This window comes from Pantoea sp. AG702 (assembly GCF_003182295.1).
Lineage (GTDB): Bacteria > Pseudomonadota > Gammaproteobacteria > Enterobacterales > Enterobacteriaceae > Pantoea > Pantoea ananatis.
This window is the reverse complement of sequence record NZ_QGTU01000003.1, coordinates 1-57,671: the sequence shown is the minus strand read 5'-3', so window position 1 is coordinate 57,671 and position 57,671 is coordinate 1. Positions and strand designations below refer to the sequence as shown.

General features: G+C 53.1%; 50 protein-coding genes, 4 tRNA genes and 2 rRNA genes (1 of these 56 running past the window's edge). 23 read left to right on the top strand and 33 right to left on the bottom strand.

From position 1 onward, the window contains the following. The 11 genes from DFO57_RS09775 to nnr form a co-directional block, all read right to left on the bottom strand. Positions 1–634, bottom strand: the 5' portion of a protein-coding gene (locus tag DFO57_RS09775; protein WP_014604898.1) for an adenylosuccinate synthase. Its footprint begins 665 nt before the window's first position; 634 of the gene's 1,299 nt are visible here — the first part of the coding sequence; the start codon lies at positions 632–634; its stop codon lies beyond the left edge, outside the window. Positions 635–800: 166 nt separating this feature from the next. Next, on the bottom strand, positions 801–1,001 hold the full coding sequence (locus tag DFO57_RS09770) for a DUF2065 domain-containing protein (protein WP_013027400.1): 201 nt from the start codon (positions 999–1,001) through the stop codon (positions 801–803). A 55-nt stretch (positions 1,002–1,056) separates the two neighbouring features. Then, on the bottom strand, positions 1,057–2,061 hold the full coding sequence (hflC, locus tag DFO57_RS09765; protein WP_013027401.1) for a protease modulator HflC: 1,005 nt from the start codon (positions 2,059–2,061) through the stop codon (positions 1,057–1,059). A gap of 3 nt (positions 2,062–2,064) precedes the next feature. After that, positions 2,065–3,297 (bottom strand): FtsH protease activity modulator HflK, encoded by a 1,233-nt coding sequence (hflK, locus tag DFO57_RS09760; RefSeq protein WP_013027402.1) that lies wholly within the window; start codon positions 3,295–3,297, stop codon positions 2,065–2,067. Between the two features lie 166 nt (positions 3,298–3,463). Then, complete coding sequence (gene hflX / locus DFO57_RS09755) at positions 3,464–4,744, bottom strand: ribosome rescue GTPase HflX (RefSeq protein WP_015699419.1); 1,281 nt, start codon at positions 4,742–4,744, stop codon at positions 3,464–3,466. Between the two features lie 75 nt (positions 4,745–4,819). After that, positions 4,820–5,134, bottom strand: coding sequence for an RNA chaperone Hfq (hfq, locus tag DFO57_RS09750; RefSeq protein ID WP_013027404.1), 315 nt, complete (start codon positions 5,132–5,134; stop codon positions 4,820–4,822). Positions 5,135–5,238: 104 nt separating this feature from the next. Further along, on the bottom strand, positions 5,239–6,189 hold the full coding sequence (gene miaA, locus DFO57_RS09745; protein ID WP_015699418.1) for a tRNA (adenosine(37)-N6)-dimethylallyltransferase MiaA: 951 nt from the start codon (positions 6,187–6,189) through the stop codon (positions 5,239–5,241). Continuing rightward, positions 6,182–8,020 (bottom strand): DNA mismatch repair endonuclease MutL, encoded by a 1,839-nt coding sequence (gene mutL, locus DFO57_RS09740; RefSeq protein ID WP_014594725.1) that lies wholly within the window; start codon positions 8,018–8,020, stop codon positions 6,182–6,184. Before mutL ends, miaA begins: the two co-directional genes overlap by 8 nt. A 49-nt stretch (positions 8,021–8,069) precedes the next feature. Beyond that, positions 8,070–9,746 carry an N-acetylmuramoyl-L-alanine amidase AmiB gene (gene amiB / locus DFO57_RS09735; protein WP_013027407.1) on the bottom strand — a complete coding sequence of 559 codons (1,677 nt, stop codon included), beginning with the start codon at positions 9,744–9,746 and terminating at the stop codon, positions 8,070–8,072. Beyond that, positions 9,743–10,219: a tRNA (adenosine(37)-N6)-threonylcarbamoyltransferase complex ATPase subunit type 1 TsaE gene (gene tsaE / locus DFO57_RS09730; RefSeq protein ID WP_015699417.1), complete on the bottom strand. Its 477-nt coding sequence runs from the start codon at positions 10,217–10,219 to the stop codon at positions 9,743–9,745. The genes amiB and tsaE overlap by 4 nt, the downstream gene beginning before the upstream one ends. Further along, positions 10,216–11,736: a bifunctional ADP-dependent NAD(P)H-hydrate dehydratase/NAD(P)H-hydrate epimerase gene (nnr, locus tag DFO57_RS09725; protein WP_110015307.1), complete on the bottom strand. Its 1,521-nt coding sequence runs from the start codon at positions 11,734–11,736 to the stop codon at positions 10,216–10,218. The genes tsaE and nnr overlap by 4 nt, the downstream gene beginning before the upstream one ends. Here nnr and queG point away from each other — a divergent pair. Then, entirely contained in the window at positions 11,735–12,874 is a 1,140-nt protein-coding gene (gene queG, locus DFO57_RS09720; RefSeq protein ID WP_022622406.1) for a tRNA epoxyqueuosine(34) reductase QueG, read from the top strand. The genes nnr and queG overlap by 2 nt on opposite strands. A 339-nt stretch (positions 12,875–13,213) precedes the next feature. On the opposite strand, the gene DFO57_RS09715 is transcribed toward queG, so the two are convergent. From DFO57_RS09715 to orn, 4 genes are all read right to left on the bottom strand, one after another. After that, positions 13,214–13,289: transfer RNA gene (locus DFO57_RS09715), tRNA-Gly, on the bottom strand. 26 nt (positions 13,290–13,315) lie between these two features. Then, positions 13,316–13,391, bottom strand: a tRNA-Gly gene (locus tag DFO57_RS09710). 25 nt (positions 13,392–13,416) lie between these two features. Continuing rightward, positions 13,417–13,492, bottom strand: a tRNA-Gly gene (locus DFO57_RS09705). A gap of 153 nt (positions 13,493–13,645) precedes the next feature. Beyond that, positions 13,646–14,194 (bottom strand): oligoribonuclease, encoded by a 549-nt coding sequence (gene orn, locus DFO57_RS09700; protein WP_014604895.1) that lies wholly within the window; start codon positions 14,192–14,194, stop codon positions 13,646–13,648. A 99-nt stretch (positions 14,195–14,293) separates the two neighbouring features. Between orn and rsgA the strand changes: the two genes are divergently transcribed. From rsgA to mscM, 3 genes are all read left to right on the top strand, one after another. After that, positions 14,294–15,343: a small ribosomal subunit biogenesis GTPase RsgA gene (rsgA, locus tag DFO57_RS09695; RefSeq protein WP_013027412.1), complete on the top strand. Its 1,050-nt coding sequence runs from the start codon at positions 14,294–14,296 to the stop codon at positions 15,341–15,343. Between the two features lie 92 nt (positions 15,344–15,435). After that, on the top strand, positions 15,436–16,332 hold the full coding sequence (gene asd / locus DFO57_RS09690; RefSeq protein WP_110015306.1) for an archaetidylserine decarboxylase: 897 nt from the start codon (positions 15,436–15,438) through the stop codon (positions 16,330–16,332). A 5-nt stretch (positions 16,333–16,337) separates the two neighbouring features. Further along, positions 16,338–19,673: a miniconductance mechanosensitive channel MscM gene (gene mscM, locus DFO57_RS09685; protein WP_014594727.1), complete on the top strand. Its 3,336-nt coding sequence runs from the start codon at positions 16,338–16,340 to the stop codon at positions 19,671–19,673. 49 nt (positions 19,674–19,722) lie between these two features. Here the strand turns inward: mscM and mdh are convergent, their stop codons facing one another. Continuing rightward, complete coding sequence (mdh, locus tag DFO57_RS09680; RefSeq protein ID WP_014594728.1) at positions 19,723–20,661, bottom strand: malate dehydrogenase; 939 nt, start codon at positions 20,659–20,661, stop codon at positions 19,723–19,725. Between the two features lie 552 nt (positions 20,662–21,213). Between mdh and argR the strand changes: the two genes are divergently transcribed. The 4 genes from argR to yhcN (DFO57_RS09660) all read left to right on the top strand — a co-directional run bounded on the left by argR (position 21,214) and on the right by yhcN (DFO57_RS09660) (position 23,146). Then, complete coding sequence (gene argR / locus DFO57_RS09675; protein WP_013027416.1) at positions 21,214–21,684, top strand: transcriptional regulator ArgR; 471 nt, start codon at positions 21,214–21,216, stop codon at positions 21,682–21,684. Between the two features lie 494 nt (positions 21,685–22,178). Continuing rightward, positions 22,179–22,442 carry a peroxide/acid stress response protein YhcN gene (gene yhcN, locus DFO57_RS09670; protein WP_013027417.1) on the top strand — a complete coding sequence of 88 codons (264 nt, stop codon included), beginning with the start codon at positions 22,179–22,181 and terminating at the stop codon, positions 22,440–22,442. Between the two features lie 74 nt (positions 22,443–22,516). Further along, positions 22,517–22,789: a YdgH/BhsA/McbA-like domain containing protein gene (locus DFO57_RS09665; protein WP_015699414.1), complete on the top strand. Its 273-nt coding sequence runs from the start codon at positions 22,517–22,519 to the stop codon at positions 22,787–22,789. Positions 22,790–22,882: 93 nt separating this feature from the next. Next, positions 22,883–23,146 carry a peroxide/acid stress response protein YhcN gene (yhcN, locus tag DFO57_RS09660; protein ID WP_013027419.1) on the top strand — a complete coding sequence of 88 codons (264 nt, stop codon included), beginning with the start codon at positions 22,883–22,885 and terminating at the stop codon, positions 23,144–23,146. A 234-nt stretch (positions 23,147–23,380) separates the two neighbouring features. Here the strand turns inward: yhcN (DFO57_RS09660) and DFO57_RS09655 are convergent, their stop codons facing one another. The 6 genes from DFO57_RS09655 to aaeX all read right to left on the bottom strand — a co-directional run bounded on the left by DFO57_RS09655 (position 23,381) and on the right by aaeX (position 29,494). Further along, on the bottom strand, positions 23,381–24,349 hold the full coding sequence (locus tag DFO57_RS09655) for an Rpn family recombination-promoting nuclease/putative transposase (RefSeq protein WP_014594729.1): 969 nt from the start codon (positions 24,347–24,349) through the stop codon (positions 23,381–23,383). Positions 24,350–24,492: 143 nt separating this feature from the next. Next, positions 24,493–24,768 (bottom strand): hypothetical protein, encoded by a 276-nt coding sequence (locus DFO57_RS09650; protein WP_014604891.1) that lies wholly within the window; start codon positions 24,766–24,768, stop codon positions 24,493–24,495. Positions 24,769–24,823: 55 nt separating this feature from the next. After that, positions 24,824–26,278, bottom strand: coding sequence for an NAD-dependent succinate-semialdehyde dehydrogenase (locus tag DFO57_RS09645; protein ID WP_110015305.1), 1,455 nt, complete (start codon positions 26,276–26,278; stop codon positions 24,824–24,826). Between the two features lie 110 nt (positions 26,279–26,388). Beyond that, a complete protein-coding gene (aaeB, locus tag DFO57_RS09640; RefSeq protein WP_013027423.1) occupies positions 26,389–28,341 on the bottom strand; it encodes a p-hydroxybenzoic acid efflux pump subunit AaeB in 1,953 nt (650 codons plus the stop codon). A 9-nt stretch (positions 28,342–28,350) separates the two neighbouring features. Continuing rightward, positions 28,351–29,283 carry a p-hydroxybenzoic acid efflux pump subunit AaeA gene (gene aaeA, locus DFO57_RS09635; RefSeq protein ID WP_015699409.1) on the bottom strand — a complete coding sequence of 311 codons (933 nt, stop codon included), beginning with the start codon at positions 29,281–29,283 and terminating at the stop codon, positions 28,351–28,353. A 7-nt stretch (positions 29,284–29,290) separates the two neighbouring features. Next, positions 29,291–29,494, bottom strand: coding sequence for a p-hydroxybenzoic acid efflux pump operon protein AaeX (gene aaeX / locus DFO57_RS09630; RefSeq protein ID WP_014594732.1), 204 nt, complete (start codon positions 29,492–29,494; stop codon positions 29,291–29,293). 230 nt (positions 29,495–29,724) lie between these two features. Here aaeX and aaeR point away from each other — a divergent pair, with 230 nt between their 5' ends. Continuing rightward, the gene (gene aaeR / locus DFO57_RS09625) at positions 29,725–30,642 is read left to right on the top strand and encodes an HTH-type transcriptional activator AaeR (protein ID WP_013027426.1); all 918 of its coding nucleotides are present in this window, start codon (positions 29,725–29,727) and stop codon (positions 30,640–30,642) included. Positions 30,643–30,674: 32 nt separating this feature from the next. Here aaeR and tldD read toward each other — a convergent pair whose 3' ends face one another. The 8 genes from tldD to csrD all read right to left on the bottom strand — a co-directional run bounded on the left by tldD (position 30,675) and on the right by csrD (position 43,170). Then, a complete protein-coding gene (gene tldD, locus DFO57_RS09620; protein ID WP_013027427.1) occupies positions 30,675–32,120 on the bottom strand; it encodes a metalloprotease TldD in 1,446 nt (481 codons plus the stop codon). Positions 32,121–32,185: 65 nt separating this feature from the next. Beyond that, positions 32,186–36,019 (bottom strand): AsmA2 domain-containing protein YhdP, encoded by a 3,834-nt coding sequence (gene yhdP / locus DFO57_RS09615; protein ID WP_110015304.1) that lies wholly within the window; start codon positions 36,017–36,019, stop codon positions 32,186–32,188. Between the two features lie 132 nt (positions 36,020–36,151). Continuing rightward, positions 36,152–37,621, bottom strand: a complete 1,470-nt coding sequence (gene rng / locus DFO57_RS09610; RefSeq protein ID WP_013027429.1) for a ribonuclease G — start codon at positions 37,619–37,621, stop codon at positions 36,152–36,154. Position 37,622: 1 nt separating this feature from the next. Beyond that, positions 37,623–38,204 (bottom strand): nucleoside triphosphate pyrophosphatase, encoded by a 582-nt coding sequence (locus tag DFO57_RS09605; protein WP_014594735.1) that lies wholly within the window; start codon positions 38,202–38,204, stop codon positions 37,623–37,625. Between the two features lie 8 nt (positions 38,205–38,212). Then, a complete protein-coding gene (gene mreD / locus DFO57_RS09600; RefSeq protein WP_006120976.1) occupies positions 38,213–38,701 on the bottom strand; it encodes a rod shape-determining protein MreD in 489 nt (162 codons plus the stop codon). Then, positions 38,698–39,720, bottom strand: a complete 1,023-nt coding sequence (mreC, locus tag DFO57_RS09595) for a rod shape-determining protein MreC (RefSeq protein WP_028715858.1) — start codon at positions 39,718–39,720, stop codon at positions 38,698–38,700. The genes mreD and mreC overlap by 4 nt, the downstream gene beginning before the upstream one ends. A gap of 147 nt (positions 39,721–39,867) precedes the next feature. After that, complete coding sequence (gene mreB / locus DFO57_RS09590; protein ID WP_003855260.1) at positions 39,868–40,911, bottom strand: rod shape-determining protein MreB; 1,044 nt, start codon at positions 40,909–40,911, stop codon at positions 39,868–39,870. Between the two features lie 309 nt (positions 40,912–41,220). Continuing rightward, the gene (csrD, locus tag DFO57_RS09585; protein WP_105079799.1) at positions 41,221–43,170 is read right to left on the bottom strand and encodes an RNase E specificity factor CsrD; all 1,950 of its coding nucleotides are present in this window, start codon (positions 43,168–43,170) and stop codon (positions 41,221–41,223) included. 285 nt (positions 43,171–43,455) lie between these two features. On the opposite strand from csrD, the gene msrP reads away from it, so the two are divergent. The 14 genes from msrP (at position 43,456) to DFO57_RS09515 (ending at position 56,636) form a co-directional block, all read left to right on the top strand. Continuing rightward, positions 43,456–44,460, top strand: coding sequence for a protein-methionine-sulfoxide reductase catalytic subunit MsrP (gene msrP / locus DFO57_RS09580; RefSeq protein WP_014594738.1), 1,005 nt, complete (start codon positions 43,456–43,458; stop codon positions 44,458–44,460). Continuing rightward, positions 44,461–45,063 carry a protein-methionine-sulfoxide reductase heme-binding subunit MsrQ gene (msrQ, locus tag DFO57_RS09575; protein WP_014604884.1) on the top strand — a complete coding sequence of 201 codons (603 nt, stop codon included), beginning with the start codon at positions 44,461–44,463 and terminating at the stop codon, positions 45,061–45,063. It begins immediately after the preceding gene. 221 nt (positions 45,064–45,284) lie between these two features. After that, positions 45,285–45,737, top strand: a complete 453-nt coding sequence (aroQ, locus tag DFO57_RS09570; RefSeq protein ID WP_024472015.1) for a type II 3-dehydroquinate dehydratase — start codon at positions 45,285–45,287, stop codon at positions 45,735–45,737. A 25-nt stretch (positions 45,738–45,762) separates the two neighbouring features. Beyond that, entirely contained in the window at positions 45,763–46,227 is a 465-nt protein-coding gene (gene accB, locus DFO57_RS09565; protein WP_013027436.1) for an acetyl-CoA carboxylase biotin carboxyl carrier protein, read from the top strand. Between the two features lie 11 nt (positions 46,228–46,238). After that, the gene (gene accC / locus DFO57_RS09560) at positions 46,239–47,588 is read left to right on the top strand and encodes an acetyl-CoA carboxylase biotin carboxylase subunit (protein WP_013027437.1); all 1,350 of its coding nucleotides are present in this window, start codon (positions 46,239–46,241) and stop codon (positions 47,586–47,588) included. A gap of 72 nt (positions 47,589–47,660) precedes the next feature. Continuing rightward, positions 47,661–47,903, top strand: coding sequence for a YhdT family protein (locus tag DFO57_RS09555; protein ID WP_013027438.1), 243 nt, complete (start codon positions 47,661–47,663; stop codon positions 47,901–47,903). Next, on the top strand, positions 47,893–49,338 hold the full coding sequence (gene panF / locus DFO57_RS09550; protein ID WP_022622401.1) for a sodium/pantothenate symporter: 1,446 nt from the start codon (positions 47,893–47,895) through the stop codon (positions 49,336–49,338). The genes DFO57_RS09555 and panF overlap by 11 nt, the downstream gene beginning before the upstream one ends. 15 nt (positions 49,339–49,353) lie before the next feature. Beyond that, a complete protein-coding gene (gene prmA / locus DFO57_RS09545) occupies positions 49,354–50,238 on the top strand; it encodes a 50S ribosomal protein L11 methyltransferase (RefSeq protein WP_105082819.1) in 885 nt (294 codons plus the stop codon). Between the two features lie 411 nt (positions 50,239–50,649). Beyond that, on the top strand, positions 50,650–51,615 hold the full coding sequence (dusB, locus tag DFO57_RS09540) for a tRNA dihydrouridine synthase DusB (RefSeq protein ID WP_014604881.1): 966 nt from the start codon (positions 50,650–50,652) through the stop codon (positions 51,613–51,615). A 23-nt stretch (positions 51,616–51,638) separates the two neighbouring features. After that, positions 51,639–51,935, top strand: coding sequence for a DNA-binding transcriptional regulator Fis (fis, locus tag DFO57_RS09535; RefSeq protein ID WP_003855228.1), 297 nt, complete (start codon positions 51,639–51,641; stop codon positions 51,933–51,935). A gap of 544 nt (positions 51,936–52,479) precedes the next feature. Continuing rightward, positions 52,480–53,505, top strand: coding sequence for an amino acid ABC transporter substrate-binding protein (locus DFO57_RS09530; protein ID WP_014604880.1), 1,026 nt, complete (start codon positions 52,480–52,482; stop codon positions 53,503–53,505). A 70-nt stretch (positions 53,506–53,575) separates the two neighbouring features. Next, positions 53,576–54,754, top strand: a complete 1,179-nt coding sequence (locus DFO57_RS09525) for an amino acid ABC transporter permease (RefSeq protein ID WP_110015303.1) — start codon at positions 53,576–53,578, stop codon at positions 54,752–54,754. Positions 54,755–54,769: 15 nt separating this feature from the next. Further along, positions 54,770–55,870: an amino acid ABC transporter permease gene (locus DFO57_RS09520; RefSeq protein ID WP_013027444.1), complete on the top strand. Its 1,101-nt coding sequence runs from the start codon at positions 54,770–54,772 to the stop codon at positions 55,868–55,870. A gap of 7 nt (positions 55,871–55,877) precedes the next feature. Beyond that, complete coding sequence (locus DFO57_RS09515) at positions 55,878–56,636, top strand: amino acid ABC transporter ATP-binding protein (RefSeq protein WP_013027445.1); 759 nt, start codon at positions 55,878–55,880, stop codon at positions 56,634–56,636. 352 nt (positions 56,637–56,988) lie between these two features. On the opposite strand, the gene rrf (DFO57_RS09510) is transcribed toward DFO57_RS09515, so the two are convergent. The 3 genes from rrf (DFO57_RS09510) to rrf (DFO57_RS09500) form a co-directional block, all read right to left on the bottom strand. Then, a 5S ribosomal RNA gene (rrf, locus tag DFO57_RS09510) occupies positions 56,989–57,104 on the bottom strand. Between the two features lie 37 nt (positions 57,105–57,141). Continuing rightward, a tRNA-Thr gene (locus DFO57_RS09505) sits at positions 57,142–57,217 on the bottom strand. Positions 57,218–57,406: 189 nt separating this feature from the next. Further along, a 5S ribosomal RNA gene (gene rrf / locus DFO57_RS09500) occupies positions 57,407–57,522 on the bottom strand. Positions 57,523–57,671: the final 149 nt, after the last annotated feature.

The following is a 57,671-nucleotide window of genomic DNA, read 5'->3' as shown; positions in this document are numbered from 1 at the left end:
CAACGTCTAACAGTTCAGAAACGTCAACAACCATGCTGGTGAGGATGTCGGCAACCGCCATCACATCGCTCAGCACTTTGTCGTAGTCAACGGCTTCTTCTTTGTAGTAATGCACCAGCTGGAAGTTATACAGGTCGATCACTTCTTTCAGCTTGGCTGCAAAGGTTTCTTTGTTAAACAGGTCGCTGACGCGCAGTGCACGGCGGGCTACTTTGTCTTCATAAGCAGGACCGATACCGCGACCTGTGGTACCAATGGCTTTTGCACCACGCGCTTTCTCGCGCGCCATATCCATTGCCACATGGTATTGCAGGATCAACGGGCAGGCTTCAGAAATCAGCAGACGTTCGCGTACCGGAATTCCACGCTCTTCCAGGCCTTTCATCTCTTTCATCAGAGCTTCAGGAGAAAGCACCACGCCATTACCAATGATGCTGGTAACGTTGTCACGCAGAATGCCAGAAGGGATTAAGTGGAGGACGGTTTTTTCACCGTTGATGACAAGTGTATGGCCCGCATTGTGGCCGCCTTGATAACGCACAACGTAATTAGCGCGCTCAGTCAGAAGGTCTACAATCTTACCTTTACCTTCGTCACCCCATTGGGTGCCCAGTACGACGACGTTCTTACCCATTTCTCAAAATCACCGATTGCTTAAAAAAGGATTCTACCATCTGATTTTTCGGTTTTCAGCACTTTTAGCATACGATTGCGCGCTTTTTTGCCTGAGTTTTGATCACTACAACATCCAGGGGTAAAATCGAGGCTGAGATACCATTCAGACGGCGAGGCTGAACGCATTAGAGTTCGCCATGCAGCCGCAACATACAGTAAATCACCATTCCTGCCACCACCAATCCCCCGCCAAATCGATGTAACAGGCGATCGGGCAATTGTGTCATGCTCAAAATCACACGTCGCCACAGACGTGGCATAAACATTGGCCCCAGGCCTTCCAGCACCAGAACCAACGCCAGTGCCATCCAGATATTCACGTTCATACTGCATCCAAAAAAAAGGCCGACAACATTGTCGGCCTGTTAGTTATATCAGTTCTTAACGCGTGGCGTTAGAAGGCGCCTTCATATAGCGGAAGAAGTCGCTATCCGGGCTCAGCACCATGACGTCCTGATTTTCATTGAAGCTGTTTTCATACGCGCGCAGGCTGCGGATAAAGGCATAGAAATCCGGATCCTGGCTGAATGCGTTGGCAAACAGTTTCGCCGCTTCTGCATCACCATCACCGCGGGTAATCAATGCCTCACGCTGTGCTTCTGCCAGCGTACGGGTGACCTGGTAATCGGCCTGGGCGCGCAGTTTTTCGGCCTCTTCCTGACCCTGCGAACGCTGACTACGTGCAACGGCTTCACGTTCTGCGCGCATACGGTTGAAGATCGCATCCGACACTTCCGTCGGCAGGTTGATCTGTTTGATGCGCACATCTACAACCTGAATCCCTAACGCCGCCATACTGTTTGGATTAGGCGCAGGTTCGCTGCTGTTGGTTTCACGCTCAACTCGCGCGGCTGCACTGGCGATAGCATCATCCGCAGCAGGCGTGGCAACTTCGTCGTCACCGCCCGCTGTACCGGTGTTCAATGCATCGCGCACGTCGGTGGTTAAACGGCCTCGTGAATCGGTCACGATGTCTTTAACGTCAAGACGTCCCATCTCTGAACGTAAACGGTCACTGAATTTACGTTTCAGCAGGACTTCAGCCTGAGAAACATCCCCGCCACCGGTCGCCAGGTAGTAACGACTGAAATCGCTGATGCGCCACTTGATGTAAGAGTCCACGATCAGGTCTTTCTTCTCTTTGGTTACAAAGCGATCGGCCTGGTTGTCCATGGTCTGGATACGTGCATCCAGCATCTTAACCGTTTCGATAAACGGAATTTTAAAATGAAGACCCGGCGCAAACACCTGCGGTTTGTTTTCGCTATCGCGTAACACTTTACCAAAGCGCAGAACGATACCGCGCTCGCCTTCCTGAACCACGAACAGCGACGCATAAAAGGCCACCAACGCGATAATGATTAGTACAATTACTGGCTTACGCATTGATTACTCTCTCCCTTCGCGCTGGGTATCGTTGCGCAGAGCATTGGCTCGACGCTGATCCATGATGCTGTCTGGACTGTATGACGACGTGTCATTGCGGCTGGCACTGCGATCGGAAAGCGAGGGCAATGTTGAGCTGCTTTTTTGTCCACTCTTCGCGGATGAAGACTCGCCGCCACGCATCAGTTGATCGAGAGGCAGGACCATCAGATTGTTACCGCGATCGTTCACCAGCACTTTACGTGTATGGCTCAGCACGCGTTCCATGGTCTCGATATACAGACGCTCTTTGGTGATTTCCGGCGCGGCTTTGTACTCAGGCAACAGCTTGGCAAAACGCGCGACTTCACCCTGTGCTTCCAGAACCGTACGCTCTTTATAGGCACGCGCTTCTTCCAGCACACGCTGTGCACGACCGTTAGCACGCGGCTGCACTTCGTTGGCATAGGCTTCGGCTTCACGTACGTACTGCTCACGGTTTTCACGTGCGGCAATCGCATCGTCAAACGCCGACTTCACTTCTTCTGGGGGACGTGCCGCCTGGAAGTTCACGTCGAGAACCGTAATGCCCATATTGTAAGGACGAATGGTTTCGTCGATTTCACGCTGGGTTTCGCTGCGCACGACCGTACGACCTTCGGTCAGAATACGATCCATGGTAGAGCGACCAATGACGCCACGCAGGGCGCTGTCGGTTGCCTGACGCAGGCTGTCGTCGGCGCTGGTCACCGCGAATAAATAGCGCTCAGGATCGGTAACGCGATACTGTACGTTCATTTCAACGCGCACGACGTTTTCATCAGAGGTCAGCATCACACCTGATGCCGCCAGTTCGCGAACGGCTTCGACGTTGACCGCACGCACCTGATCGATAAAGGTCGGTTTCCAGTTCAGGCCCGGCTCCACCAGGTGGCTGAACTTACCAAAGCGAGTGACTACGCCCCGCTCGGCTTCTTTTATCGTGTAAAATCCGCTCGCGGCCCAGATGACGACGGCGGCTACGGCGACGATACCAAAGATTTTGCCACTACCACCGGAACTGCGCTGACCGTTATCACCTTTTTTGCCACCACCGAATCCGCCGAGCTTTTTGCTCAGTTTACGGAAGATATCATCCAGATCAGGAGGCCCAGATTCCTTACCTCCCTTATTTCCCCCAGAGTTGCCGCCTTGATTATTGCTGCTTCCCCACGGGTCGCGGTCCTGTCCGTTATTTCCGGGCTGATTCCACGCCATGTCATTACTCCATTTATAGTTTTAGCGGCTTACCCGTTGTATTCCGTATTGTCGCAACGCTGGCTACGCTCATTGCCCTGACCCTTTGCAAAGTCACTGTCAGAGAGCAAACCCCCAACGCCGCACGACAACATAAAATCCTCAGAGTAAGTTCGATTTGGCAATATCAAACAATATAACTGGTCAGCGACGGCTCCTGCTTGCACAAGCGGCGCCAGTCAATCACGGGCATACGCACATGCAACCCTACACAGCCGTCTTCTTCGTTCCACTCTTTTTCAATCGCCTGCAACTGATAGAAGCGGCTGCGTAAGCGACCCGCCTCCGGCGGCAGACGTAAATCATACTGCGCAATTTCACCGGACAACCGCTCGGAAAGCGCCTGCCACAATAAAGGAATGCCGACGCCGGACTGTGCAGAGAGCCACACGCGGACCGGCATATTTTCTTCATCACGGTCGATGCGCGGCTCAAAACCGTCCAGCATGTCGATCTTATTCATGATCAGTAACGCGGGGATTTCATCAGCGTCGATTTCCTCCAACACCTCATTAACCGCGCCGATATTTTCATTAACCCGGACATCGGCGGCATCGATCACGTGCATCAGCAGCGTGGCCTGACGCGTCTCTTGCAGGGTAGCTTTGAAGGCGGCAACCAGATCGTGCGGCAGGTGGCGAATGAAGCCAACGGTATCGGCCAACACCACTTCGCCCACATCAGCGACGTTTAGCCGACGCAGCGTGGGGTCCAGCGTCGCAAACAGCTGGTCCGCGGCATAGACATTGGCAGACGTAATGGCGTTAAAGAGAGTAGATTTACCGGCGTTGGTGTAGCCCACCAGTGAAACAGTCGGGACGTCCGCTTTGGCACGCGCCTGGCGGCCCTGCTCGCGCTGTTTTTCAACACGTTCAAGACGCGACAAAATCTGGCTAATGCGCCCGCGAAGTAAACGGCGGTCAGTTTCTAACTGGGTTTCACCCGGACCACGCAGGCCAATCCCGCCCTTCTGGCGTTCAAGGTGCGTCCAGCCACGTACCAGACGTGTTGCAAGGTGACGCAACTGCGCCAGCTCAACCTGCAATTTACCTTCGTGGGTACGTGCGCGTTGGGCAAAAATATCAAGAATCAAGCCAGTGCGGTCGATAACACGGCACTCGCACAGGCGCTCAAGATTACGTTCCTGAGCGGGCGTTAAAGCATGATCGAAAAGAACGACCGATGCTCCACTTGTTTTTACCGCATCGGCAATTTCAACGGCCTTTCCTTCACCGACAAAATACTTTGGGTGTGGCGCTTTACGACTGCCGGTGACAACCTGCAGTGCTTCAACGCCAGCAGAAGACACCAGGGTTTCGAATTCCTGTAAATCTTCCAGCTCTTTGTCTTGGGAGAACCAGATGTGTACCAGTACGGCCTGCTCACCGGCATCATAACGGTCAAACAAGCTATAACCTCGCTTATATAAAAAGACCAGGATGGAAAACCTGACGCTTTCCGATCCTGGTTAAACGGTGCCGCCTTACTCTGCGTTATCACCGTCTTGTTGTGGCTGCGACTGCGCAGAAGTGCTGCTGCCGCCATGATGGTAATTGTTGCTGCTGCCACCGCCGGTATTGTTGCTATGGTGAGAAACCGGGCGTGAAGGCACGACGGTAGAAATGGCGTGCTTATAAACCATCTGACTTACCGTGTTTTTCAACAAGATCACGAACTGATCAAAGGATTCGATCTGACCTTGCAGCTTAATACCGTTAACCAAATAAATCGAAACCGGAACACGTTCACGACGCAGTGCGTTCAGAAACGGGTCTTGTAATGATTGCCCCTTAGCCATTCTATCTTTTCCTTATATGCTTGTTGTTTGTTGCTTGTAGAACACAGTGGTTCTGAAAAAAACTGCGTAAAAATTTGCGCACGTAACTTGCCAATTGTACACAATCACCCATGCTTCGCACTAACAACCTTCAGTACTGTATCACGCGCTGAGTGAGGTTCATCACTGTCTAGCCAGTGAATATTTTCCCAACCACGTAACCAGGTCATCTGGCGTTTAGCGAGTTGCCGGGTTGCGCAAACTCCCCGATAAACCATTTCGTCGTAATCGATCTCGCCAGCCAAATACGACCACATCTGGCGATAGCCAACACAACGAATGGAAGGCATATCCGTATGCAAATCACCTCGTGCAAACAGGGCCCGAGACTCCGCTTCAAATCCTGACGCCAACATCTGATCAAAACGCAGTGCGATGCGTTGATGCAACAGTTCGCGGTTCGCGGGGGCGATAGCAAACTGATGCACATCGTAGGGTAACGCTTCACCAGAAATTTTTGTCAGTTCCGTTAAAGTTTTACCCGAAATAAAAAAAACTTCCAGTGCTCGCGAAAGTCTCTGCGGATCATTCGGATGAATACGACTGCCTGCGACCGGATCAATTTCGCAAAGTTGACGATGTAAAGCTTCCCAGCCTCTTTCATTCGCCATTTGCTCTATTTTTTGACGAACCTCCGGATCGGCCGAGGGCAGCGGCGACAATCCTTCAAGTAACGCCTTGAAGTAGAGCATAGTTCCACCAACAAGCAACGGAATTCGTCCATGCTGAACGATATCCGCCATTTCTGCTAACGCATCCCGCCGGAACTCTGCCGCCGAATAGGCTTCGGCAGGATCGCGAATGTCCAGCAAACGATGGGGCGCCAGCGCCCGCTCTTCTGCAGAGGGTTTTGCCGTACCGACATCCATCTGACGATAAATCAGAGCCGAATCTACGCTGATAAGCTCTACAGGTAAGTGCTTGCGCAATTCGATCGCTAATGCGGTTTTGCCTGACGCTGTAGGCCCCATCAAAAATATTGCCTTTGGCCGGCCAGCCTGGTTCAGTTCACTCATGCTTCAACGCGTTGACCGCGCTCTCAATCTCAATGGCTTGTACTAAGCCAGAAGGTGGCGATTTCAGTAACTGCGGACAAAGCCTTTCGAGCTCAGCCAGCAAGGTAATCGCCTGGGAGTGATTCCAGTGTTGAGGCTCTGCATCTTCACGTCGCGCCAGCCACTGGGCCAGTTGCGTAGCAGAGTTCTCTTGCTGCCGGGCGAGATAGCCTAACAGTTCAGGAATCAAGATTTGTAAATTTTGTGTTCGTAACGGTAAAGGCACCGCACGCAGGATAATGTGGTCACCCTCAGGGTGTAAATCAATGCCCATCAGGTTGAGCAGGCTGAGATTTTCCTGGGCCGCCTTGCGCTCCGCCGAGGCGATTTTTAACCGCACCGGGATCAAAAGCGGCTGTGATTTCAGCCCACCTTCGGTAGGTTCTAACTGTGCCTGCTTTAACCAGCGGGTTGCCACAGGCAGAGCCATTAGCAGTAACCGCTGGCCCTGCTCAAGCAGAGCATACTGGCCTTCAAGCACGGTTAACACGCGGCCAAAACTGTGGGCGTGAGCCGCCAGAGGTGGCACGGCACTGACCGGCTCTCGTGCCGCAGGCTCGGCACTTTTGGTTGCCGGCGAACTCGCCGGCGTTTTAAGAAGCTGCTGGTAAACCCGGCCTTCGCGTTGGCTGTATCCGGCGTCTTTATTTTGCCAGGCGGGTGCAACCGATGGCCTGGCCGCGTCACCTGTGACAGCCGGCTGGCTGAAATGATTGCCGCCTGCCGCCTGGCGGTTCTCCTGCTGCCAACGCGGAGTGGGTTCTTCAGCCTGTAACGTTGGCAGAACCGGGGAGGCGCTTTCCTGCAGCACGCTCATGACGCCCTGATAGATGAAGTCATGCACCAGACGTGACTGATGAAAACGCACTTCGTGTTTTGCCGGATGCACATTTACATCGACCTGATGCGGATCTATCTCTAAATACAAGACGTAAGCGGGGTGCTGATCATCCTGTAGCTGGCTCTGAAACGCCTGACGGATAGCATGATTGATCAGCTTGTCACGCATCATGCGGCCATTAACATAGCAATACTGAATATCACTCACCTGACGGGAGCCGGACGGATCGGCAACCCAGCCGCGCAATACAAGGTCATCATGTTGCCAGTCTATGCGTAGCGCATGCTGCATGAAGGTCGTCCCGCATATGGCACCCAGCCGACGCTCACGTTGCCCGTCATCATTGACGGCCCGGTACTGACGCATCAGTTTGCCGTTATGGCTTAATGAGATAGCCACGTCAAAGCGCGCCAGCGCGATGCGCCGGATCACTTCATCAATATGCCCGAATTCAGTTTTTTCAGTGCGCATGAATTTGCGCCGGGCTGGCGTGTTGTAAAACAGGTCAAGCACTTCCAGCGTCGATCCACAAGGATGGGCGGCGGGCTTAACAGTAACGTCCATATCGCGCCCTTCAGCATACGCCTGCCAGGCTTCGTTTTGCTCGGCCGTGCGCGATGTCAGGGTCAGACGAGACACTGAGCTGATACTGGCCAGGGCTTCACCGCGAAAGCCCAGGCTCATAATGGCCTCAAGATCGTCCAGCGAAGCAATTTTACTCGTGGCATGCCGAGCCAGCGCCATTGCCAGCTCATTTTTCGCTATACCGCAGCCGTTATCGCGGATGCGAATCAGTTTTGCGCCACCCTTTTCAATTTCCACATCAATGCGCGTCGCCCCGGCATCAAGGCTGTTTTCCACCAGCTCTTTGACGACCGATGCAGGACGCTCAACCACTTCTCCCGCCGCAATTTGGTTTGCGAGTTGCGGCGGCAAAATTTGTATTGGCATGCTGGATATCCTTGTGGCTGACAACCCGGCACGGCGGCCGGGCTAACAATCAGGATGCAGGGATTTTCAGGTTCTGACCCAACATCACGTTGGTGGATTTCAGGTTATTCGCCTGGAGAATCGATTTAGGGCTGACGCCATAATGCGCGGCGATACTGCTCAGCGAGTCTCCCCGCACCACTTTATGCCGCACCGGGCGATGCGCCCCTGAGGAAGCCGGTGCGGTACGGCTGGCCACCGCACTGGCCGGAACTTTCAGCCGCTGCCCCACCCAGACAACATCGCGCTTCAGGGTGTTCATCTGCCGCAGTGTTGCCATGCTCACGCCATATTTTGCCGCGATTCCTGAGAGCGTTTCGCCGCGCGTTACAGTATGCCGCTGAATGGCGCCCGTATACTGCGTCTCTCCGGTCGCCGGATTACTGACTACGCTGACCGCTGGCGACGTAGCCAGCGGCCGGTTTTCCTCCTTTGGGACCGATTGTAGCGGGTGCGCCAGGAAATAAGCGCGCAGTCCTTTATATATCGACTGAGCAATCTTATCCTGGTGTGCGCTACTGCCGAGCAGTCGCTCCTCCGAGGCATTACTAATAAAACCGGTTTCCACCAACAGGGAAGGAATATCCGGCGAACGTAACACGCCAAGACTGGCATGCTCAGGTAAACGCTTGTGTAAAGACGTGACGCCACGCAGCTGCTGAATCACCTTCGTCGCGATGTCATACCCGACGCGCTGCGAGTGACCAAACTGCAAATCCAGCACGGCCTGACTCAGATAGGGATCGGCCTGACTGTTCGCCAGCAGATCGCCTGCTCCGCCTAACAGTTCTGACTGTTTCTCTTTCTGCTCCAGCCAGTTTGCCATCTCACTGTTCGCGCGGCGGTTAGACAATACCCAAACAGAGGCTCCGGTTGCCGCATGGCTGGGTGCCGCATCGGCGTGAATTGACACCAGCACGTTAGCATTCGCTTTGCGCGCAACGTCTGAACGGCCCATTACAGAGATAAAATAGTCGCCGTCACGCGTCAGAACCCCTTTGAACATGGGATCGTCGTTTAACAACACTTTCAGTTTACGCGCAATGGCGATGGTGACGTTTTTCTCTTTAAGTCCGTGCTGGCCTATCGCCCCGGGATCCTGGCCTCCGTGTCCGGCATCAATGGCTACAATAACCGTGTCGTTTCGGCTGGCAACCCCACCGGGACGGACCGTGCTGTTGGTGTTGGTGACCGTGGTCACCGGGTTAGCATTGAACGGATTACTGGCTGCGGTTTCCCGTGCTCGTGTCGGCGCAGGCTCGGCTGCAACCACGGGCGCGCTGCGCGTAACGGCCGGATGTTTACCCTGTATGGTAAAGACCACGCTGTACTGACTGCCGTTGCGTTGCGTAACGGCGCGGGTTTTTCCAGACTGCGTCAGCTCAAAGACCAGACGTATGCTTTGTTTATCTTTTGGGGTACTGGTACGAATGCGTTTAACGATGTTATCGCCGCTAAACGTCAGGGGTAAGCCTTTGATGACGCCGCTTTGACGAATATCCAGCACCACACGGTCGGGATTGTGTAGCGGAAAGTAGGCATAAACCGGTTGGCCGGAAAAACTCAGCGTAACCGTGGCCTGATTTCCGCCATTCGATACCTGAATATCAGACAGGTTAGCGGCAAACAGGGGGCCGGTAATGAGTAGCAATCCTGCCACAACGAGCATTTTCATCCATGTCATCATGCCCGGACCCTGCCTTGTTCGATCTGATCAACCCAGCGCTGCCCCTGGGCGGAGTGCGCAACCAGCTCGGCTTGCCGCGCTTCATCGACATAACGGAGCGTCAACGCCACGTCCGGCGGGGGCAAAATACCGGCGCCCTGTTGGGGCCACTCAACCAGACAAACCGCGTCGTTCGTGAAGTAGTCACGAATGCCCATAAACTCCAGCTCTTCCGGATCGGCAAGGCGGTAGAGATCGAAATGATAAACGGAACGCCCTTCAAGAACATAAGGCTCGACGAGGGTGTAGGTAGGGCTTTTCACATTGCCCGGATGACCGGATGCCTGCAAGAAACCGCGGCTGAAGGTGGTCTTTCCTGCGCCGAGGTCGCCATAAAGATAGATCACCGCCGCATTGCCACAGGCCTGCGCCAGTTGAGCACCCAGTTCGAGTGTTGCCGCCTCATTGGGCAAAGATATAACACAGCTCTTCATGCTTCTTGATTCATCTCTGGATTAACAAACTGCCACAGCAGATCAAATAAGTCTGATGCCAGCATGCCGCGCGTGCCCCGCTGCTCAGCCAACGTATCAGCGGCAGCACCGTGAGCAACACAACCTGCACAGGCAGCATCAAACAGCGCCAATTTTTGTCCCATTAACGAGGCAATAATACCGGTGAGCACATCACCCATACCGCCCGATGCCATCCCGGCATTACCCACATCGGCAAACGCCATTTGCCCGTTTTCACTGGCGATAATCGTGCCCGCACCTTTTAATACGGCAACGCCACCATAACGTTTCGCCAGCTCTCGTGCGGCTTGTAAGCGGTCACTCTCAATTTCGCTGGTCTTAACACCCAGTAAACGAGCAGCTTCACCCGGATGCGGCGTTATAATGCGATTCTGACGTTTCTCAGCGCTTATTGCCAGCAAGTTAAGCGCATCTGCATCCCAAAGCATGGGCTTTTCAGTACTTTTAACCTTTTCGAGCACCTTTTTGCCCCATTCCCGCTGTCCCAGCCCCGGACCGATGGCGATGACGTCCGCCCATTCCAGCGCATCAGCCAGTCCCGCGTCCGTGAGCACATCCACCATAATTTCCGGGCGCGCGGTGAGGATAGGGATAATATTGTCTTTGTGAGTAAGCACTCGCACCAAACCACTTCCCGTTCGTAGCGCGGCTTCTGCCGACATCCGCACGGCACCGGCGGTGCCGCTGTCACCGCCTATCACCAACAAACGCCCCTGATCGCCTTTGTGGGACGTTGCTTTACGCGGTTTCAGCCAGTGGGATAAGAAACGGGCATCATAGCGAGCCATAGGCGGCGACTGCGCTGACAGAAAGCTTTGCAGTCCCAGGTCGGCAAAGTAAAGCGACCCAATACAGTCCCGCGCCTTGCCGGTAAGCTGTCCGGGCTTCAGCGCAATAACGCTCAACGTATGCGTGGCATTGATAACCTCTCCCGGTGTGTTGCCTGTCGCTGCAGACAGACCAGAGGGGAGGTCAATCGCCATGACCGGCGCGTCATGTGCGTTTACCTGAGTTATCAGGGTGGAAACAGGTTCGGCGGGCGCCCGGCTGATGCCTGTTCCCAATAACGCATCGACGATAATATCGACCTTTTCAGGCCAGGCCACGTCGGGCGCATGGATCACCCCACCCGCTTCAAGCCAGCTGTTTCTGGCGGCCTCTGCTTCGTCGGGCAGCGGCTTATTGCTATGACAGGCCAGAAGCGTCACCTGTTTGCCTGCAGCCTGCGCCAGACGGGCAACCACATAACCATCGCCTCCGTTATTGCCATGACCGCACAGCACCAGCCAGTGCTCTGCATCCGGCCAGTGGACAGTTATATGCTCATAGGCGGCCTGTCCTGCCCTTAACATCAGCTCGTAGAGCGAGATACCCAGTGCATCGGCACCCTCACGCTCAAGTTGTGCCAGTGCCTGCGCAGGCCAGACAGAGTGTGGTAAACTGCTGCCGTTTCTCTTCGAATTCTGGTTAGTCATGTCATACCCTCTCGATCTTGATCAACTCGCTCAACACATTAAACAGTGGGGACGCGATCTCGGCTTTCAGCAGGTCGGTATTACCGACACCGATCTCAGCGCTGAAGAACCGCGTCTGCAGGCATGGCTGGACAAACAGTACCATGGCGAGATGGAATGGATGGCCCGCCATGGAATGATGCGTGCGCGTCCCCATGAGCTGTTACCCGGTACGCTGCGGGTGATCAGCGTGCGCATGAATTATCTTCCTGCCAAAGCCGCTTTCGCCAGTACGCTGAAAAACCCACAGTTAGGTTATGTCAGCCGCTATGCGCTGGGCCGTGATTATCACAAAGTATTGCGCAATCGCCTGAAAAAGCTCGGAGAAATGATTCAGGCCCACTGTGGCGAAAGCCAGTTTCGTCCGTTTGTCGATTCTGCCCCACTGCTTGAACGCCCTCTGGCAGAGAAAGCCGGATTGGGCTGGACCGGCAAACACTCATTGATCCTGAACCGCGAAGCGGGCTCATGGTTTTTCCTGGGGGAATTGCTGATCGATCTGCCTCTGCCGATAGATTCCCCACAGGAAGAGCAGTGTGGACGCTGCGTGGCCTGCATGACGATTTGCCCGACAGGCGCTATCGTGGCGCCCTACACGGTGGATGCCCGCCGCTGCATTTCCTACCTGACGATTGAGCTCGAAGGCGCCATCCCCGAAGCGCTGCGGCCCCTGATGGGGAACCGCATTTATGGCTGTGACGACTGCCAGCTCATCTGTCCCTGGAACCGCTATGGGCAACTGACTGACGAAGCGGATTTTTCACCCCGCGCAGCGCTGCATGCGCCAGCGTTAACCGCCCTGTTTCAGTGGGATGAAGCGAAATTCCTGCGTACTACCGAAGGCTCTCCCATCCGCCGAATTGGTTATCAGCGCTGGTCACGCAATATTGCGGTGGCGCTGGGGAATGCCCCGTGGAGTGCAGAGATCCTCCCCATACTCGAACAGCGGCTGGGGGAAAGTGATTTACTGGACGAACATATTCAGTGGGCCATTGCGCAGCAACAGGATAAGCGAAAGCACGTAGAGATTGACGTACAGCCAGCACAGCAAAAAAGGCTCGTCAGGGTAATAGAGAAGGGATTGCCGCGTGATGCCTGATTGCGCAACGATGCACAGGAAACAGATTTCCACATCCTGTGAATAAAAATAAAAACACCTTGTCATTCAATCGTAATAACACAAGTGACAGAATCAAATAACATAATGAAATATTATTATTTCATTAACTATCAATAGGTTAAATAAAATTTGTGTTATTTTGCAAATGCGTCTAGCGTTTGGCTTAATCCCTATATCTGTGGATAACTCTGTTTAAAAGAGTTTTACAGAACGGCAAAAAAGCATGAACAGTCATCTGTCCTGCTGTGGATAACTCTGACTGTAGTACTAAAGATCATCATCCAGCCTGGCAGGCTGCGACAAAGAAAGTGACAAAACTGGAGCGGGAAACGAGACTCGAACTCGCGACCCCGACCTTGGCAAGGTCGTGCTCTACCAACTGAGCTATTCCCGCATAGAAGGGCACTGCTAAACATATTTTGGAGCGGGAAACGAGACTCGAACTCGCGACCCCGACCTTGGCAAGGTCGTGCTCTACCAACTGAGCTATTCCCGCATAGAGGGTACTGCTAAACATAATCTGGAGCGGGAAACGAGACTCGAACTCGCGACCCCGACCTTGGCAAGGTCGTGCTCTACCAACTGAGCTATTCCCGCGCCTTGTACCGTCATAAATTCTTCACCGGTACGGGGTGCGCATTATACGAGAAATCGCTGCTGCTGCAAGATGCTTACAGCAAAAATTTGCGCTTTTGATGCGTTTGCTGCTTATTGCATCAACCTGGCGATTTCCTGCGCACCCTTTGCGGTTTAAAGCTGCAAAAAGTGTTGGCGGTAGTACGCCAGTTCGGCAACGGACTCACGAATATCGTCTAACGCCTGATGCGAGCCGCTCTTTTTGAAGCCTGGAAGAATGTCTGGCTTCCAACGACGAGCCAGTTCCTTGAGCGTGCTGACATCTAAATAGCGGTAGTGGAAATAGGCTTCCAGCTCTGGCATGTACTTGAACAGGAAACGGCGATCCTGCCCAATGCTGTTGCCGCAGATGGGCGAGGTATTTGCGGGCACCCACTGCTGTAGGAACTCGATAGTCGCTTTTTCCGCAGCGCGATCGTCAATCTTACTGGCCTTTACCCGTTCCACCAAACCGCTATTCGTATGTGTACGAACGTTCCATTCGTCCATTAAGGCGAGCTGTGCATCTGACTGATGAACCGCCATCACCGGCCCTTCAGCCAGGATATTGAGGTCGGCATCGGTCACGATAGTGGCGATCTCAATAATGCGATCGCGTTCCGGATCGAGTCCGGTCATTTCAAGGTCGATCCAAATTAGATTATTTTCGTTTCCAGTGGCCATGCTGTTACCTGTGGTTGCTGAGTCGTCATTCATCATGAATAAGGTGTATCATAGACGTTTTGCCCCTCAGGGCGAAATCCAGCTAAACGGTGAGGGTGAGTGAGTAAAAATAAACTGTCTAAAGGTCAACAACGTCGCGTAAGCGCTAACCACGATCGTCGTTTGAACCAGCGCAAAACGCGCCCGGAAGCGGACGATAATTTGTTTGGTCAGGACGCAGAGGGCGTGGTGGTCAGCCGATTTGGCATGCATGCCGATGTCGAGGACAGTGCTGGCCTTACCCACCGTTGCAATATACGTCGCACGATTCGTTCGCTGGTCACCGGCGATCGGGTGGTATGGCGTCCCGCGCTAAACGGCGGTAAAGGTATTGTTGAAGCGGTGCACGAACGCACCAGCGTGCTGACGCGCCCCGATTTCTACGATGGCGTTAAACCCATCGCCGCAAACATCGATCAAATTATTATCGTGTCCGCGATTCTGCCAGAGCTGTCACTGAATATTATCGACCGTTATCTGGTCGCCAGCGAAACACTGGATATTGAGCCCCTGCTGGTGCTGAACAAAATCGATCTGCTGGATGACAACGCACGTGCGTTTGTTGACGAGCAGATGGAGATTTACCGCAAGATTGGTTATCGGGTATTGATGGTTTCCAGCCATGTGAAAGAGGGTTTGAATGCACTGCAGGCAGCCTTAACTGACCGGATAAGTATCTTTGCCGGGCAGTCCGGCGTAGGTAAGTCCAGCCTGCTGAACGCCCTGCTTGGCTTCGATCAACAGCAGGACACCGCCATTCTGACCAATGATGTTTCCGATGTTTCCGGACTGGGCCAACATACCACGACCGCATCCCGGCTTTATCATTTCCCCGAGGGCGGGGATGTGATTGATTCTCCGGGTGTCCGTGAGTTTGGTTTGTGGCATCTTGAGCCGGAACAAATCACGCGTGGATTTGTCGAATTCCGTGCGTTCTTAGGCGATTGTAAGTTTCGTGACTGTAAGCATGACACCGATCCGGGCTGTGCGATTCGTGAAGCCGTTGAAAACGGCAAAATCGATCAATCACGCTTCTATAACTATCACCGTATTCTTGAAAGCATGGCGCAAATGAAAACCCGGAAAAACTTCGCCGAGAGTGAAGATTAAGGCCCGTAACGGCGTATTCGCCATCTGACTGGGGCGCTGTTACAATCCGCTCCCTTTTTGTCAATGTTATGAAAGATAGCCAGGAGGCTAGGGTGTTTGATCGTTTTAAACTCGGCTTGAATCACATTCTTCCAAAAAAATGGCTGACTGAACTTGCGGGTTGGGGAGCCAGCCGTCGCGGCGGCTGGCTGACGAAGCTGGTCATTGATATTTTTGTCTGGTTTTACAAAGTCGATATGGCTGAAGCACGGAAACCGGATACCGCCAGCTACCGCACCTTTAACGATTTCTTTGTTCGTCCGTTAAAGGACGATGCACGCCCAATCGCTCCCGATGCCAGCCTGATCGTTCTGCCTGCTGACGGCGCGATCAGCCAGCTTGGCCATATTGAAGGCGATCAGATTTTCCAGGCGAAAGGCCATTACTACACGATCGACGCCCTGCTCGCCGGTAATGAGCATATGGCGGCACAGTTTCGTGAGGGGGAATTTGCGACCACTTACCTGGCACCGCGTGATTATCACCGCGTCCACATGCCTTGTAACGGCATCCTGCGTGAGATGATCTATGTACCGGGCGATCTTTACTCCGTTAATCCGCTGACCGCACGTAACATCCCTAACCTCTTTGCCCGTAACGAGCGCGTAATTTGTTACTTTGAAACCGATATGGGCCCGATGGTGCAGATCCTGGTGGGCGCAACGATTGTCGGCAGCATTGAAACCGTTTGGGCAGGCACCGTCACACCGCCGCGCGAAGGCATTATTAAACGCTGGCATTACCCGGCCGCCGATCATGACGGTGCCGTGGTATTACTCAAAGGTCAGGAAATGGGCCGCTTTAAACTGGGTTCTACGGTAATCAACCTGTTCGCGCCTGGCCGAATCAAGCTGGCGGAAAGCCTTGAGGCGGAAAGTAAGGTTCGACTGGGCCAACCTTTAGCGCTCGCCCTTCCACTGACGACTACCGCGCCTGACGCTGTCGAGTAGAACCTATGTTCGTGCGTTCGATCTTTTGTCTGCTGCTGAGCCTCTGGCTCAGCTCTTCTACGCTAGCCGCCAGCCTGCCTGATGCCAGCCAGCTCAAACAGCAGCTGGAAGAGGTCAAAGCCACTAAAAATGCCCCCTCGCAAACTGAACAAATTCAGTCACTGGAAGCCGCACTGGCCTCGCTCTCTGAACGCGATGATGCCCTCGAACGCGCACAACAGTATCAACAGGTTATTGACGATTTTCCGCGCCTTGCCCGCGAGTTAAGGCAGCAAATCGCCACGCTTAACGACAACGCTAAAACCGTGCGCAGCACGATGACCAGCGCAGAGCTGGAACAAGAGATTCTGCAAATCAGCAGTCAGCTGATTGAAGAAGGACGCCAGGCCCAGCAGGAGCAGGACCGTGCCAGAGAGATCAGTGATTCCCTGTCGCAGTTGCCACAGCAGCAAACGGAAGCGCGCCGGGCACTGACCGAGAGCGAACGGCGCTTACAGAGTGCCGGCAGCGCTGCCACTCCAGTCGGTCAGGCCCAACTGGTGGCTCGCCAGGCAGAAAATGCCGCCAATAAAGCCAAAGTCGATGAGTATGAGCTGGCGCAGTTGTCGGCCAACAATCGCCAGGAGCTGGCTCGCATGCGTGCCGAGGTGCATCAGCGCAAAGTGACCCAGCTTGATAATTATCTGCAGGCTTTACGTAATCAACTGAATGAACAACGTCAGCGCGAGGCCGAAACGGCGCTGGCGCGTACGGAACAGCTGGCGGAAAACAGTGGTGATTTACCGCCCGAGATCAGTGAGCAGTTTCGGGTTAACCGCGATTTGTCCGGTGCGCTGAATCAGCAGGCACAGCGCATGGATCTGGTGGCATCGCAACAGCGCCTCGCCACCAATCAAATTATTCAGGTCCGTCAGGCGCTGGCAACGTTGCGGGAACAATCCCAGTGGCTGGGTGCCTCTAACCTGCTCGGCGATGCGCTTCGGGCACAGGTGGCGCGTTTACCCGATATGCCGAAATCTCAGCAAATCGATAATGAAATGGCACAGCTGCGCGTTCAGCGCCTGCATTATGAAGATCTTCTGGAACGACAGAATGCGCTTCGCAAAGCACATCAGGCGGACGGGCAGCCTTTTACCAGCGACCAAAAGCGCATTCTGGATGCACAGTTAAAAACGCAGCGAGAATTGCTGAACTCCCTGATATCCGGCTGCGATACGCTGATTCTGGAAATCACTAAACTCAAGGTCGCCAATACGCAGCTTCAGGATGCGTTAACCGAAGTCAAAGACGCCACGCACCGCTATCTGTTCTGGACAGCGGATGTCAGCCCCATTTCATTGAGCTATCCTCTGGACGTGGCTAAAGGCCTGTCGCACCTGCTTACGCTGGATACGCTTGGGCAGCTTGGCAAAGCTCTGGCAATGATGTTTACCAGCCGCAGCACCGTCCTGCCCATTTTGGGTGCCGTGTTGCTGGTCGGTTTTAGCCTGAGTACACGTCGTCACTTCAACGCTTTTTTGGAACGCTCAGCCAGTAAGGTTGGTAAGGTCACCCAGGATCGCTTCCGCCTGACCATCCGCACTGTTTTCTGGTCAATTCTGGTCGCGCTTCCGCTTCCTGTGCTTTGGGCAACCCTGGGATACGGGCTGCAAAACGCCTGGCCGTATCCGGTAGCCGTTGCTATCGGCGATGGCATTACGGCGACGCTGCCTCTGCTGTGGATATTCATGGTCAGCGCCCAGTTTGCCCGCGCCAACGGTTTGTTCATTGTGCATTTCCGCTGGCCGCAGGTACGCGTTGCGCGTGCCATGCGTTACTACTCGTTGAGTATTGGCCTGATCGTGCCGCTGATTATGCTGCTGATCACCTTTGATAACCTTGACGATCGTCTTTTCTCTGCCACCCTGGGCCGACTGTGTTTTATTTTGATCTGTGGCGCCCTGAGTCTTGTTACGGTAAGTCTAAAACGTGCAGGGATCCCTCTTTATCTTGATAAAGAGGGCAACGGCGAAAACATGATTAACCGCCTGCTGTGGAATATTATGATCGCCATTCCATTGCTGGCCGCGCTGGCCTCCATGATTGGTTACCTTGAAACAGCGCAGGCGCTGCTGGCACGTCTGGAAACCTCGGTGGCAATCTGGTTTTTCCTGCTGGTTATTTACCATATCATTCGCCGCTGGATGCTGATTCAACGACGCAGGCTGGGGTTCGATCGCGCACGCCAGCGCCGGGCCGATATGCTGGCCAATCGCGCGCGCAACGAAGAAGAAAAAGATCAGGCGCAAAATACTGACGTTATTGAAATAGAAGAGCCCGTGATTGATTTGGACGCCATCAGTGCTCAGTCACTGCGCCTGGTCAGGTCAATCCTGACGCTGATTGCGCTGGTGTCAGTCATTGTCCTGTGGTCGGAAATCCACTCTGCGTTTGGTTTCCTTGAGAATATTCGTTTATGGGATGTCAACACCTCCGTTCAGGGTGTGGAGAGTATTCAACCCATTACGCTGGGCGCCGTTCTGATCGCCATCCTGGTGTTCGTGATTACGACGCAGCTGGTGCGCAATATGCCGGCCCTGCTTGAGCTGGCCCTGCTGCAGCATCTTGATTTGTCGCCAGGCACCGGCTATGCCATTACCACGCTGACCAAGTATTTGCTGCTGCTAATTGGTGGCTTGCTCGGCTTCTCATTGATTGGAATTGAATGGTCCAAGCTGCAGTGGCTGGTGACCGGCCTGGGTGTTGGGTTGGGATTTGGCCTGCAGGAGATTTTTGCGAACTTTATCTCCGGCCTGATTATTTTGTTTGAAAAACCCATTCGTATTGGCGATACCGTTACTATTCGCGATCTGACCGGCAGCATTACGCGCATCAATACCCGCGCCACGACAATTACAGACTGGGATCGCAAAGAGATCATCGTGCCTAATAAGGCCTTTATTACAGAACAGTTTGTTAACTGGTCGCTGTCGGACTCCGTCACGCGCGTCGTGCTGACCATACCCGCTCCCGCACAGGTAAGCAGCGAGGAGGTCACCACGTTGCTGAAGCTGGCTGCAGAACGTTGTAGCTACGTTCTGGATACACCGCCGCCGGAAGTGTTTCTGGTTGACCTGCAGCAGGGAATACAGTTGTTTGAGCTACGCGTCCACGCCGCTGAAATGGGCCATCGCATGCCGCTTCGCCATGAACTGCATCAGCTTATCCTGCACGGCTTTGCAGAACATGGTATCGAAATGCCTTTCCCACCCTTCCAGATGCGGGTAGAAACCTTAAGCAGAAAAACGCCTGCCGGAAATGGTGCGTCGACGACGCGGACTTTTAAATCAGGCGGATTATAAAAAAAAACGCCCGGTCTGACCGGGCGTTTTCCTGTTCGGGCTGCGGGGATTATTGCTTCACAAAAGCTTCGCCCTGCGCGATATCTTTTTTCAGTGTTTCCAGCATGCCATCCAGCGCCTGCTGTTCGAACGGGCTAAGGGCACCAACAGGCTTACGCTCCGCCACGCCGTTTTTACCTAACAGCAGGGGCTGAGAGAAGAAGCGGGCATGCTCGCCATCGCCTTCCACGTAGGCACACTCCACAACGTTCGCTTCGCCGTTTAAGGCACGTACCAGCGATAAACCGAAACGGGCGGCGGCCTGCCCCATGGATAACGTTGCTGAACCCCCACCAGCCTTCGCTTCCACCACTTCTGTACCGGCGTTTTGAATACGTTTGGTGAGGTCAGCCACTTCCTGATCGCTAAAGCTGACGCCCGCAACCTGGGACAGTAATGGCAGAATAGTGACGCCTGAGTGTCCCCCCACCACGGGCACGTTCACCTCGCCAGGCTGTTTGCCTTTCAGCTCAGCGACAAAGGTATTGGCGCGAATAATGTCCAGCGTTGTCACGCCAAACAGTCGATTCTTGTCATAAACACCGTGTTTCTTCAGGACCTCGGCCGCAATCGCCACCGTCGTGTTAACCGGATTGGTGATCACCCCAATTAACGCTTTCGGCGCTGTCGTAGCAACCTGCTCAATCAAATTACGCACGATGCCGGCATTGACGTTAAACAAATCGGCCCGATCCATACCAGGCTTACGCGCTACCCCAGCAGAGATGAGCACGACATCCGCACCTTTTAAAGCCGGGGTGGCATCTTCCCCACTAAAACCCTTAACGTTAACTGCGGTAGGAATGTGGCTGAGATCGACCGCGACGCCAGGCGTGACGGGCGCGATGTCGTAGAGAGAAAGTTCTGAACCTGCGGGAAGCTGGGTTTTGAGTAGAAGTGCTAGCGCCTGGCCTATGCCACCAGCGGCACCGAGTACGGCAACTTTCATTCATAACTCCTTATTAAGGTGGGGCAGAGAAGAGCCGAAATTCCATCTGTGTCAGACCTTAATCAACTGCTCAGGTGATGACGGGTATCCGAGACTATTTTACGCGCTAATGCCCGCAGTCTCGGGATTTTAAAACTTACTTATCATCGCTATATCGTCCTCATCCTGCGTTGCAGACAACGAGCTAACCTGTTTGCCGTGTCAGGGCTACCTCAGGTAAGCGCCGACGACGGTGACGGGATTTCTCTCCAACTGTTGCGCGGGAGTTGGCCGGTATCACCTGAAATCGACAACCTTGACGTCGGCAGACAGAGAACGGCAGTGTAAATTTTTATTTTCTTACCTCATCAATAATATAACAGCTTTGCAACCTTTGCCTTTCCAGGCTGTGAGCTGGGTTTTGGTCTGAGTAAATTCTTTGCTATTATCGCCGCCCGCCATGGATACCGCCCCGTTCAATTAACAACCAATTGCATAAAAATTCATTTATATGCATAATAATGACTTTGCTGCGGTCTGTTCCGCGGTTTTTCTTACATTTACTGGTAAATTATGCGAAACCCATCGAAACAAGACGATCTGATCAAAGCCTTCAAGGCTTTATTAAAAGAAGAAAAATTCAGTTCTCAGGGCGAAATTGTTCAGGCGCTTCAGGAAGACGGCTTTGAGAACATCAACCAGTCCAAAGTTTCCCGGATGCTGACAAAGTTTGGCGCGGTGCGGACCCGCAATGCCAAAATGGAGATGGTGTACTGTTTGCCTGCCGAGCTGGGCGTGCCGACAACAACCAGTCCATTGAAGAATCTGGTTCTGGATATTGACTACAATGATGCGCTGGTCGTGATCCATACCAGCCCTGGCGCAGCGCAGCTGATCGCTCGCCTGCTGGATTCTCTGGGTAAATCTGAGGGGATTCTGGGGACGATTGCGGGTGATGACACCATTTTTATCACGCCGGCACGCGCCTTTACCGTCAAACAACTTCACGATGCTATCCTCGTCCTGTTTGAACAAGAGCTATAGTCGTTCCCGCTAACCGGCAGCACATCGCCGGTTTATTCTGCCCGTTATCCCCCTCTTCCTTCTGTCAGCTCTCTTTCAGCCGATACGTTACTTTTCAAGGCATTACTCTTTAGCCGCGTCGTTTTCAGCGCATAAAATATTGGTCATACCCTTTGCCACCTTTAACATTACGCGCTATTTTACACTGCTTTACATTCAAATACTGGCGTCATCACCCAGACCAAAACAGATAAGCAGCCAGATCAACCATGATTTTTCGCACTAAAAGTTAAAGTAACGTATCTTACTGTTTTTATGCGTAATTACCCATCTGTAGTGGCATTTTAGCCATTTTTAATAACTTTTAGTTATTAAAAAATCCCAAATGGTTAAATTGCATCAACAAAACATTATTAGGCAGGTATTAATTTCTGCCGTTATTAGTCCTATACTTAGTTTCGTGATGTGAATCACACTAATAAAAAAGAAGAACAACCAGGACGAGGACATCTTTTATGAAAACTAAATCTACCATCGCTGCCTTGAGCATTTTATCTGCCCTGTCATTCGGCGCTTCTGCAGCAGATTATATTTCTGCTTCACAAGCACAAAATCTGCAGCCTGTTGGCACGGTAAGCGTGAGCGGTGTGGCCGGCGCGCCATCCGATATCAGACAGCAACTGAGCGATAAAGCCGATCAACAAGGCGCGAAAGCTTTCCGTGTTATTGAGGCCTATAACGACGGCAACTACCACGCGACGGCTGAGCTGTACAAATAAACTCGCAGGACCTGACAGGTAACCAGCGGTCCCAATGCGACCGCTGGTTAAACATCCTTACCGGAGAATGAATCATGAAAATCCAATTAACGATTGCCGCGCTGGGCGTGGCTTCACTGCTCTCTTTTGGTGCCAATGCCGCTAGCATGGTCACAAATCAGCAGGCGCAAGACATGAATCTGCAGCCGCTAAACCAAACAATTAGCGTAAGCGGTATCAATGGCGACCAGACCAACATCCGCCAGGTACTGTCTGAGAAAGCGGATGCACAAGGTGCAGGCCATTACCGCGTGATTGAGAACAACCGTGACGATACCTTCCACGTCACCGCCGAACTGTATAAATAATTCATCTGCGGCAATGTTGCCGCCCTGACAAAATCGATGACCCGCTCTATGTATGCCATTCCGCAGGTTGTTGATTGCTATGAGGAATAAATCATGAACATCAAATCAACCATCGCAACGATGAGTCTGCTCTCCGTGATCGCTTTTGGCGCTTCAGCAGCGCAGCTCGTCACGGCCGATCAAACGCAGAATCTGCAACCTGCAGGAACCGTAAGCATCAGTGGCGTTGCGGGTTCACCTATCGACTATCGCGCCCAGCTGTCCCAGAAAGCGGATGAACAAGGCGCAAGTGCCTATAAAATTATTGAGGCTAATACCGGTGACAGCTACCACATCACCGCGCAGCTGTATAAATAGTTCCTCGTCTGACGTATGACGAACCCTTTAGCCCCGCTCGCCGGGGCTTTTTTTTGCCTGAAACGCGCGGTGAGTGAACTGTGACAGGGGGTAAGCAAAGGCAGCCTTCATCCGCCAATGTTAATCGACGGGATTCAGCGACATAAAACGACATGAGCAGAAGAAGTCTGGCTTACGCGGGGGATTAATACGCTGTCAACAGTACCGTAAATCACAGACCTAAGGCGCAATATATCAATGGGCAATCTGCGCCAAATCATCGTCTGACAGTCCGGTCATCTCTGCGACAAGGCTGGGAGGCAAACCGTTTTGCAGCATTGTTCGCGCGATTTTTAGTGCAGCCGACCGTTCTCCCTCACTGCGGCCTTTCACCAGGCCACGTTGTTCACCAAGCTGAAGGCCCTCTTCCAGGCCCTTTTCCATCCCCTTTTCAATGCCTTTCTGCTCAAGCTGTTGTGCGATGGTCATCAATGCATCCTCATGTTGCGGCACCCGCTGCGCCAGCGTTCTGACGAAAAGGTCAGCGTCCGCGGTTTCGCCCGCCTGTAAAAGATAGTTTACCAACGATATAACCTGTGATGAAGAGAGATAACCCGCCAGTGTGACAGGGGCCAGCTTATCGATGAGTTCTGCTAAATCTCTTTGATGAATATGCTTTTGCAGCAGTGTTAATGCAGCCATGCTGCGGTGGCCGACAATCTCCTCATCAGGAATCACCGTCACGTCCACTAGCGGAAAAGCGTTGCTGTAGAGCCGACTGGCGAAGGCGGGAATCGAAAATTCGTCCAGCCAGCGGGTACTATAGGGATAGGGACTGCGTTTGCCACTATAGAATAAAATCGGAATGACTAACGGGAGTTTTTTGTGCCCGGCATCCAGGTGCCGCTGCATTGCCGCAATGGCATAACGCATCAGTCTGAATGCCATATGCCTGTCAGGTGATGACTGATGTTCAATCAACACATGGATATAGCCATCATCGCGGCTTGTGGTTTTTAGACTGTACAGTATATCGCTAAAATATTGCCGTAAGTCCTCTTCCACAAAAGCGCCAGATTCCAGTTTTAACGTATCCAGATCGCACAGCGCGAGAAACTCTGCCGGAAGATGCAATGCCATAAAATCACGGGCAATGGTGGGCTGGGACAAAAATTGACGGAATGTCGCATCATGGGGCGTGGGCGTGCCATTTTTACTTTTCATGTAACCTGTCCTGATGATGAGGTGGCAGGTTAGCACGACCTGAAAATGCTCAGCGTCAGCAAACGGTGACGTTGCGAGAGCTCTCGAGGAATTTCTCGCACGTGGGCGACCCGATAATACACGTTAGTCGGTCTTCAACGCTGTTAACGCTCTATTACGTTAAATTGCAGTTGTCCTTCCAGCTCCTCTTCCGCCTCGTCGAACAGCAGAATTAAGGCTCCATATCGCCGCTTCTGCCCTTGTCCTAAATTCACAAACTCTATTTTCAGGGGGAGAGGTAAACCTTTGCAGACAATGATGTCCCACAATCCATCCAAATCACAGATGGCGTACGCCTTTAAAGCAAAGCGTTCGCAAAATTGCCGTAAAAAATGGGCCTGATCGACAATCTCATTAAAATCAAAACGCTCGACTCTCATACTGGCGACTCCCGTTATCCGGTTCTGGGCGGCCCTGCGCCGCCCGGATATTCATCTAACTTAACCCGCCGAGGTGCAGCGCTTTGACCTCCAGGTACTCATCCATCCCCAGTACCGATCCTTCACGTCCCAGACCAGACTCTTTCACGCCGCCAAAGGGGGCCAACTCTGTCGAGACCGCACACTCATTGATGCCAATCATTCCACTTTCGAGCGCGGCAGAGACCCGGAATACCCGCTGCAGGTTTTGCGTATAAAAATACGCCGCCAGCCCGTATTCCGTCTGGTTGGCACGACGGATAACCTCTTCTTCGTCATCAAAGCGGAAACAGGCTGCCACCGGGCCAAACGTTTCTTCCTGAGCCAGTTTCATGCCTTCATGTGCCTCAACAATGACCGTTGGCTGCCAAAAATTACCGCCCAGCGCGTGTCGCTGACCACCCGTCAGCACTTTTCCACCCTGAGCAATGGCATCTTTGACATGCTCTTCGACTTTTTCTAATGCGGATGATTCGATTAACGGGCCGACGACCACGCCATTATCCATGCCGTTTCCGACGCTAAGTTTATCCACTTCAGCGGCCAGTTGGGTCGTAAAACGTTCGTAAACTGCACTGTGAATGAAAAAGCGGTTAACGCTGACACAAACCTGACCGGCATTGCGGAATTTATTGGCGATGGCTCCCTGCACGGCTGCATCGATATCTGCATCTTCAAAGACGATATAGGGCGCATTACCGCCCAGTTCCATCGAAACCTTTTTCATGGTTTCAGCAGCGTTACGCATTAGCGTTTTCCCCACTGCCGTGGAACCGGTAAAGGAAATTTTACGTACGGCTTTGCTGGACATAATGGCATCGCTAATGGCATGCGTGTCGCCTGCTACACCGTTAAGCACGCCATCAGGGATGCCGGCTTTTTTTGCCAGCGCCAGTAAGGCAAATGCGGAAAGCGGTGTGTTATTCGCGGGTTTAATAATGCCTGTACATCCCGCTGCCAGCGCCGGGCCTAACTTACGTGTCAGCATCGCCATAGGGAAATTCCAGGGCGTGATAGCGGCGACGACGCCGACCGGCTCACGGGTTGCCAGAATGCGCGAGCCCGCTTTAGCAGGAGGGATGATTTCACCGTTAGCCCGTTTAGCCTGCTCGGCGAACCATTGAATAAAGCTGGCGGCATATTCCACTTCGCCTTCTGCTTCCTTGAGCGGCTTGCCTTGCTCCGTTGTCATTAACTCAGCCAGCCAGCGTTTGTGTTCAATGATTAACCTATACCAGCGGTACAGCAGTTCTGAACGCCCCTTGGCGGTCTGTGCTCGCCACGCTGGGAAAGCATCCTGGGCAGCCTTTATTGCAGCTTCCGTTTCCGTTTTTCCTGCTTTTGCCACCTGAGCGACGACCTCGCCCGTGGCAGGATTCGTCACGTCAAAGGTAGACGTGGTACGCAGCCATTGCCCGTTTACCAGATAGCCTGTCTGGAACAGTTCGCTGTCGTGCAGTGAAGAATGCATTAGGTGCTCCTGTCGGTTTGTCATCTGTCAGGAAAGTATAGATGGCAAAAATGACAGGTCAGGTAACACGGGGGATCATCATGGCCGCCAGCGCTTGCCGCGGCCATAATTCAGATTTGGACGAGCGTATTTTGATATTTTTTCAGCATCTCAGCCAGTCGCGTTACCGGCTCGGTCACGCTGGTTGGGGCGTCATAGTGCGCCAGCTTGTGCTGATAGACATCCAGCTCTTTGAGTAACCGTTCGAAATAGTAACGGCGCTTTTCGTCACTGCGTACCGAGATGATCCGATCCGCCGTGTGGCGCAGCTGGCGATGATACGCAGACAGATCGGCATTAACCGGCACATCGGCAGCACGTAATCGCTGATGACCAATGATTAAGGTCAGGGCAATGCGATATTTGTCGATGTCACCCGGGAACAGGTTAAGCAGTAAAAAGAGCTGCTGATAGAGTGCCGGAAGATGGTTTTCACGACGGCGAGCCTGGTTAGTGGTCATCGCCGAGACCGCCGCATACATGAAGCGGTTGAGCAATTTACGGCCCGTGCGCGCTTTGGACTTATCCCGAATCAACAGGATGACCATCAACGCAACGAAGCTGCCGATCCACTGTCCCAGCGCATTGTCGATAAACTGCGTAAAGTTGAACTGCATCGGATTATCCAGCACCAGCACGTTGATTGTGCCGACCATGGCTCCCAGCGTACCAATCTGCCTGCGCTGAATTAAAATGCCGGAAATAAACCCTAACAGGCCAATGGCAATGCACAGCAGCACGGCACTTTGTTGGGTGTTGGGCAAAATATACATGAAATAGAGTGCGCCCAGCGGGACCGCCACCGTCATACCGTAAACAAAGTCTTTAGCCATCATGAGCGGATTGGGCATGCGCATCGCCAGTGCCGTAATCACGCCCAACATGACCATACAGCCGCTACCTGATGTCCAGCCGGTATAGAGCCAGAACAGCGAACCGAGCGCAGTCGCTACAAAGGTGCGAACACCGTTAATCATCGCATGGTGGTTTTCAGCAGAACGCGCCTGAATCACGACCTCGCGCTGAAGAATCCCCTCCTCCAGCGCTGTGATACGGCCGTTACTTTTGATGCCATGCGTCAGCAGCTGATATTCCGTTGCTGCCTCAACCCAGCTTTCCAGCGTCTCGGGGACCGTTTTACTGCTGACGGCAATTAACCGTCGCAGCGCTTTCATACGCTTGTGTACGTCTTCTGCCGTCGCTGCCTCTTTCTCCATTAACACACGATACTGCGTTGCAATGTAGTCAGGCCGTGAGTTTTGAATTAAAAAGGTTTCAGCCGCCTGGGTAATCATCGTCAGTGACAGAGTGTTCAGCATTTGCAGCCGTCGACTGGTATTCTGCCAGCGCGAAGACTCCATCATCAACTGGCTACGCATACTGCTGAGCGCCGTGGTACGCCGTACCAAAGCCCCCCAGGCTTTATCGACTTCTTCTTTGTCCTCATGCGCCACGCACAGCTGCAGCAACCTGTAATGCGCCACCAGCAGCGAGTCAACTTCAGCATCAATCACTTTTTTAATCGAACGTGGCGAGAAAATCATATCGGCCAGAATGGCGCACAGGATCCCTAAAATGATCTCGCTACAGCGTTCCACGGCATATTGCGGGACCAGCGTCAGCCCACCACTGGCATTCGCCGTCACGACAATAATTAACGCGGTGTAACCAGCCAGTCCGAGCGCATAGGAGTTTTCAACCTTGATCAGCGAAGACAGCCATACGCAGAAACCCGCCCAAATACAACACAACAGCAGCATGACTACCGGTGCGCGTACGGTCGCAATCATGATGACCAGCGCGGCGACACAGCCAATAAAGGTTCCGATGATACGAAGAATACCGCGATAGCGTAATGCGCCCGAATAGGGATCGCCGCCTGCCGCAAACGCCGTCCCGCCTGCCACAATGCCCGCCGTCATGACGGCCCAGCGGGGGGTTTCAAGGTTAAGATGAAAGCCGATCATCAGCGCCGCAACCAGCGCAAAAGTCAGCTTTATCGGGAACCGCAGGAACTCAGTCATAGCGTCCTCTTAACCAAACTCACGCAGACGGTTAAAGAAGGACATGATGGGCGATGTATCAGTATGCTGACGATCCTCTGTGCCAGTGATGACCACGGTCGCTGTCGTTCCGGCCGGATAGTGATTGCCGGGGTCCTGGTCAAGACGGATGCGAACCGGTACGCGCTGCGCCAGGCGTACCCACTCCAGGTTAGACTGGACCGTTGCCATTCCTTTACTGTCAACGCTGCTGCTGCTGTTGGTCACGCCTGCCGCGATGCTGTCAACCGTACCGCGCAGCGTCACATTGCTGCCCAATGGCGTGATCTCGGCCCGAAAGCCGGGGCGCACACCATGCAGCTTGGTCTCTTCGAGGTAAGCCAGCACGTAAAATGAGCGCTGCTGTACCAGCGCCACGGCAACCGCTCCCCGCGTAATGAATTCGCCCTGGTAGACGTTCAGGTTCGTCACCCATCCATCTGACGGCGCGGTGATCGTGGTTCGTTCCAGGTCGATCTTAGCCAGATCGCGGGTAGCGACAGATTTTGCCAGTTGATGTTCACTGGTTTGCAGATCGTTGTTGGACTGCTCAATGGCTTCGCGTGACATCGCAGAGGTCCCGAGTCGGTTTCGACGTCCGGCCTCACGGCGTTTTTCATTAACCAGTGCCTGGTAATATTCCACATCAGCCTGCGCTTCATCTAACGCTTTTTGGTACCGTGGACGATCGACCACAAACAGCGTGTCACCTTTTTTAACCCGTTGGTTGTCGTGAACGGGAACCTCGGTAATTAACCCGGTGACATCAGGTGAAATCGCGACCACATCGGCCGCAAACCTTGCATCGCGTGTCCAGGGGGATTCGGTATAGAACACCCAGGCACGGAATATGATAATGACGGCGATGATGACCAGCAGGATGGTGATCGCGTAACGCGCGATTTTTCTTATAAGCGTGTTCACGTAAACCTCAAACAAATAAACGGGATACCAGATAAAATACACAGCAGTAAAGGGCTGTATTGAAGAGTGCCGGATGCCAGACAAGATCGTAGATACCGCTGGGCGTCAGCACGCGTTTCACCATCCAGAACAGCATGAGCGAAACGATGAGTTCGATGAAAATGGGCGGAAAAGAGAGCCCAAACATGACAAATACCGGAAGTACACTCATTAAAAATCCTTAGTTCGATACGGCCGGGATAATTCACCGCCTGAAGGACGCAAACGCCTGCGCGCCATAAGCCACATCTGAACTACGGCTGACTTAATAATAGCGTATCATCGGGTGTTTTCAGGTAATGAAGCGTCGCCAGGTCATACCCCGGTCGACATATAGTAACGCGCTTAACTATACGTTTTCTACTGAATGTGATCTAAATCACTTTTTAGCCAGAGTAAACAATGGAACGACTCAAAGGTATGTCGATTTTTGCCAAAGTAGTTGAACTGGGTTCTTTTACTGCGGCCGCACGACAGCTTCACCTTAGCGTGTCATCAATTAGCCAGATTGTCGCCAAACTGGAAGATGCGCTGCAGGTAAAGCTACTCAACCGCAGTACGCGCAGCATTGGGCTCACTGAAGCCGGTAAAATCTACTATCAGGGCTGTCGCCGTATGCTGGCAGAGGCTAACCAGGTTCACGAACAGCTTTATGCCTTTAACAACACGCCGATCGGCGTACTACGCATTGGCAGCTCTTCCACGATGGCACAGAACGTGCTGGCCGGTATGACGAGCGATATGCTGCGTGATTACCCGGGGCTGAGCGTCAACCTGGTCACCGGTATTCCTGCGCCAGATTTAATCGCGGATGGGCTGGACGTGGTGATCCGGGTGGGCGCTTTAAAGGATTCGAGCCTGTTCTCGCGCCGACTCGGGGCGATGCCAATGGTGGTCTGTGCCGCTAAACACTATCTGACGCAGCATGGGACGCCGGAAAAACCTGGCGATATCACTAAATTTGCCTGGCTGGAATACAGCGTAAGGCCAGATAACAATTTTGAGCTGATTGCCCCCGAAGGCATCGTTACGCGTTTATCACCGCAGGGGCGTTTTGTCACCAATGACTCTCAGACGCTCATCCGCTGGCTTAAGGCCGGTAATGGCATCGCCTATGTCCCGATGATGTGGGTGGCGGATGAAATCAAGAAAGGTGAGATTGATATTTTGTTCCCGCAGTACCAATCTGACCCACGACCGGTTTATGCGCTTTATACTGAAAGAGACAAGCTGCCGCTGAAAGTGCAGGTTTGCATCGACTATCTGACGCAGTATTTCGAGCAGGTTGCCGAGCAGTACAAACAGCACCGCAAAAGCTAAAAACCCGCCAGTTGGCGGGTTTTGCGTCTCGGTCAGGCGGTGCCGCCGATTGTCAGCTTATCCAGCTTGAGTGTGGGTTGCCCCACGCCTACCGGCAGGCTCTGTCCTTCTTTACCACAGACGCCAACGCCTTTATCCAGCGCCAGGTCGTTGCCGACCATCGAAATTTGCTGCATTGCCTCGATACCGGAGCCGATCAATGTCGCCCCTTTTACGGGTTTGGTCACTTTGCCCTTCTCAATCAGATAGGCTTCCGAGGTGGAGAACACAAATTTTCCGGAAGTGATATCGACCTGACCGCCGCCAAAGTTAGGGGCATATAATCCGTACTCCACGCTTTCAATGATGTCCTGCGGCGTGGATTTACCGGCAAGCATATAAGTATTTGTCATACGCGGCATCGGCAGGTGCGCATAGGATTCGCGACGACCATTACCGGTGGGATTCACCCCCATCAGACGGGCATTCAGCTTATCCTGCATATAGCCTTTCAATACGCCATTTTCGATCAGCACATTGTATTGCCCCGGCACGCCTTCATCGTCGATAGCTAACGAACCCCGCAATCCATCAATCGTGCCGTCATCGACAACGGTGCACAGATCAGAAGCGACCAGTTGGCCCATCTTGCCGCTAAAGACCGATGTACCACGGCGATTGAAATCACCTTCCAGGCCGTGACCTACGGCTTCGTGCAGCAGTACGCCCGGCCAGCCAGCGCCCAACACCACGGGTAAGGTTCCTGCAGGCGCAGCCACCGCTGACAGATTTACCAGCGCCATGCGCACGGCCTCACGAGCCCAGGCATCGGCCCGCACCTCGCCGTTCTCATCGGCCAGGAAAAAGGCATAGCCGGTACGCGCACCGCCGCCGCTTGAACCGCGCTCACGCTTGCCCTGATCTTCAACCTGGACGCTGATGGACAGACGAACCAGTGGGCGGACATCGGCGGCTAAGGTGCCGTCAGTGGCGGCAACCAGGACCTGCTCATAGACGCCAGTCAGGCTGGCATTGACTTCCTGAACGCGGGGATCGGCAGCACGTGCGACCTGGTCTACACGATGCAGAAGGGCTATTTTATCTTCACGGCTCAGGCTACCGAGCGGATCGACCGGCGCGTACAGCGAGCGGTTAACTACGGCCGACAGCGTCTGTGCCTTGCCGTTGCCTTGTTCACGCACAATGCTGCGTGCCGCTTCAGAAGATAAACGCAACGCATTCAGGGTAATTTGGTCAGCATAGGCAAAGCCGGTTTTTTCACCGCTTACGGCGCGTACGCCCACGCCCTGATCGATATGGTAGGACCCGTCTTTAATGATTTTATCTTCCAGAACCCAGGATTCATGGAAGCTGGACTGGAAATAGAGATCGGCATAGTCCAGACGACGTTCTGAAAGCTGCCCTAACAGGGAAAAAAGGTCCTGCTGATTAATGTTGTTAGCAGTTAGCAACTGCTCACTTACCAGATTCAGAGTCATCGTTTCTCACTTAATATGTGCTCGGATAATCATAGCCTGCGGCAATTATGTTACGCCGTCAAATATCACTTGTTATAGGTTTCGCGTGGTTTACGCATTACTTCATCAATTTCAGGCTTATCCAGCGGCCCGCTGATGTGATAACGCAGCACGGAAATCTTACTCCAGAGCGGCCCCAGCACCTTGCTGGCAGCAAATACCGCAGCGCCCACCACCGGATTGATGGCAAACGCAGCCGCTACGCCGACTGAGGCTGAGATTTCTGGCGTGACTATCGCTTCCATATCAATGCGGCGCTTCACCAGGTCCATATTCCCCTGCATGGCGATATCCGCTTCCAGCCCATCGACAAGCAGGTTATCCGTGCGTACGACGCCATTTTCAATCCAGGCGGTGCCGTTGATGGCATCGAAGTAGAATCCTTTGTTAAAGGTATCGCTGAAGTCAAAACGCAGTTTGCGCAACAACGCATCAAAGCTCAGCAGACGCAGGATCTGTCCCGCAGCGCCGGTATCCACATCACTGATTTGCCCTTTGCCAAAATGCGTTTTTAATGTGCCGCTCAGCGTTTCCGCTGCAGGCTGCCACGGTGCAGAGCGCCAGTGCAGATCATAATCAATCTTGAAAGGCGCATCCCGCAGCGGTGTATTTACGCCAAACCAGTTGGTGGCGTTATTGATGTTGCTGCCCTGTAATGTGCCTTTCAATGAGGTTCGCTGGTCGTCTGGACGATTAACCCATTCGCCCTGAATATTCAGGCGCGAGGTGCCGGTGTCAACCAGTCCGTTAGTGAGTGCTAACGTACTTCCATTGGGCTGCAGTCTGGCGTTCACCCGGCCATACTTCTGCCCCATCAGCCAGCATTCCGCACACTGCAGCTGTAAGGCAGGCCACTGACTAAAATCGATCCGCTCGCTCTTTTGTCCCAGCGGTGAAGTCGACGCGCCTTTTTGATCGGCCGTCGCCTTCCATTCTGGATTGTAATACAGGTAATCCAGTGCAATCTGCCACGGGGCCGAAGGTGAGGTCGTTAACTGGCCTCTCAGCTCATCGGCGTTGACCTTCACCCGGGTCTTACCACTCATTTCCTGAGTGAGAGAGGTATCAACGTTATGCCACTGTTGCCCGGCCAGAGTCACAGAAGGACTGCGCAGGATAATATTGCCTGGCAGCGTTGCGCCGCCCACCTGATGCTCACCCGTCGTCGAACGGGTTGATCCGCCGCCGCCGGTCGCCATCAATGCCGCCCAGGCTTCGCCATCCAGCGCCGGCAGGTTCAGCACCATTCCCGATCGGTCTGGCAACGTCGGTAGGGTTTTTGTATCGTTAAGCCAGATGCCCCGATCGACGCGCAGTGTGGGTTCCAGCAGCCAGCGGCTGTTGAACTTATGTCGTTCATCCACGCTACCGCTGAGATCAAAATGCGTTAAATCGCCTTTAGCATTGACGGCGATCGGCAGGCTTTCGCCCGCTTTTTTATCAAGCGGCGAAGGTAAGCGACTACTTACTTCTTTTCCGTCACCTTTCAAGGCTACGTCATAACGCGCGCCGCCCTTGTGCGGTAAGGAAACGTTCACCTCACCCTGCCAGGGAAGATGCCCGGCCAGTTGGGTGCCAATCTGAGGCGGCATTCCGGTAATTTTTGCCAGCTGCCAGTCAGCAAGCAACTTTACGTTAACGCCAAAATCATCGGGGTTTTCTTTCGTACTAAAGCTGACATTGAGTGGCTGACCAAACCAGTTAGCCTGCATCTTATCGCTTTCGAGATTGCCGTTGTCATAACGAAACTGTCCTGTCAGATGCGTCATGGTGGTGTTCAGCGGCTTGATATGCAGGCTGTTATTGTTCATCACCACATCACCGCTGGCGCGAACATCCTTACCATCCAGCGGAATATCAAGTTTGAGGTGGCCCTTGGTCAGACCTTTAATCTGTAGCTGCTCCAGCGCCGCGCCCAGCGAGGACTTAAGTGGCGTGTGCTGAAAGTATTCGCCAATTTCCTGCCCATAACCGCTGATATCGCCATTGATAATCAGCTTTTCCTTCATGTAATCAGGAATGACGGCGCTGACGTTGCGGGCATTAACCTCCCCCAGTTTTGCCAGAGGAGCCTGCATCCACAAACCGTCATTGAGAAAGTTAAGATCGATATCGAGATTGCTGATATCCGGCCAGCCCGGCTGGAAGCCATAGGTAGCCTTGCGTAACGGTACCCAGACCTGAAACATGCCGTCGTTGTGCTGGAAGGGGAAAAGCGCCGGATTGCCATTGAACAGCAGCGTGGCATTGTCGACCCTGCCCCCTTTTACGGCACCGCTCAGATAGCGCGTAAGTGAATGCCCCATTAACGGCGTTGGGAAATAGCGCCAGGCATCGCCCGCGTCAGTAACGTTGATCCCGGCCAGGATATCCAGCTGAGGATGCGTATCGGTATTTTGCTGATAACGGAAATCGCCATGCGCCCAGAGTGAACGCGCCTGTACATCAAGATCCTGACCTGCCAGAGTCAGTCCGTGTTGGTCACGCAGCCAGTTCATGCTGCCGGTCACCTTCTTGATCTCTAACGGGGCCTGGAACATATCACCATAGGGCACCGTAGCCTGACCCATCGCAATCCTGGCCTGTCCGTTATTCAGGCTGCCTGCTGCCTCGCCACTTAAATGACTGATTCCCGGAACCAGTTTCCAGTACTGCCAGCTGAAATCTCGCCATTTAACCTGAAAGCGTGTCTGCTCAGGCTGCTCAACAGGAATATCCAAGGCCAGCCCGTCAATGGTGCCGCGAGGTCGCAGTGCTCGCCAGTTATCAAACAGCGCCGGTGACAAGGGCGCAAACAGCGGCACCAGGGGGGCAATATGGTCCAGCGCCAGTTGCGTCGCGCGAACCCGTACCTCAGCGTCGCTGTTGCTGCCCAGCATCTGCGCGTCCTGAGGTTGCCAGAGCAGCGAAAAATGACCAGCGGGCCAGGCGTTACCGTCTGTGCTGAGTTTGGTTTGCGGCACATTAACCACCCAGCCATTTTTGTAACGCGACAGATGGGCAGTAAGGTTATCAACGCTCAGCGTATGTAGGCCGCTTTCGCCCTGCCAGCTTGCGCCGCCCCGACTTAACAGCAGATCGCCGGCATAGACGTCGCCATCGCGCAAATTAACCCAGGCCGCCAGACTGAATCGGGCACTGTCAAGACGCGTATTATCCCGCACCCAGCGGCCCAGCCAGGGGCGCATATCAACGTCATCAGCCTGCATCCAGATACGACCATCGTTGAGTAAGCCACCGCTGTCTTTCAGGTCGAGACGGACCTGCACCACGCCGTGCTGGCCGGTAAAGCTCGACAAGCTGACTTCACCTTCAGCCCGATGCCGGGTGTTTTCATTCAGCCATGTCAGTTTCGGTATCGCCAGTTCAGCATGTTGGCCGGATGGCGTGATAAAACGAATGGTGCTGTCACGCAGGTCAAAGTGATCGAACTGGCGCAAAAACAGATCGTTAACCTGGGTGAGTTTGAAACTGTGCTTGTCATTGTCACTGGTTAACAGAGGCTGTGTGCTGTCGAGATGTAACTGCCAGAAGGTAAGATCGCGGAACTGCCAGCGCCAGTGAAGCAGTGACTGCCAGACGTCCAGTGCCACGGTGATACGCGCGATAGAGAGCGACCCCGTCTCTTTCATATCGACGTCTAAATTGCGGATTTGTAGCGTGGGCCCAAAATTCTCCCACTTGCCACGTAGCTCACTGGCTTTCACGTTGACGCCGCTGGCGTCAGAAACCCACTGAAGGACCTGACTGCGATAGGCATCGAGATGCGGCATCGCCAGACGTAGCGCGCTGACGAGCAGCGCCACAATCACAACGACTGTCGCGAGCAGCAGTAACAGAATTCTTGGCAACTGCCTCACTCACACCTCTCCTTGTCTACCGTTAACGACGGATGGTTGCTGCTCATACCCGGCGTCCTATGACATAGCGGTATGGGTTCACATTTTACCCTAAAATGTGCAGTCAGGCATCGTCAGCCCGACCAGCCAGTATTACATCATCACCACGTCAAATTGTTCCTGGGTGTAAAGCGCTTCGACATGCACCTTTACCTGCTTGCCCACGAAAAGCTCCACTTCGGCCAGCGCATGGGACTCATCCGTTTTCAACGCTTCACCTACGGTTGGCGAAACATACACCAGGAAACGATCCGAATCATAAGCATGGTGCACGCGGACGATTTCGCGCATGATTTCATAGCACACGGTTTCAACCGTTTTCAGCGTGCCGCGCCCTTTGCACACAGGACAGTCTTCGCACAGCACGTGCTCAATGCTTTCGCGCGTGCGCTTGCGGGTCATTTCCACCAGCCCCAATGCGGAAAAACCGCTGATACCTGTCTTGACCCGATCTTTATTCAGCGCCGTTTCCAGTGAATGCAGTACGCGACGACGATGATCTTCATTACTCATATCAATGAAGTCGATGATAATAATGCCGCCAAGGTTGCGAAGCCTTAGCTGACGTGCAATGGCCTGAGTGGCTTCCACGTTGGTATTAAAGATCGTCTCATCAAGGTTTCGGTGTCCGACAAAGGCACCCGTGTTGATGTCTATCGTCGTCATCGCTTCAGTTTGATCGATGATGAGGTATCCGCCAGATTTGAGTTCAACTTTACGCTCCAGCGAGCGTTGAATCTCATTTTCAACGTCGAACAGATCGAAGATGGGCTGCTTGCCGTTGTAAAGTTCGAGCTTGCTGGCCATCTCGGGGATGTATTCGCTGGTAAACTCGTTAAGTAAATCACAGGTCAGCCGCGAGTCTACGCGAATGCGGTCAAGGGCTGCGCCGGCAAAGTCTCGCAGAATACGCTGCGCCAGCGCCAGTTCGCCATAAAGCAGGCAACGTGTCTGGTTACGTTTTTTCCGCTCGCTGACTTTGGTCCACAGACGTTTCAGAAAGGCGGCATCCTGTGCCAGCTCTTCTTCGCCAATGCCTTCGGCTGCCGTGCGAATAATAAAGCCGCCCAGATCGTCGCAGTAGTCAGCTACTACCGCTTTGAGACGCTCGCGTTCTTTTTCACTGGCAATACGTTGAGAAACCCCGACGTGCGCAGCACCAGGCATGAACACCAAATAACGGGAAGGCAACGTGATATCCGTAGTCAGGCGCGCGCCTTTTGTGCCAAGCGGGTCTTTCACTACCTGCACGACCAAATCCTGCCCCTGACGAACCAGTTCTGCGATATCGCGTACGACAAAATTTTTCTTTTCATCGCCTGCGACACATTCCGTATGCGGCATGATGTCAGAAGCATGCAGGAAAGCGGCCTTGTCCAGTCCGATATCCACAAAGGCCGCCTGCATGCCAGGCAGCACGCGACTGACGCGTCCCTTGTAGATATTGCCAACGATGCCGCGTCGGGCTTCACGCTCAATATGGATTTCCTGCAGGATGCCGCCGTCGATATAGGCGACACGCGTTTCAGCAGGCGTAACATTAACCAGTAGTTCAGCCGTCATGTTAACCCCTTACGGCACGCAGTGACTGAAAATGGTCGATCAGCTCCGCTGTCTCAACCAAGGGCAATCCGACCACCGCGTGATAACTTCCATTGATTTTACGAACAAAGTTTCCGCCCTTCCCCTGAATGCCGTATGCGCCGGCTTTATCCATGGGTTCACCTGTTGCGATGTAATCGGTAATGTCGCGCGCGGTTAAGTTACGAAATGTCACCTCGGTTACCACCAGGCAGTCCAGCACCTGCTGACGATCGGCGAGGGCAATTGCGGTCATGACCTGATGGGTTTTCCCGGAGAGTTTACTGAGCATGGCGCTGGCATGGTCGGCATCGTGCGGTTTTTCCAGCACTTCTCCATTGAGCACGACAATGGTATCCGCGCCCAGCACCGGCAGATCGTGTTGGGCAATCAGCGTGCCGGCTTTCGCTTTGTCATGCGCCAGGCGGCGGACATAAACGTCTGCCGCTTCATGGGGCTGACGCTGTTCTTCAACGTCAGTGATGATGCGCTCAAAGGTCAGACCCAGTTGGGTCAGCAGCTCACGTCGACGGGGAGACGCGGAGGCCAGATAAAGGGTTACCATAAATTTCCTTATTGAACAGCGAACTGACGGCGGATCTTTCTCATTAATAAGAATAGCCACGGCCAGAGAATCCCGTCGACAACACTGCTCCAGAAAATTTCAGGGCGGAATGAGACGTTGATCACCAGAAACTCCGCCCAGAAGACGATCACATCCATTGCTAATGACAGCACCATAACCATTAACGCCTGCTGCCACAACGCTAAGTTACGGAATAGCTGGAATTTAAATGCGACCAGATAGGCGATGATGCTCAGCGCCAACGCCCGAACGCCGAGCGTCGAACCCGCGATTAAATCCATAATCGCTCCCAGCAGAAAACCACTTCCGACGTTGACACGGTGCGGTAGCGCCAGAACCCAATACACGAGAATCAGCAATAGCCATGATGGCCGGAACATATAGATCTGTTCCGGCCACGGCATGATTTGCAGAATAAAGGCCATAAGGAAGGACAGCCAGATAACCCATCGACCCTGGCTGCGATATCGACTCAATTCTGGCCTCCGCGTGAGCGCGAAGCGGAACCCTGTGCGGCGCTTTCGCCACTGCCCGAAGCCGGAGTGGTGTTCTGCGCTGAAGGCGCAGGAGGGCCCATTTCACCGGCGGGAGGCAGAACCTGCGGCATCATTTGCATCAGCCGTTCATTAGCTACCCGATGAACATCGTCAGGTGCCATCGGCATCTCGCCTTTGCGATCCGCGCCCCACAGCAGCAGCAGGTAACGCAGACGTTGCAGACCCGCGGTGGGATGCGCCTGAATGACCGTGTAGGCGCGCTGTGTGTCAACCTTGACCGATGACACAACACCCACCGGATAGCCTTCAGGGAAACGGCCACCTAAACCAGAGGTGACCAGCACGTCACCAACGCGAATGTCAGTATTGCCCGGCAGATGCTCCAGCTGCAGATCTTCCGTACAGCCATTACCCGCTGCGATGACACGAATGTCATTGCGCAGCACCTGAATAGGCAGCGCATGTGATGCATCACAAATCAACAGAACACGGCTGGTGAACTGGCCTACGGCAATCACCTGACCGACCACACCTTTATCACTGATAACCGGCTGGCCTTCGTATACGCCATTCGCACTGCCCTTATCGATCACGACCTGATCGGTGTAAGGATCGGTGCCGGTAGAGATCACCTGGGTCACCATCTTGTGCTCGTCCTGACGCAGTGGGGAACCCAGCAGCTCGCGCAGGCGCGCGTTCTCCTGCTTATATTGCCCCAGCATGAGCAGGTCGCTGTTCTTCAGAAAAAGCTCTCGACGTAACGCTTTATTTTCCAGTTCGAGCTGCTGGCGAGAAGCCAGCGTGTCTGACACGCCATCAAGTAGCTGGCGCGGCCCGTTGGCCAGGAAGTAAAACGGACTGACCGACGTGTCCAGATAGTTGCGTATTTGAGTAAATGAACTCACGCGACTATCAGCGATGATAATGGCAATCGCCACAATCACCGCCAGAAATAGACGCAATTGCAGAGAAGGCCCTCTGCTAAAAATCGGCTTCATATAATCTGCGTGTTCCTCGACTACAAGGTAAGAAAGTACGGGCGGGCCGCACTTTCCTGGGCTGGTCACATCATACCGATGCACGCAGCGCCGGTTTACACGCTACTCCCTGCGCATTGTTACAACGATTCCAGCCGGTTGAGGCAATTATTCTTCGCTGAATAAATCGCCGCCATGCATGTCGATCATTTCCAACGCTTTACCGCCACCGCGAGCCACGCAGGTCAGGGGATCTTCCGCGACGACCACAGGAATACCGGTTTCTTCCATCAGCAGGCGATCCAGGTTACGCAGCAGCGCACCACCACCGGTCAGTACCATACCGCGCTCGGAGATATCAGATGCCAGCTCCGGCGGGCACTGTTCCAGCGCAACCATGACTGCACTGACGATACCTGTCAGAGGCTCTTGCAGGGCTTCAAGAATCTCGTTGGAATTAAGTGTAAAGCCGCGTGGCACACCTTCCGCCAGGTTACGTCCACGCACTTCAATTTCGCGCACTTCATCGCCCGGATAAGCCGAGCCGATCTCATGCTTGATGCGTTCTGCCGTGGCTTCACCAATCAGTGAACCATAGTTACGGCGCACATAATTAATAATGGCTTCGTCGAAACGATCACCGCCGATACGGACGGATGACGAGTACACGACGCCGTTCAGGGAAATAACGGCGACTTCAGTGGTACCACCACCGATATCGACGACCATAGAACCCGTTGCTTCGGAAACCGGTAGGCCAGCACCAATCGCGGCCGCCATCGGCTCTTCAATCAGGAAAACTTCGCGGGCGCCAGCGCCCTGGGCCGATTCGCGAATCGCACGACGTTCAACCTGGGTAGCGCCAACTGGCACACAGACCAGCACGCGCGGGCTTGGACGCATAAAGCTGTTGCTGTGAACCTGCTTAATGAAGTGCTGCAGCATTTTTTCCGTCACAAAGAAATCGGCGATAACGCCATCTTTCATTGGACGAATAGCTGCGATATTGCCTGGCGTACGGCCAAGCATCTGTTTGGCGTCATGACCTACTGCCGCCACGCTTTTTGGTGAACCGGCACGATCCTGGCGAATAGCAACCACGGAAGGCTCGTTCAGCACGATGCCTTGTCCTTTTACATAAATCAGGGTGTTCGCGGTACCCAGGTCAATGGACAAGTCATTTGAAAACATGCCACGAAATTTTTTAAACATACTAAAGGATAATCCTGCAAGCTGGAGGCGGAAAATAAAATCCGCTTACTTTACCAACCACACGAAGCTGCCACAAGGCGCAAAAACGTTCTGCTTCGGTGAAAAATTAGACTGCATTCGCTTTACATCATTTATGCCTGTTGCGCACACGAGCGGAACAGCGATACCACGGCATCAGAGCGGCATGTTAAAGAATTTTCTTAACTTTACTCCGACATAAAATCTAACATTTCAGGCGCATTATTCTGCCTGTTTATTGTCACATATTCACCAAAAGCGCAGGCGATAACCCTGAAACCGGTCAAACGATTAAAAACGGTAACGTTGGGAGTACTTTTTTACGTTACTGTTAACCGGTTGTGAAGGTGAAAAAAAGTCACCCTGACCACCTTCTACACCTAACCCGACCAAAGTCTGCCACTCTGCGTGCGTTCGCACGCCAGTCGCATACAGCTGCGTCCCGGTGGGTTTGCAAACATCCAGTAAGCTTCGCACGAACAGCTGGTTTTCTGTACGGCGCTCAATATTACGCACTAAACCCGCATCCAGCTTGATCAACTCAACCGGTAACTGCCGGATATAGGCACTGCTGACCACCGTCAAACCCGCCTGATTAACGGCGATGCGACAACCGAACGCCTGCAATGCGTGAAATACGGGAATCAAATCGCTGATGTGTTGACAGACGTCCCCTTCTGCAAGTTCAAATAAAAATCGCTTTCTTTGACTTTTTGGGCACTGCAGCAACATCGTGTGCAACCAGGCAATAAAGGGACGTTTCAGCAACGACTCAATGTTAACGGGGATCGCCAGCGTCTCTTCCGGCCAAAGTTCAGAGAGTGCGGCAACGCGTAATACCATCTGCCGGTCCCAGTTCTCAGCCATACCGAGCTGCTGAACCAGGGGCATATATTCTGCCGACAGGACCTCTTTATCCCCGTCAAAAATGCGCGTGAGCAGAACGCGATGCCGCACCTTACCCTCTCTGTCCACGGCGGGCTTTTGATATAACCGGGGGCCGCCGCGACTTAAGGTATTTTCCAGCAGAGTACGCCAGCGAACGCTGCCGCGCCCGGCATCCAGGGGATTTCCTGCGCCATTGGACCAGTTGTTTCCGCCCGACAGGGTTGCCCGACGCGTGGCCATTTCAACGTTTTCCATGACCTGGGGCACCGTCTGTCCGCTGTGCCATGCGCTGATACCAATGTGGATAAAATCGTCCCGGTTGACCATGCGCATAGGCGGCAGGGCATCGACCGCATTGATGAGGTGATCGGCGATGCTGTTGGCCTCTTTCAGGCTGCGGTGCGGCAGTAAGACCGCAAAATCGCTGCGAAAATAGCGGGCCAGAAGTGCGCCGGGGTAGCGCATGACAAAGGTCGACAACATATTCACGACATTGAAGAGATACTCTTCGACCAGCACGGGCCCCAGTGAATCATCATGTGTATCAAGTTCAGGAAAACGGATCATCATGACCACGCCATGCGTGCCAACATCTTCCTGATCTTCAAGCAGCGTTGCCAGCTGACTGTCGAAGAAAAGGCGATTATTCAGCCCCGTCCGCCCGTCCTGTGCAGCGAAGGTACGAATTAAAGTATCAATGCGTACACGCTGCTCACCGGCTTCCTGTAAATCGGAGAGCAACACGTCAATTGCCCGGCTGGCTTTAGGCGGCCACTCATCAGCATGCTTCTGGCGATAAAGCTGGCGCGCGCCGCTGAGTATTGATGCCGATCGGCTCTCCAGCTGTTCCATTCCGCGCCATTGTCTTACCAGCCAGCGATGGGTGATGAACAGCGTCACCGCCATAATCAGCACCACCAGCATCAGGGCGGCAAGCGTATAGGTGGTGGGAATAGATCGTAGCCAGGTTTGTGCCGGGTCAAGTATCGTCAATTGCAAACGCATACCCGGCTGATGCATCAGCGCAATGTCAAAGTGGATGTAGCGGTTTTTTTGATGTTGCAGCATCTGGTTTTCATGGCGGGAAAGCGTAAAAACATTCTGCCGGCCATTGTATAAAGATAATTGCTCAGCGTTGATGACGGGTAAGACCGGCGCAAGCCAGGCTTCTAACGCATCGGGCGGCTGTTTTAGCAAGACTTTATCCACTTCCGTTGCCAAAACCTGTACGCGATTTTCAACGCGTTGATGCGTGAGCCAGAAAACGCTAAAAGCACAGCCCACCAGCATTAAAACCATTGCCAGTACGCTAATAAATGTAATAAATGCAGAAAGTTTGGTAGTTAATCGCATCCCTGTGCCTGTTTCACTACGGTTGTAGCCGAATCACGCCGCCCCTCTGCCCGTCCGCCGGGAGAAATTTTGAGAAAAATAACACAAATTGTTCCCGGCGGCAGCGAGGTCGTGCATGAAGCCGAAGTATACCGTTGAGAAAGGCCCAGAGCGCTTAATTATCCTTTTTTCAGCGCATTCTCATTGGAAGGGTTTACCAGGAAATTTCACATTTTTGCGGCAAAATTCGCCAGCTTAAGTAATAGTCATCATGCTGATGATGAAAATCGAGCCGGAGAAGAGACGATGACGCTGAAAAAACGCCTGACTGAAGCTGATGTAACGCCAGAAAACATCTTTAATATGAATCGTCGTCGCGTGCTTCAGACCCTGGGTCTGGGCGCTGCCGCTATCAGCATTCCCGGCATGGCCAACGCCGATATTCTGAGTTGGTTTAAAGGCAATGACCGCCCACCCGCGCCCGCAGGCCGCGCTCTGGACTTTACCAAACCTGCACAATACCAGGCTAACCTGCCGTTGACGCCTGCAGATAAGGTTTCGGGCTATAACAATTTCTATGAGTTTGGCCTTGATAAAGCCGATCCGGCCGCCAATGCGGGGACGCTAAAGACCGATCCCTGGAAGCTGACGATTGAAGGCGAAGTGGCAAAGCCCATCACATTAGATATGGATGATATCTTCAAACGCTTTGCCATGGAGCAGCGTATCTATCGGATGCGATGCGTTGAAGCCTGGTCGATGGTGGTGCCCTGGATAGGTTTCGAACTCAATAAACTCCTGAAGCTGGCAGAACCCACCAGCAAAGCGCGCTTTGTCGCTTTCCAGACACTTTATGCTCCCGATCAGATGCCTGGTCAAAAAGATCGCTTTATCGGCGGCGGGCTAAATTACCCTTATGTAGAAGGTTTGCGTCTGGATGAAGCCATGCATCCCCTCACGATTCTGACGACAGGCGTTTACGGTAAAGCGCTGCCCCCACAGAATGGCGCCCCGATTCGCCTGACGGTCCCGTGGAAATATGGCTTTAAGGGCATCAAGTCCATTGTGAAAATCACGCTGACGCATGATCAGCCACCGACGACCTGGAACCAGATTGCCGATAACGAGTACGGCTTCTATGCCAACGTTAATCCGCATGTTAATCATCCACGCTGGTCGCAGGCGACCGAGCGTTTTATTGGTCCGGGCAGCAGCTTTAATGTGGATCGTCAGCCGACATTACTCTTCAACGGTTATGCCGATCAGGTCGCGTCGCTGTATCGCGGTATGGATTTACGGGAGAATTATTGAGTGCGCCTGACAATAAAGCAGATCGGCTGGCTTAAAGTCCTGCTACATCTGGCGGCTTTCTTACCGCTGGTTTACTTGATTATGGCCGCTATGCAGGGCGGTCTTAGCGCCGATCCCGCCAAAGATATCCAGCATTTTACCGGCCGTATGGCGCTGAAACTGCTACTGGCGACGCTGCTTGTCTCGCCGTTAACGCGCATCGCCAAACAGCCTTTGCTCATTCGCACCCGACGGCTGCTGGGGATCTGGACTTTTTTCTGGGCCAGCCTGCATTTAACCAGCTACTACCTGCTGGAACTGGGCATTAACAACCTTGGTCTGCTCGGTAGCGAACTGATTTCACGCCCCTATCTCACGCTGGGAATTATTTGCTGGTTTATTCTGCTGGCGCTGGCGGTGACCTCTTTTCAACGCATGCAGCGAAAACTGGGCAGACGCTGGCAAACCTTGCACAACGCGATTTATCTGGTCGCGATTTTGGCCCCAATTCACTACATATGGTCGGTAAAAATCCTTTCTCCCCAGCCTGTCATCTACGCGCTTTTCGCCCTGTTCCTGTTAGCCTGGCGCTATAAAAAGTTCATTAAATGGTGGCCGCGTTAGCCCCTGCGCTTCTCCTAACGTCTGCGAAAAATGGGGTCCACAGGCCGCACCCGATCAACTTCGCAGATAAGACCAGTATTTTGCTGCGAAATGCCACGAAACGGATATAATGCCCGGCTTTATTGCGATATGACGCTTCTTTTTTACTGTGACGGGTGACAAATGGAAAGCGGCAAGGTATTTTACGCGATGCCTCAATGATTGCGGGAGATGGCAGCAAGATGGCCGACAAATTACATATTCTGCTTTTGAACGGTCCCAACCTTAATCTGTTAGGGACGCGCGAGCCTGAAAAATACGGGGATGTCACCCTGGATCAGATCGTTTCCGATTTGAGCCATCAGGCAGACCAGCTGAATGTAAGATTAAGCCATATGCAATCCAATGCTGAATTTCAGCTTATTGATCGCATTCATGAGGCAAAAGGCAATGTGGATTATATCCTTATCAATCCTGCTGCGTTTACGCATACCAGCGTAGCATTACGTGATGCGCTGCTAGCGGTGAATATTCCCTTTATCGAAGTTCACCTGTCAAATGTGCACGGTCGCGAGCCTTTTCGCCATCACTCCTATTTTTCTGATGTCTCTGCTGGCGTCATTTGTGGGCTTGGCGCTGACGGTTACTCGTGGGCATTGCAAACGGCAGTAAAGCGCCTGTCTCATACTAATTAATCAAACTGAGTACGGAACCCCATTCATGGATATTCGTAAAATTAAAAAACTGATCGAACTGGTTGAAGAATCTGGCATTTCTGAGCTGGAAATCTCCGAAGGCGAAGAGTCTGTTCGCATCAGTCGCGCACCTGCAAATACCGGTTACCCAATGATGCAACAGGCTTATGCCGCGCCGGTTGCTCAACAGCCTGCTCTGGCGACAGCCGTTGCACCTGTTGCCGCCGTTGCAGAAGCCGCGCCTGCTGAGATCAGCGGCCACATCGTACGTTCACCAATGGTAGGGACCTTCTATCGCACACCAAGCCCGGATGCAAAAGCGTTCGTGGAAGTGGGTCAGAAAGTCAATGCAGGTGACACGCTGTGCATCGTTGAAGCCATGAAAATGATGAACCAGATTGAAGCGGATAAGTCTGGCGTTGTTAAAGCCATTCTGGTGGAAAGTGGTCAGCCGGTAGAATTTGACGAGCCACTTGTTGTCATCGAATAACGGGGCGAACCATGCTGGATAAAATTGTTATTGCTAACCGCGGTGAGATTGCGCTGCGCATTCTGCGTGCCTGTAAAGAACTGGGCATCAAGACTGTCGCGGTCCATTCAAGCGCGGATCGTGACCTGAAGCACGTGCTGCTGGCAGACGAAACGGTTTGCATCGGCCCGGCGCAGTCGGTCAAAAGTTACCTCAACATCCCGGCGCTGATTTCTGCCGCTGAGATCACCGGCGCGGTGGCGATTCACCCCGGCTACGGCTTCCTTTCTGAGAACGCCGATTTTGCTGAGCAGGTTGAGCGTTCTGGCTTTATCTTCGTCGGTCCGAAAGCCGATACCATTCGCCTGATGGGCGATAAAGTGTCCGCGATTACCGCGATGAAGAAAGCGGGCGTTCCTACCGTCCCCGGCTCCGATGGCTCGCTCACCGATGACATGGAAAAAAACCGTGCCTTCGCCAAGCGCATCGGCTATCCGGTTATTATCAAAGCCTCTGGCGGCGGCGGCGGTCGCGGCATGCGCGTTGTGCGTAGCGATAAAGATCTGGAACAATCCATCAACATGACGAAAGCGGAAGCCAAAGCGGCTTTCAACAACGACATGGTTTACATGGAAAAGTATCTGGAGAATCCACGCCATATCGAGATTCAGGTACTGGCCGACGGCCAGGGCAATGCCATTTATCTGGGCGAACGCGACTGTTCAATGCAGCGTCGTCACCAGAAGGTCGTGGAAGAAGCGCCAGCACCGGGGATCACGCCAGAATTGCGTTCCTTCATCGGTGAGCGTTGCACCCGAGCCTGTATTGATATTGGCTATCGCGGGGCAGGTACGTTTGAATTCCTGTATGAAAACGGCGAGTTCTATTTCATTGAAATGAACACCCGTATCCAGGTTGAGCATCCGGTTACCGAGATGATCACCGGCGTTGACCTGATTAAAGAGCAGCTGCGTATTGCTGCGGGTCAGCCACTGTCAATCAAGCAGGAAGACGTGATTATTCGCGGTCATGCGGTCGAGTGCCGTATCAACGCGGAAGATCCGGTTAGCTTCCTGCCAAGCCCGGGCAAAATCACCCGCTTCCATGCGCCGGGTGGTTTTGGCGTGCGTTGGGAATCTCATATTTATGCCGGTTACAGCGTACCGCCTTATTATGACTCCATGATTGGCAAGTTAATCACCTACGGTGAAACCCGCGATATCGCCATTGCACGTATGAAAAATGCCCTGGCGGAGCTGATTATCGACGGTATCAAAACCAACATCGAACTGCAGATGAAAATCATGTCCGATGAGAACTTCCAGCAGGGTGGAACCAATATCCACTATCTGGAGAAAAAGCTTGGCCTGCACGAGAAGTAATCGCCACGCTGAGTCAGTCTGAGGCCGGATATTCCGGCCTTTTTCTTTTCCCGCTGGCGTTGAGGTCACACTATGGACGCGCGTTATTTACAGGCTCATAAAGAAGCTCGCTGGTCACTCTATCTGACGCTGGCCTGGTTAGCCGTCTGGGGCGGTTCTGCCTGGTTAGGGGGAAATGCCACTGGCCTGACCGGCTTACCTCGCTGGTTTGAGCTCTCCTGTCTTTTTGCCCCCCTGCTGTTCATTTTTTTATGCTGGATGATGGTGCGTAAGATCTTCCGGAATATGTCGCTGGAGGATGAAAATGAACACTGAAATCATTCTTCCACTGCTGGCTTATCTGGCTGTTATCGCGGGCCTTTCCGTCTTTGCGATGCGAAAACAACGCCAGGGAAATTTCCTGACTGAGTATTTCCTGGGCAGCCGCTCAATGGGCGGATTTGTCCTGGCAATGACCATCACGACCACCTATATCAGTGCGAGCTCGTTTATCGGCGGGCCGGGTGCAGCTTATAAGTACGGCCTGGGCTGGGTGCTGCTGGCTATGGTACAGGTGCCTGCTGTCTGGCTGTCGTTAGGCGTGCTGGGTAAAAAGTTTGCCATTCTGGCGCGCAAGCACAACGCCGTGACCCTTAACGATATGCTCTATGCACGCTATGGCAGTACGCTGCTGGTCTGGTTAGCTAGCCTGAGCCTGCTGATTGCCTTCGTGGGCGCGATGGCCGTGCAGTTTATTGGTGGCGCGCGTCTGCTGGAAACCGCTGCCGGGATCCCTTACGACACCGGCCTGTTGATCTTTGGCGGTACAATAGCGCTTTATACGGCCTTCGGCGGCTTCCGCGCCAGTGTGCTGAATGATGCGATGCAGGGCGTGGTGATGCTGATAGGCACGTTTTTACTGCTGTTTGCCGTTATTCACCACGCTGGCGGTATTCACTCGGCCGTCGATAAACTGCACGCCATCGATCCCAAGCTGCTGTCGCCGGAGGGGCCGGGCGATATTATTACGCCCACGTTCCTGAGCTCGTTTATCGTGCTGGTCTGCTTTGGCGTCATCGGCCTGCCGCACACCGCCGTTCGCTGTATCTCTTACAAGGACAGTAAAGCGGTACACCGGGCTATTGTGCTTGGCACCATTGTTGTTGTGCTCCTGATGCTGGGAATGCATCTGGCCGGGGCGCTCGGACGCGCGGTATTACCTGACCTGACCGTGCCGGACAGCGTTATCCCTACGCTGATGATCACCGTGCTACCACCACTGGCTGCCGGGCTGTTTTTAGCCGCGCCGATGGCGGCGATCATGTCCACTATCAATGCCCAGTTGCTGCAGGCCTCCGCTACGCTGGTGAAAGATCTCTACCTGCGCCTTGCACCGCAGCAAATCGATAATGAGCCGCGGTTGCGAATATTATCGGGAACGGTGACCTTTTTGCTGGGTGTCATACTGCTGTTTGTCGCCTGGCATCCGCCAGACATGATTATCTGGCTCAACCTGCTGGCTTTTGGTGGTCTGGAAGCCGTGTTCTTATGGCCGCTGGTGCTGGGTTTATATTGGGAGCGCGCTAACGCCGCCGGCGCTGTCAGCGGCATGGTGGTGGGCGGAGGATGTTATGCCGTTCTGGCAACCTTTGGTCTGCAACTATGGGGTTTTCATCCCATTGTGCCGTCATTAATGTTAAGTCTGCTGGCATTCCTGGTCGGCAACCTGTTTGGGCGCTTACCGCATGCGGTTGATGCACCACAACACTGAATTAAGAGAGACGTTATGCCTTGGATTCAAATCAAAATTAACAGTTCTGGCGCAAACGCGGAAGGACTGAGCGACGCGCTAATGGAAGTCGGTGCCGTGTCTGTGACCTTTCAGGACACAAACGATACGCCGGTATATGAACCTATGCCGGGTGAAACGCGTTTATGGGGTGATACCGACGTTATCGGATTGTTCGACGCTGAAAGCGACATGGATGGCGTGATTGCGGAACTGTCTCAACATCCGCTGCTCGGCGAGAATTTCCGTCACAAGATCGAGCAGATCGAAGACAAAGACTGGGAACGTGAATGGATGGAAAACTTCCATCCTATGCGGTTCGGTGAGCGTTTGTGGATCTGTCCAAGCTGGCGCGATGTACCCGACCCCGATGCCGTCAATGTGATGCTCGATCCCGGCCTGGCGTTCGGAACCGGCACGCACCCCACCACTTCACTGTGCCTGACGTGGCTCGACGGCTTGGATCTCGCGGGTAAAACCGTGATCGATTTTGGCTGCGGTTCAGGGATCCTGGCAATTGCGGCGCTTAAACTTGGGGCGGCGCAGGCTATTGGTATTGATATTGATCCCCAGGCGATCCAGGCCAGCCGCGACAACGCCGAGCGCAATGGGGTGGCCGATCGTTTATCCCTGTATCTGCCGCATCAGCAGCCGGAAAACCTGCAGGCTGATGTCGTGGTCGCGAATATCCTGGCCGGGCCGCTCCGCGAGCTGGCACCGCTTATTCGTGTCCTGCCTAAATCTGGCGGGCATCTTGGTTTGTCAGGCGTACTGGAGAGCCAGGCTGAAAGCGTCTGTGAAGCTTACAGGACGCATTTTGCGCTCGATCCCGTTGCAGTCAAGGAAGAGTGGTGTCGTATTACAGGCGTTAAAACCGCTTAGCCTTTCAGGCATTGCAGGTACCAACAGCAGCCCTGGCGAATCGGTAGGGCTGTTAAACATTCGTTACTGTCCGTTCAGTGTTTCACCCAGAGCCGCGATTGCAATCGGCTGAGGCTAAACCCTCTTGTGGCGCAGTCTTTGTGGTTGATAAAACCGCTGCTTGTATCGTTAATCACGGTATGTGACGTTTTTTATCTGGTGAATACCGAATCTTCGTCGGAAAAACCTTTGTTCACAAAATAAACACAAACACTTAATCTACTGATTTATATTGTTATTTATCCTTATCAACAGGGTCCAGGCAGGATAAAAGCGGTTTTCTTGTGAATTGTTCAAAGTTTGGCCTTTCATCTTCATAAAAAAATGCGTAATATACGCCGCCTTGCAGACACAGTATGGCATTACGACTTCATGCGCATTGGAAACCTCCAGCTGAGAAATCGACTGATTGCAGCGCCGATGGCCGGTATTACCGACAGGCCTTTCAGAACGCTTTGTCACGAGATGGGTGCAGGAATGGCGGTTTCTGAGATGTTGTCATCGAACCCCGAAGTCTGGGCCAGTGACAAATCTCGTTTACGCATGGTGCACAGTGATGAACCCGGCATTCGTGCCGTCCAGATTGCAGGCTGTGATCCCAGTGAGATGGCCCAGGCTGCACGTATTAATGTTGATGCTGGTGCACAGGTTATTGATATTAATATGGGTTGCCCGGCAAAAAAGGTGAACCGCAAAATGGCGGGCTCCGCCTTACTGCAGTATCCCTCAGTAGTAGAGTCAATTCTCTCTGCCGTGGTAAATGCTGTTGATGTCCCGGTAACGCTGAAAATCCGTACCGGATGGGATCCAGAAAACAGAAACTGTGTCGCGATTGCCCAATTGGCTGAACGCTGTGGCATTCAGGCTTTGACGATACATGGCCGCACTCGTGCCTGCCTGTTCAACGGAGACGCTGAATACGACAGTATTCGGACAGTTAAGCAGAGTGTTTCTATTCCGATTATCGCGAATGGAGACATAACTGACCCGCATAAAGCCAGAGCAGTGCTCGACTACACCGGAGCCGATGCTCTGATGATAGGACGTGCTGCTCAGGGAAGACCGTGGATCTTCCGGGAAATCCAGCATTATCTGGACACTGGGGAGCTGCTTGCCCCGCTGCCACTGGCAGAGGTCAAGCGTTTGCTTGTTTCGCATATACGTGAGCTGCACGACTTTTACGGTTCAGGCAAGGGATACCGTATAGCGCGAAAGCACGTCTCCTGGTATCTCCAGGAACATGCCCCAAATGACCAGTTTCGGCGCACATTCAACGCCATTGAGGATGCCAGCGAACAGCTGGAGGCGTTGGAGGCATACTTCGAAAATCTTGCGTAACGAAATAAAGAGCTGAAAGAACTATGTTCGAACAACGCGTAAATTCTGACGTACTGACCGTTTCTACCGTTAACTCACAGGATCAGGTAACTCAAAAACCTTTGCGTGATTCGGTTAAACAGGCACTGAAGAACTATTTTGCTCAACTGAATGGTCAGGATGTTAGTGACCTGTATGAGCTGGTTTTGGCTGAAGTCGAGCAGCCTCTGTTGGACATGGTGATGCAGTATACCCGTGGCAACCAGACCCGTGCTGCCCTGATGATGGGTATCAACCGCGGTACGCTGCGTAAGAAACTGAAAAAATACGGCATGAACTGATTCAGGTTCAGGCCGTTAATCTCGCCAGCCTTAGGGCTGGCGTTTTTATTTGTGCCCTGACACACAAATTGTTTTAAAACTTGTGAAACAGTTGCGTCAAATATGGTAACTGTAGTTGCAGTCGCCAGCGTGATTTTTAACGGGCTGCCTTTTTCACATCGTCCTCATTTCCATCCCTGTTTTTTTCCGTTTCCAGCCTCTCAGCCCCGCTATAGCGGCCTTGTGTGAGCCTGCTTTACTTTTTTCGCAACGAGCACCCTGCTTGCAGTCAGCACATGCAACGCTGCTCACAATGTTGCTAAATAGTGAAACATTTTGCACTAAATGTGATCCCTACGACTCGAAATGCTTCCTTTTGGTGCGTCATATTAACGCAGCCTTCCAGATAATTCAGATTATTACCCGATCTTTCAGGTGACTTCAGGATTCTGCAAACCTGGCACTGGCTTTGCAAAGTCGTGGGGGGCCGTTCGCCACAGACAGGACGCACAATAAAGTGCGCAATACATAACAACACAACATGACATGCCACACAGGATGCTTTATGAAAAAGATGATGCTCTCTACTCTGGTTGCTGCGGCTTCTCTGCTTGCCGTTGCTCAGCAGGCCCATGCAGGCCCTACACTCGATGCGATTAAAAAGAAAGGCTTCATTCAGTGTGGGATCAGCGATGGCCTGCCGGGGTTCTCTTATGCGGATGCCAGCGGCAAATTTACCGGCCTTGATGTGGATATCTGTCGTGCTGCCGCGGCCGCCGTATTTGGCGACGCCACAAAAGTGAAGTACACCCCGCTGACGGCAAAAGAGCGTTTTACCGCGCTGCAGTCCGGCGAAGTCGACGTGCTTTCTCGCAATACCACCTGGACCTCATCACGTGACGGCGGCATGGGCTTCATGTTTACCGGCGTCAACTACTACGACGGCATTGGCTTCCTGACCCACAAGAAAGCGGGTCTGAAGAGCGCGAAAGAACTCGACGGTGCGACCGTCTGTATTCAGGCGGGCACCGATACCGAGCTGAACGTCGCTGACTTCTTCAAAGCCAACAAAATGCAGTACACGCCGGTCACCTTCGATCGCTCTGATGAATCCGCTAAGGCACTGGACAGCGGTCGTTGCGATACGCTGGCCTCTGACCAGTCTCAGCTGTACGCCCTGCGCATTAAATTAGGTAAGCCAGACGACTTTATCGTCTTGCCTGAAGTGATTTCTAAAGAACCACTGGGGCCGCTTGTACGTCGCGGTGATGATGACTGGTTCACCATTGTTAAGTGGTCGCTTTTCGCCATGCTGAACGCCGAAGAGATGGGCATCAACTCCAAAAACGTTGATGAAATGACGGCTAAACCGGCAACACCTGATATGGCTCACCTGCTGGGCGCTGAAGGTGATTTCGGCAAAGACCTGAAGCTGGATAACAAATGGGCTTACAACATCATTAAACAGGTAGGTAACTATCAGGAAAGTTTTGATCGCAACGTCGGTAAAGACAGCCCGTTAAAAATCGCTCGCGGCCAGAATGCACTCTGGAATCAGGGCGGTATTCAGTACGCGCCACCGGTACGTTAATCGCGCCTCAACCCGTCGGGCACCGTTTTCTACGGTGCCCCAGCAAAGCTTTTGTTATTGAGGTTTAAACATGTCACAACGCCCAACCGTGAAAAGGGATTTTTCGTTCGGTAATCCCACGGTTCGAGCCTGGCTTTACCAGATAGTTGCGATCATTATTGTAGTTGCTGTGGTGGGCTACCTTATCCACAACACCGTTATCAATCTCGCTAATCGCGGTATTACTTCCGGGTTTGGTTTTCTGGAGCGCAATGCGGGTTTCGGCATTGTTCAGCATCTTATTGACTACACTGAGGGTGACACCTACGCACGCGTCTTTCTGGTCGGGCTGACCAATACGTTACTGGTTTCGGCTCTCTGTATTGTTTTTGCATCTGTTCTGGGTTTTTTTATCGGACTGGCACGCCTGTCAGATAACTGGTTACTGCGTAAAATCGCCAATATCTATATTGAAACTTTCCGCAATATTCCTCCCTTACTCCAGATCTTCTTTTGGTATTTTGCGGTATTACGTAACCTGCCCGGCCCCCGTCAGGCGCTCAATGCTTTCGATCTGGCCTTCGTCAGCAACCGTGGCCTGTATGTGCCCTGGCCGACCTATGCACCGGGAAGCTGGCCATTTGTTTTTGCCCTCGTTTTGTCTGTTGTCGCGAGTTACGCCCTGTTCCGCTTCAACCGTCAGCATCAGCTTAAAACCGGTCAATTTCGTCGCACCTGGCCTGTCGCCATTTTGATGTTGTTACTCTTTCCCTTCATTGCACATCTGGGCTTTGGCGCAGCCATGCATTGGGACATTCCTGAGTTACGCGGCTTTAACTTTAGGGGCGGTTTCGTCATGATTCCTGAGCTGGCGGCACTGACGCTGGCGCTGTCGATTTATACCTCCTCGTTTATTGCGGAAGTCATTCGTTCAGGTATTCAGGCTGTGCCCTATGGGCAGCATGAGGCGGCCCGCTCGCTGGGATTACCCAATCCGGTCACCTTGCGTCAGGTTATTATCCCTCAGGCGATGCGCGTGATCATTCCTCCCCTTACCAGCCAGTATCTGAATATTGTGAAGAACTCTTCTCTGGCTGCGGCAATTGGCTATCCCGATATGGTGTCGTTGTTTGCCGGAACGGTCCTGAATCAGACCGGCCAGGCCATCGAAACCATTGCTATCACCATGAGCGTCTATCTGATTATCAGCCTGCTGATTTCAATGTTGATGAACTTCTACAACCGCAAAATCGCGCTGGTTGAGCGTTAAGAGAACGGGATAACTATGTCTGTCACTACACACGAAACACCGCAGATAGCCTCATCACCGCTGAGCCGGGCCTGGCTGTGGGCGCGCAAAAATCTGTTTTCAGGGTGGTTTAATACCTGTCTGACGCTGCTTTGCATCTGGCTTATCTGGCATGTGATTCCACCTGCTCTGAACTGGCTGATCTTCGATGCAAACTGGTTCGGCACAACACGCGCAGACTGTACGAAAGAGGGGGCATGTTGGGTCTTTATTCATGCCCGCTTTGGCCAGTTTATGTATGGGCTTTATCCACATGAACTGCGCTGGCGCATCAACCTGGCGCTGGTCATTGGGCTGGCATCCATTGTGCCGATGTTTATTAAACGGCTGCCTTATCGTGGACGCTACATTGCCGCATGGGCAGTATGCTATCCCCTTGTTGTCTGGTTTCTGTTATATGGCGGTTTCTTAGGGCTGGACCGGGTGGAAACCCGTCAATGGGGTGGGCTTACACTGACGCTGATCATTGCATCCGTTGGTATCGCTGGCGCCTTACCGCTGGGGATTTTACTGGCGCTGGGACGACGCTCCCGGATGCCGGTGGTGCGAACGCTGTCAGTGATTTTTATTGAGTTCTGGCGCGGCGTGCCGCTGATAACCGTGCTGTTTATGTCTTCGGTCATGTTGCCGTTGTTTATGGCAGAAGGAACGACCATCGACAAACTGGTGCGTGCACTGGTTGGCGTGATCTTGTTCCAGTCGGCTTATGTGGCAGAGGTGGTACGTGGTGGACTGCAAGCCTTGCCTAAGGGGCAGTATGAAGCTGCTGAATCGCTGGCTCTGGGATACTGGAAGACGCAAATGCTGGTCATCCTTCCGCAGGCCTTAAAGCTGACTATTCCAGGACTGGTGAATACCATTATCGCGTTATTCAAAGATACCAGCCTGGTCATCATTATTGGTTTATTCGATCTGTTTAGTAGCGTGCAGCAGGCTACCGTCGATCCCGCCTGGCTAGGAATGTCTACTGAAGGCTATGTCTTTGCCGCGCTGGTCTACTGGATTTTCTGTTTTAGCATGTCGCGTTACAGCCAGTATCTGGAAAAACGTTTTCACACCGGGCGCAAATCGCACTGAGGTTTCTATGACACAAATAATAACTGATTCAACCAATGCGATGATTTCGCTGGAAAATGTGAACAAGTGGTACGGGCAATTCCATGTGCTGAAAGATATTAATCTTCAGGTTAAACCCCAGGAACGTATCGTCTTGTGTGGTCCATCAGGTTCAGGCAAATCCACCACAATTCGCTGCATCAACCATCTTGAAGAACACCAGAAGGGCCGTATTGTGGTTGATGGTATTCATTTGAATGATGATGTGCGCAACATTGAGCGGGTCCGTACCGAGGTCGGTATGGTGTTTCAACATTTTAACCTTTTCCCTCATCTTACCGTTTTGCAGAACTGCACGCTGGCGCCCATGTGGGTGCGTAAAATTGCCAAAAAGGAAGCCGAAGAGCTTGCTATGCACTACCTCAAACGTGTTCGTATTGAGGAACATGCGCATAAGTTTCCCGGCCAGCTTTCTGGGGGACAGCAACAGCGCGTAGCTATCGCACGTTCGCTATGCATGAAGCCTAAAATCATGCTGTTTGATGAGCCGACCTCTGCTCTGGATCCAGAGATGGTGAAGGAAGTGCTCGATACGATGATTGGACTGGCCGAAGATGGTATGACAATGCTTTGTGTGACGCACGAAATGGGCTTTGCCCGTACGGTAGCCGACAGAGTGATCTTTATGGATCGCGGTGAGATCGTGGAAGTCGCTCCTCCGCAGGAGTTTTTTGCTAATCCTCGGTCAGAGCGTACCCGCGCTTTCCTGTCTCAGGTTATCCACTAACCCCTCTTATCTTTCCCCGCATCTTCGTCTACGACGGAGGTGCGGTTTCCCCCATGACGCCCAGCATAATATTCTTCTGCTACGCGAATAATCGCACTGCGTTAACTGTGGTTGCACAACGCCTCAGCTGCCAGCGTTGCTTATAATCGCGTTTCATTACGCTAACAACCCTGTTTGAGCTCAGTTGCCCGGTTTTTTAGTCGGCGTTTTATTCGTATGGAAAGGAGCATTCGAAAGTTTTCAGTGCCCAATGGGGGCCTTCCGCGCGCGATAATCGGCTCGATATTGGCTTTTTACCGCATCGCAGACGTAAAAAAGCCCCGCACTTTCGTACGGGGCTTTTCTGTTTGATGCCTGGCAGTTCCCTACTCTCGCATGGGGAGACCCCACACTACCATCGGCGCTACGGCGTTTCACTTCTGAGTTCGGCATGGGGTCAGGTGGGACCACCGCGCTACAGCCGCCAGGCAAATTCTTTATTTGCCGAACTCTAGCCATATATAACTGGTGCTGATACCCAGAGTCGAACTGGGGACCTCACCCTTACCAAGGGTGCGCTCTACCAACTGAGCCATATCAGCACGCAACAGGTACTCCCGGCACTGTTATGCTGATGCTCGGGTCTTTCAATTTGATGCCTGGCAGTTTATGAATCACGCTGTGATTCACCCTTCGGGCCGCTGCTTCGCAGCGTTCAAAAGCGTTCGCTTTTGTCCTACTCTACTGAGTAGTGAACTGCCCGAGGTTACGTGCAGGTCCTTCAATTTGATGCCTGGCAGTTCCCTACTCTCGCATGGGGAGACCCCACACTACCATCGGCGCTACGGCGTTTCACTTCTGAGTTCGGCATGGGGTCAGGTGGGACCACCGCGCTAAGGCCGCCAGGCAAATTCTTTGTGCTCCGTCCTGCGTCTTTCACGCTGCTGCCGCGCTGGCTTCCCTCGCGACGCTCAGTCACATACCTCAGTATGCTCCTTCACCCCGTCTCGGTTGCCGCCTTGCACTCAGCGCAAAATCCTTCGGACTCGCGTCCGC

Bases quoted from the DNA above. Each gene is read 5' to 3' on its own strand.
- DFO57_RS09770 (WP_013027400.1), bottom strand. From the start codon at position 1,001: ATGAACGTGAATATCTGGATGGCACTGGCGTTGGTTCTGGTGCTGGAA.
- hflC (WP_013027401.1), bottom strand. From the start codon at position 2,061: ATGCGTAAGCCAGTAATTGTACTAATCATTATCGCGTTGGTGGCCTTT.
- hflK (WP_013027402.1), bottom strand. From the start codon at position 3,297: ATGGCGTGGAATCAGCCCGGAAATAACGGACAGGACCGCGACCCGTGG.
- hfq (WP_013027404.1), bottom strand. From the start codon at position 5,134: ATGGCTAAGGGGCAATCATTACAAGACCCGTTTCTGAACGCACTGCGT.
- miaA (WP_015699418.1), bottom strand. From the start codon at position 6,189: ATGAGTGAACTGAACCAGGCTGGCCGGCCAAAGGCAATATTTTTGATG.
- mutL (WP_014594725.1), bottom strand. From the start codon at position 8,020: ATGCCAATACAAATTTTGCCGCCGCAACTCGCAAACCAAATTGCGGCG.
- amiB (WP_013027407.1), bottom strand. From the start codon at position 9,746: ATGATGACATGGATGAAAATGCTCGTTGTGGCAGGATTGCTACTCATT.
- tsaE (WP_015699417.1), bottom strand. From the start codon at position 10,219: ATGAAGAGCTGTGTTATATCTTTGCCCAATGAGGCGGCAACACTCGAA.
- queG (WP_022622406.1), top strand. From the start codon at position 11,735: ATGTCATACCCTCTCGATCTTGATCAACTCGCTCAACACATTAAACAG.
- nnr (WP_110015307.1), bottom strand. From the start codon at position 11,736: ATGACTAACCAGAATTCGAAGAGAAACGGCAGCAGTTTACCACACTCT.
- orn (WP_014604895.1), bottom strand. From the start codon at position 14,194: ATGGCCACTGGAAACGAAAATAATCTAATTTGGATCGACCTTGAAATG.
- mscM (WP_014594727.1), top strand. From the start codon at position 16,338: ATGTTCGTGCGTTCGATCTTTTGTCTGCTGCTGAGCCTCTGGCTCAGC.
- mdh (WP_014594728.1), bottom strand. From the start codon at position 20,661: ATGAAAGTTGCCGTACTCGGTGCCGCTGGTGGCATAGGCCAGGCGCTA.
- argR (WP_013027416.1), top strand. From the start codon at position 21,214: ATGCGAAACCCATCGAAACAAGACGATCTGATCAAAGCCTTCAAGGCT.
- yhcN (WP_013027417.1), top strand. From the start codon at position 22,179: ATGAAAACTAAATCTACCATCGCTGCCTTGAGCATTTTATCTGCCCTG.
- DFO57_RS09665 (WP_015699414.1), top strand. From the start codon at position 22,517: ATGAAAATCCAATTAACGATTGCCGCGCTGGGCGTGGCTTCACTGCTC.
- yhcN (WP_013027419.1), top strand. From the start codon at position 22,883: ATGAACATCAAATCAACCATCGCAACGATGAGTCTGCTCTCCGTGATC.
- DFO57_RS09655 (WP_014594729.1), bottom strand. From the start codon at position 24,349: ATGAAAAGTAAAAATGGCACGCCCACGCCCCATGATGCGACATTCCGT.
- DFO57_RS09650 (WP_014604891.1), bottom strand. From the start codon at position 24,768: ATGAGAGTCGAGCGTTTTGATTTTAATGAGATTGTCGATCAGGCCCAT.
- DFO57_RS09645 (WP_110015305.1), bottom strand. From the start codon at position 26,278: ATGCATTCTTCACTGCACGACAGCGAACTGTTCCAGACAGGCTATCTG.
- aaeB (WP_013027423.1), bottom strand. From the start codon at position 28,341: ATGACTGAGTTCCTGCGGTTCCCGATAAAGCTGACTTTTGCGCTGGTT.
- aaeX (WP_014594732.1), bottom strand. From the start codon at position 29,494: ATGAGTGTACTTCCGGTATTTGTCATGTTTGGGCTCTCTTTTCCGCCC.
- aaeR (WP_013027426.1), top strand. From the start codon at position 29,725: ATGGAACGACTCAAAGGTATGTCGATTTTTGCCAAAGTAGTTGAACTG.
- tldD (WP_013027427.1), bottom strand. From the start codon at position 32,120: ATGACTCTGAATCTGGTAAGTGAGCAGTTGCTAACTGCTAACAACATT.
- rng (WP_013027429.1), bottom strand. From the start codon at position 37,621: ATGACGGCTGAACTACTGGTTAATGTTACGCCTGCTGAAACGCGTGTC.
- DFO57_RS09605 (WP_014594735.1), bottom strand. From the start codon at position 38,204: ATGGTAACCCTTTATCTGGCCTCCGCGTCTCCCCGTCGACGTGAGCTG.
- mreC (WP_028715858.1), bottom strand. From the start codon at position 39,720: ATGAAGCCGATTTTTAGCAGAGGGCCTTCTCTGCAATTGCGTCTATTT.
- mreB (WP_003855260.1), bottom strand. From the start codon at position 40,911: ATGTTTAAAAAATTTCGTGGCATGTTTTCAAATGACTTGTCCATTGAC.
- csrD (WP_105079799.1), bottom strand. From the start codon at position 43,170: ATGCGATTAACTACCAAACTTTCTGCATTTATTACATTTATTAGCGTA.
- msrP (WP_014594738.1), top strand. From the start codon at position 43,456: ATGACGCTGAAAAAACGCCTGACTGAAGCTGATGTAACGCCAGAAAAC.
- aroQ (WP_024472015.1), top strand. From the start codon at position 45,285: ATGGCCGACAAATTACATATTCTGCTTTTGAACGGTCCCAACCTTAAT.
- accB (WP_013027436.1), top strand. From the start codon at position 45,763: ATGGATATTCGTAAAATTAAAAAACTGATCGAACTGGTTGAAGAATCT.
- accC (WP_013027437.1), top strand. From the start codon at position 46,239: ATGCTGGATAAAATTGTTATTGCTAACCGCGGTGAGATTGCGCTGCGC.
- DFO57_RS09555 (WP_013027438.1), top strand. From the start codon at position 47,661: ATGGACGCGCGTTATTTACAGGCTCATAAAGAAGCTCGCTGGTCACTC.
- panF (WP_022622401.1), top strand. From the start codon at position 47,893: ATGAACACTGAAATCATTCTTCCACTGCTGGCTTATCTGGCTGTTATC.
- prmA (WP_105082819.1), top strand. From the start codon at position 49,354: ATGCCTTGGATTCAAATCAAAATTAACAGTTCTGGCGCAAACGCGGAA.
- dusB (WP_014604881.1), top strand. From the start codon at position 50,650: ATGCGCATTGGAAACCTCCAGCTGAGAAATCGACTGATTGCAGCGCCG.
- fis (WP_003855228.1), top strand. From the start codon at position 51,639: ATGTTCGAACAACGCGTAAATTCTGACGTACTGACCGTTTCTACCGTT.
- DFO57_RS09530 (WP_014604880.1), top strand. From the start codon at position 52,480: ATGAAAAAGATGATGCTCTCTACTCTGGTTGCTGCGGCTTCTCTGCTT.
- DFO57_RS09525 (WP_110015303.1), top strand. From the start codon at position 53,576: ATGTCACAACGCCCAACCGTGAAAAGGGATTTTTCGTTCGGTAATCCC.
- DFO57_RS09520 (WP_013027444.1), top strand. From the start codon at position 54,770: ATGTCTGTCACTACACACGAAACACCGCAGATAGCCTCATCACCGCTG.
- DFO57_RS09515 (WP_013027445.1), top strand. From the start codon at position 55,878: ATGACACAAATAATAACTGATTCAACCAATGCGATGATTTCGCTGGAA.